The following is a 56,352-nucleotide window of genomic DNA, read 5'->3' on the forward strand; positions in this document are numbered from 1 at the left end:
CTCGACGGCCGCCACCAGGTCGGTGCCGACGGGCTGCCGTACGCCCTGGCTCTCGCCCGGGGTGGTGATGGTGTCGGCGCTGCGGACCACGGCATCGGTGCCGCTGGTGGCGTCGCCGAACATCGTGTCGAAGGAGGCGCGCAGGGTGTCGCCCATGACGAGCGTGCCCGCCAGGAAGGCGACACCGAGCAGGACGGCCAGGAAGGTACCGGCGAAGCGGCGTTTGTGGGCACGCAGCGAGGAGACGCTGATTCGCACCGACGCGTTCATGACGGAGCCCCCTTGCCGTCGAACGCCTTCAGCCGGTCCAGGACCCGGTCGGCCGTCGGGGACTCCATGCGGTCCACGAGGCGGCCGTCGGCGAGAAAGACGACCTCGTCGGCGTGCGCGGCGGCGACCGGGTCGTGCGTGACCATGACGACCGTGCGGTCCATCTGGCGGACGGCCCGGCCGAGAAGGTTGAGGACCTCCTCGCCGGAGCGTGAGTCGAGGTTGCCGGTCGGTTCGTCGGCGAAGACGACATCGGGCCGGCCCGCGAACGCCCGTGCCACGGCGACGCGTTGCTGCTGGCCGCCGGAGAGCTCGGCGGGCCGGTGGCGCAGTCGGTCGCGCAGCCCGACGACCTCCACGAGGGCGTCGATCCACTCGCCGGTCGAGCTGTCACCCCTGCGGCCGGCCAGATCCATGGGCAGCGTGATGTTCTCCGCGACCGTCAGTGTCGGCACCAGGTTGAAGGCCTGGAAGACGAAACCGATGCGGTCGCGCCGCAGCAGCGTGAGGCGGCGGTCGTCGAGCGTGCCCAGTTCGGTGTCGCCGATGAAGGCGGCGCCCGAGGTCAGGGTGTCCAGGCCCGCCGCGCAGTGCATCAGGGTGGACTTGCCGGAGCCCGACGGCCCCATGATCGCGGTGAAGCGTCCGGCGGGAAAGGTGACGTCGATCCCGACCAGGGCCCGTACCGCGGTGTCCCCGGCGCCGTACACCTTCACCGCTCCGGCGACCCGCGCCGCGGTCCGTGTGCCCTTGGTGGCGGGCGCCGTGGCGGGCGCGTTCATGCCGCACCGCCCTTGCCCCTGCGTCCGGAGCGCTCGTCCGCACCCGTCCGTCCGAACTGCTCGTCCAGGACGGAGAGGCGGCGCCAGTACTCGTCCTCGTCGATCTCGCCGGCGGCGAAGCGCCTGCCCAGCATCGCGATCGGCGAGTCGCCGGATGGGCGGGACCGGTCGGGGCCGTGCCACGGGCCGCGACGGCCGCGCCACACCGTGCGGCGCAGGACGGTCACGACACCGATCACGACGGCCGCCCAGATCAGCGGGAGGAACAGGATCCACGGGCCGGGCCCGCCGTCCCAGTTCGCCAGGGTCTGCATCTGAAGTCATCTCCTCGGGAGTTCCGGACGCTCCGGTGTTCCGGCGTCCGTTCCGGTGTTCCGGTGATGCTTCGAGACTCGCGCCGGGAGGGGGTCCGGGTCGTCGTACGGCCAGCGGCAGTACGCGTACCTCCGTGGGAGTAGGAACGGGGACTTCAGCTGCTCCTCGCGCCTTCGGCTCCGCCCGCCCCTCGATTCTGTAACTACTAGTATGTACAGTGTCCGTGTGAGCACTCCGGAGCGTCTGATCGAAGCCACCCGTGAGCTGCTGTGGGAGCGCGGCTATGTGGGCACGAGCCCGAAGGCGATCCTGCAGCGGGCGGGCGCGGGCCAGGGCAGCATGTACCACCACTTCACGGGCAAGCCCGATCTGGCCCTGGCCGCGATCCGGCGCACCGCGGAGGAACTGCGCGCCACCGCCGAAGCGGTGCTGGGCGGGCCCGGTACCCCGTACGAGCGGGTCGAGGCGTATCTGCGGCGCGAGCGCGAGGTCCTGCGCGGCTGTCCTGTCGGGCGGCTGACCATGGACCCGGACGTCGTCGCGAGCGACGCACTGCGCGCGCCCGTCGACGAGACGCTTGACTGGCTGCGCGAGCGGCTGGCCGGAATCGTCGAGGAGGGCCAGGAGCTGGGCGAGTTCGGGCCGGCGCTGGACGGCGAGGAGATCGCCGCGACGATCGTGGCCACGGTCCAGGGAGGCTATGTGCTGGCCCGCGCGTCCGGCTCGACCGCCGCCTTCGACGCGGGGGTCCGCGGGCTGCTGTCCCTCCTCGCACCCCGCTCCCCCGCCGCCGGCAACTCCCCCACCCCCAACAAGGCCTGAGCCGCCGGGAGGCACCGATGCACGCCATGCAGTACGAGATCACCCTGCCCGCGGACTACGACATGGGCATCGTCCGGGACCGGGTGGCCCGCGTCGGGCATCTGCTCGACGACTGGGACGGACTCGGGCTGAAGGCCTACCTGCTGCGGGAGCGGGGCGTGGACGGCTCGCCGGTCAACCAGTACGCGCCCTTCTACCTGTGGGACACCCCCGAGGGCATGAACTCCTTCCTCTGGGGGCCCGGCTTCCAGGGGCTCGTGAACGACTTCGGGCGCCCCGTGGTGCAGCACTGGGCGGGCCTGGCGTACGAGAACGGGGGCGCCGCCGGTACGGCGCCCGAGGTCGCGGTACGCAGGCGGGTGAGCGTCCCCGAGGGCGTGCCGCTCACCGAGGTGGCACGGGAGGCCGTCCTGGAGGCGGGACGCCTGGCCGCGCTGGACGGGGTCGTGGGTGCCGCTGCCGCCGTCGACCCGCGTCACTGGGAGGTCGTGCACCTCTCCCTCTGGGCCCACGACACGCCCGAGGCCGAGGGTGAGACGTACCGCGTGCTGCATCTGTCGGCGCCGGGGCGTGACCGGCTGCGCAGGGGACGGCAGTGGTGAGCCGGGGCCGGGCACCCCGTACCGTCCGCACGGTCTTCGGCGACATCCCTCCGGCGGAGTTGGGGGTGTGCAACGCGCACGACCATCTCTTCTTCAGCAGTCCCCGCCTTCCGGGGCAGGAGTTGCGGGACTCGGGCGCCGCGACGGCCGAGCTGACCGCGTTCGGCGCGGCGGGCGGCGGAAGTGTCGCCCAGTGGACCCCGTACGGTCTGGGGCGGCGGGCCGCCGATCTGCCGCTGCTGGCCCGCGCCGCCGGGGTGCATGTCGTGGCCGCCACGGGACTGCACCAGGCCGTCCACTACGCGCCGGAGGTGCTCGACCGGCTGCGGGGCCGGCTGGCCGACGTCTTCGTGTCCGAGCTGACGGAGGGGCTGGCCACGTCCGGTGTGCGGGCGGGTTTCATCAAGGTCGCGGGCGGTTTCCACGCGCTCGACGCGCATGCCCGCTGGACGATGACCGCGGCGGCCGAGGCGCACCACGCCACGGGGGCGCCGATCGCGGTGCACCTGGAGCTGGGCACGGGCGCGCTCGACGTACTCGACCTGCTGTGCGGGGAGTTGGGGGTGGCACCGGCCAGTGTGATCCTCGGGCACCTCAACCGCTCCCCCGACCCGGTGGTGCACCGGCAGGCCGCCGAGTCCGGCGCCCATCTGGCTTTTGACGGTCCGTCACGCGCGAACCACGCGACGGACTGGCGCATGCCCGAGGCCGTACGCGATCTCGCCGACGCCGGGTTCGGCGACCGGCTGCTTCTCGGCGGGGACACGACCACGGCTGGGGCCCGCTCGGTGAACGGCGGGCCAGGGATGCCGTATCTGCTGCGCCGCGTCCGGCCCCGGCTCGAACTCGCCCTGGGGAATGAGCTGGTGGAGCACATGCTGACGGCGAATCCGCAGCGGGCGTTCGCCGTCGGGTGGACGTAGACCCACGGGCGGCAGTGAGGACGACGTTCGGCCGCGGGACGGCGGGGGCGGGCCGCGCCGTTCCCCCCGCGCCCCTCGGGGAGGGGCGCGGGGGGAACGGCGCAATCAGATCGGCTCAGGCGTGTGCCAGGGCCGCGATCGGGTCGTCCAGCACCGGCTGCCACGCCAACTCGGCGGCGCCCACCAGGCTGTTGTGGTCCAGCGTGCAAGCCAGGATGGGGACGCCGCCGCTCTGGCCCCACAGGCTCCGGTCGGCCACGACGGCCCGCAGCCGCTCCGGGGCGGCGTCGAGGAGCGTGCGGTGCAGGCCTCCGAGGATGATGCGGTCCGGGTTGAGGATGTTGACCAGGCCCGCGAGGCCCTGGCCCAGCCGGTCGACGAGTGCCTCGACGGCGGTGCGTACGCCCGGGTCGGCGTAGTGGTCGCGGATCAGCTCGTTGGCCTGCTGGAGCAGTGACACCTCGGGGCCGGGGTCGCGGCCGGCCGCCGTCAGGAACGCGAGGGGGTCCGCCTCGACGTCCAGGCAGCCCCGGCTGCCGCAGTGGCAGGCGCGGCCCTCCGGGTTGACCGTGAGGTGGCCGACTTCGAGCGCGAGGCCCGAACTGCCCGTGTGCAGCCGCCCGTCGAGCACCAGCGCACCGCCGACACCCCGGTGCCCGGTCGCCACGCACAGCAGATCGCGGGAGCCGCGCCCGGCGCCGTGCCGGTGTTCGGCGAGCGCGGCGAGGTTGACGTCGTTCGCGGCGAACGCCGGGCCGGTGATGCCGGCCGCGCGGACGCACTCCGCGAAGATCTCCCGCACGGGCGCGCCGGCCGGCCAGGCCAGGTGCAGCGGGTTGAGCGCGGTGCCCTCGGGTTCGGCGACGGCCGACGGGACGGCGACCCCGGCGCCCACGCAGCGGCGGCCCGTCTCCCGGAGCAGTTCGGCACCCGCCTCCACGACCGAGCGGAGCACCTTGGCCGGGTCGGCGTCCACGGTCTCGCAGCCCGGCGCGGTCGCCACGAGCCGGCCGCCGAGGCCGACGAGGGCGGCCCGGAAGCCGTCGGCGTGCACCTGCGCGGCCAGCGCCACGGGGCCGTCCTCGGCGAGTTCGAGCCGGTGCGAGGGGCGGCCCTGCGAACCGGCCGCGGCGCCCGGGCGGGCGTCGACGCGGATCAGGCCGAGCGCCTCCAGCTCCGCGGCGACCGCGCCCGCCGTCGCACGGGTGACGCCCAGTTCGGCGGTGAGCACGGCCCGGGTCGGCGCGCGTCCCGTGTGCACGAGTTCCAACGCGGGTCCGAGCGCACCCCGCCCTCGGTCCAGCCGTGTCCTGGTGCTTCCTTCTCCCACCGCTCCGGGGGTCGCATCGCCGCTCATGAGGGCGAGTGTCCCATGATCCGGTGGCCCGGTGACCGGCCAGTAGCCCCTCACGCGCTCCGGAGGCCGCTCACCCGCAGGGTGATGTTCAGGCGGCCGGTCAGTCCCAACTCGGGCGGCGCGGTGCCCGCGTGGACGCGCGGCACCCCGTGGTGGGCGAGCCGGGCCGCGCCACCGAACACGAACAGGTCGCCGCTGCGCAGTTCCACGTCCGTGTAGGGGCGGCCTCTCGACGCGGTGTTGCCGAACCGGAAGACGCAGGTGTCGCCGAGACTCAGCGACACCACGGGGGCGCCGGACTCCTCGTCGCTGTCACTGTGCATACCCATGCGGGCGTCGGCGTCGTAGAAATTGATCAGCGCGATGTCGTAGTCGTACGGGGGTGGCGGGCTCCCCGGTGGCGGGCCCTCTGGTGCCGGATCGTGGCCCCCGGGAGCGGTCGGGGCCCGGTTCCCGAGAGCGTCCCGCGCCGCCCTGTGCCCCAGCTCCCCCAGCCAGGCGGGGAATTTCTTCACGGGCGCCCCGTCCCCGTCGACGACCGTTGACGCGTACCCGTACGGATACCAGTGCCATCCGAGGCAGACCTGCCGGGAGGTCATCGTGCCGCCGCCCGGGGTACGGACCGTGCGCAGTCCCGCGGGCGGCCTCGCCCAGTCGCGGCAGGCCTCCAGGAGCTCCTTCTGGCGCCCGGGCGGCAGCCAGTCGGGCAGGTGCACGGCGCCCGGTGCGATCTCCGTCCGGCTCCGGGGAAACAGTTCGGCGTCCATGGCTCCCATCCTCGCGCAGGGTCCGCACACACTCCCGCCGTACCCTCACGTGGCCGCCGGGCGTCCCTGAGCTGCGCCTCAGTTAGCCTGGACCCAATGACCGACCGTATGACGACCCCCTCGGCCGAGCTGATGCTGGCGCGCTTCCCCGAGGACTCCCGTGACCAGCTCCGTGCGTGGGACGCCTCCGACGAGTACCTGCTGAAGCATCTCGCGGACAGCGGGCAGGCGCTCGACGGCACGGTCGTCGTGGTCGGTGACCGCTGGGGTGCCCTCAGTACGGCCCTCCAGGCGCATGCGCCGGTGCAGATCACCGACTCGTTCCTCACCCGGGAGGCGACCCGCGCCAATCTGGCGCGCAACGGCGCGGACGACGGATCCGTACGCCTTCTCACCACGCAGGACGCGGTGCCCGAGCGTGTCGACGTGCTGCTGGTGCGCGTGCCCAAGAGCCTCGCGCTGCTGGAGGACCAGCTGCTGCGGCTGGCGCCGTCCGTGCACGAGGGGACGGTCGTCGTCGGCACCGGCATGGTCAAGGAGATCCACACCTCGACGCTCAAGCTGTTCGAGCGGATCATCGGACCGACGCGGACGTCGCTGGCCGAGAAGAAGGCCCGGCTGATCTTCTGCACGCCGAACCCCGGGATCGTGCCGTCGGCGAACCCCTGGCCGCTCAGTTACACGCTGCCCGACGGTGTCGGTCCCGTCTCCGGCCGCACGGTCGTCAACGAGGCGGGCGTCTTCTGCGCCGAGCGCCTGGACATCGGCACCAGGTTCTTCCTGCAGCACCTGCCGTACGGGCGGGGGGCCGGGCGTGTCGTGGACCTGGGCTGCGGGAACGGTGTCGTCGGTACCGCGGTGGCACTGGCGCGGCCGGAGTCCGAGGTGCTGTTCGTCGACGAGTCGTACCAGGCGGTGGCCTCGGCGGAGGCGACGTACCGGGTGAACACCGACGACACGGCCGAGCACGGCAAGGCGGAGTTCCGGGTCGACGACGGTCTGAACGGTGTTCCGGAGGACAGCGTGGACCTGGTCCTGACCAACCCGCCCTTCCACTCGCACCAGGCGACGACCGACGCGACGGCGTGGCGGATGTTCGTCGGGGCGCGCCGCGCGCTGCGGCCGGGCGGCGAGCTGTGGGTGGTCGGCAATCGCCATCTGGGCTATCACGTGAAGCTGCGGCGGCTCTTCGGCAACAGCGAACTGGTCGCGAGCGACGCGAAGTTCGTGGTCCTCAAGGCCGTCAAGCAGGCGCAGCAGTAGCAGCGGTCTCGCCGCGCAGGGCGCGCGGTGATCCGCCGAGTTCGCGTCGGCAGGCCTTGTTGAAGGCCTGCAGGTCGGGGATGCCGACCGACGCGGCGACCGCGGGGATGGACAGCGTCGAGGCCCGCAGCAGATGCCGGGCGCGGTCGAGCCTGCGGCGGCGGATGTACGCGACCACGGTGGCGCCGGTCGTGGCGCGGAAGAGCCGGGTCAGGTGGTTGTGCGAGACGCCCGCGGCGCGGGCCACCGTGGGCACGGTGAGCGGGGCGGCGAGGTTGCCCTCGATGTACGCCATGGCGGCGGTGACGGCCGGATGCGGGCCGGGCCGTTCGGCGGCCGGAGCCAGCTGGGCGATACGCCACAGCACGGTCCAGATCTCGGCCCTGGTGCGCTCGGGCTCGCCCGGCGCGGAGGCCACCGCCTGGAGCAACAGGCCTGTCAGCATGGGGAGTTCGGCTCCGGCGTCCTGCAGTACGGGAATGGTCCGCGGTTCGCCGGCGGCGGCGATGCGCAGGTGTACGTACAGGTGTTCCGAGCGGCCCTGGTAGCGGTAGCGGACGGTCGCGCCCGGCGGTACGAGGCTGACCCGGCCGGGGCGGATGAGGTGCGGGGTGCCGTCGACGGTCAGCTCGGCCTCGTACTGGTACAGGTGCAGCTGCCACAGCTCGGGCAGCCGGAAGACGTCCGTGCGGCTCGCGACCCCGTGCACACCGACGCCCGCGTTGGCCACGACGGGCGGCTCACCGAGGTGGATGCTCGTCTCCCGCATGGTGAAAAACTACCAGCGGTGGTGAAACGGACCAACGCGCGCGGCGGCCCCGGCTCCGTACGGTCGGTGTATGACGCATCCCGAGCGCCTCCCGGAAGACCCCGCACACCCTCCTCTGCTGGACTCGGTCCGGATGGCCCGTTTCGTGGCCCACGGCTCGCTGCGGCTGGACGCGGTGGTCCCGGCGGAGCTGAACGCCGAGGCGATCGGCTTCCTCGAACACGGCGTACCCGATGTGCCGTACGGCAGCACGGTGGCGGACGCCTATCCCGAGGGCTCCTTCGTGCGACGGCTGCTCGATGTCCCGGCGGTGGCCGGGGTGCTGCGCGGTCTCGTCGGGCCCGGCCCGCTCGTCGACCATCACGCGGTGCACGTCCGCGAGCCCCACGAGGGGTCGGCCCAGCCGCTGCACGGCGACGCGATCATCGACGTCCGCACGGACGCCTTCGACGTCCAGCTGATGTACTACCCGCAGGACGTCACCCTGGACATGGGCGGCACCCTGAGCGTGCCCGGCAGCCATCTGCGGCGGACGAACGAGTCGGACACCGGCCGCTACCAGAACCTGCTCGGCCAGTCGCGGCTGGTCTGCCCGGCGGGCACCGTGGTGTTTCTGCACCACGGCCTCTGGCACGGCGGGCGGCGCAACGACAGCGACGGCATGCGGTACATGTTCAAGATCCGCTTCAACCCGGCGGTACGGCAGCGCCGGCTGTGGGACACCTCCGACCTCGCCGACCCCCGGGTGGCCGCGGAACTCTCGACGACGTTCCACTGGTACGAGCCCGCCACCGGCCGGCTGGAGCTGTACAACCGCGTGCTGCTGTGGCGCTCACTCACGGGCGACGCGTCCTTCGACCTGGAGCACTGGGTCACCCGTGTCTCCAACCGCCCCCAGGAGGAGGCCGTATGAGCGCCCGTCAGCAGGTGCTGGTCCTCTATCTGGGCACGTCGGCGCTGGACTCCCCGGTGGTCGGCTGGTCGGTGTACGACGGTACGGGCCGCACGTCGCCCACCACCGGGGACAGTGACGAGCCCCCGTACGCGTCGGGCGTGGAGGCGCTGCGGGACGGCTGGCGGCTGTTCCAGGCGGCCCAGTTGATCCCGCCGTACCCGGGTGGCGAGTACGACGTGTCGTTCCTGAAGCACGAGTTCTTCTTCGAGAAACTCGTCGCGGATGGGTCGGCTGGTGGATGAGCGGGCGGGTGGGCAGGTCAGCGGGCGTCCAGTACGCCGATGATCCGGGTCACCGCCTCCGCCATGGCCTCACGGGCCACCACGAGGTACTTGCGTGAGTCCACCGCCTCGGGGTGCGCGGTCAGGAACTCCCTGATCGCGTCCGTCATCGCGATGTTCAGGGCGGTGCCCACGTTCACCTTGGCGATGCCACCGGTGACGGCCGCCCGCAGCTCGGTGTCCGGGACACCGGACGAGCCGTGCAGGACGAGGGGCACGTCGAGGGCGGCGGTGAGTCGCTTGAGGAGGTCGTGGTCGAGGGCGGCGGTGCGGGTGGTCATGGCGTGCGTGCTGCCGACGGCCACGGCCAGGGCGTCCACTCCCGCGTCGGCGACGAAGGAGCGGGCCTCGGCCGGGTCCGTACGGGCCCCCGCCGCGTGGGCGTCCAGGGCGGGCTGCCCCGCCTTGCCGCCGACCTCACCCAACTCGGCCTCGATCCACAGACCTTGGGCATGCGCCCAGTCCGCGGCGGCCCGGGTGGCGGCGAGGTTCTCGGCATAGGGCAGGTGGGCGGCGTCGTACATGACGGAACCGAAACCGGCGTCCGCCGACTGCCGGAGCAGTTCGTCGCTCTGCACGTGGTCGAGGTGCAACGCGACGGGTACGGCGGCCTGTTCGGCCGTGGCGGCGGCGGCGCGGGCCAGCGGGAGCAGCCGTCCGCGGCGGAACTTCACCGCGTTCTCGCTGACTTGGAGGATGACGGGCGCGTTCGCCGCCTCGGCGCCGGCGACGACGGCCTCGACGTGTTCCAGCGTGATGACGTTGAACGCGGCGACGGCGGTTCGCGCGGCTGCCGCCCGGGAGACCAGCTCACCGGCTGCTACGAGGGGCATGGACGGTCCTTCAGGGCGTGACGGGCGTGGTGGCGGGCTCGCCGAGGACGACCGAGCGCGTGAGGTGGCGGGGCTCGTCGGGGTCGAGTCCTCGTGCGGCGGCGACGGCCACCGCGAGACGCTGGGCGCGGACGAGTTCGGCGAGCGGGTCGAGGCCGCCCGCCACCCACAACGCCCCGGTGTCGCGGACCTGCTGGGCCAGCCCTTCGGGCGCGTCGCCCAGCATCCAGGTCGCGGTGCCTGCGGTGGTGACGCTGATCGGGCCGTGCCGGTACTCCATCGCCGGGTACGCCTCGGTCCACGCGAGGGAGGCCTCGCGCATCTTCAGCCCGGCCTCGTTCGCGAGCCCGACGCTCCAGCCGCGCCCCAGGAAGGTGAACTGCGTGCAGTCGACGAGCCCTTCCGGCAGCGGCTCGGCCAGCGCGGTGCGGGCGTCGGCGACCACGGCGTCGGTGTGCAGGCCGAGATGGGCGCGCAGCAGGGTGAGCGCGGTGGTCGCGAACCGCGTCTGCACGACCGACTCCTCGTCGGCGTAGTCGAGTACGACGACGTCATCGGCCGCTTCCATCACGGGAGTCCGCGGATCCGCGGTGATCGCCACCGTGCGGGTGCGCCCCTTCAGCCGGCCGAGCAGGTCGAGCACCTCCGTGGTGGTGCCGGAGCGGGTCAGGGCGACCACCCGGTCGTACGGGCGGCCGTACGGGAACTCGGACGCGGCGAAGGCGTCGGTCTCGCCCTGCCCGGCCTGTTCGCGCAGGGCGGCGACGGCCTGCGCCATGAACCACGAGGTGCCGCAGCCGACCAGCGCGACGCGCTCACCCGGCGCGGGCAGCACGGCCGTGTGCTGCGCGGCCTCCCCGGCGGCCCGCACCCAGCACTCGGGCTGGGACTTCAGTTCGTTCTCGACATGGCTCACGCCGCGGCCTCCCGATGATGAAATGCTTGTTCGTGCAAGATATAGCGAGCTTTCGAGCACAATCAAGCATTCCACGGTGAACGATGTGCGTTAAAGTCGCCGCAAGATCAGAGGACGGTCGGGAACGGCCACTGAAACGATCTCTGTGACGGTCGATGGACGGAGAGTGCGGATGTCGCGCGACGCCCGCTGGCAGGCGCTGCTGGAACTGCTCGTCGAGCGCGGCCGGCTCGATGTCGAGGAGGCGGCGGCCGACCTGGCGGTGTCGGCCGCGACGATCCGGCGCGACTTCGACCAGCTCGCGGAACAGCAGATGCTCGTACGCACCCGGGGCGGCGCGGTCGTGCACGGGGTGTCGTACGAGCTGCCGCTTCGCTACAAGACCGCCCGCCGCGCCTCGGAGAAGCAGCGCATCGCGAAGGCCGTGGCGGATCTCGTGGCCCCCGGCGAGGTGGTGGGCCTGACAGGGGGCACGACCACCACGGAGGTGGCGCGCGCCCTGGCCGTGCACAGCGACCTCGCCACCGGTTCCCCGGCCCTGACCGTCGTCACGAACGCCCTCAACATCGCCGGCGAACTGGTCGTACGCCCCCAGTTCAAGATCGTGCTGACCGGTGGCGTCGCCCGACCGCAGTCGTACGAGCTGGTCGGCCCGCTCGCCGACGGCGTCCTCGGTCAGATCTCCCTCGACGTGGCCGTGCTCGGCGTGGTCGCCTTCGACGTCACCCACGGCGCCGCGGCGACCGACGAGGCGGAGGCCGCGATCAACCGCCTGCTGTGCGAGCGCGCCGAGCGGGTGATCGTCGCCGCCGACTCCAGCAAACTGGGCCAGCGGGCCTTCGCCCGCATCTGCCCGGCGGCCTCGGTGGACACACTGGTCACGGACGCGGCGGTGGACCAGGAAACGGTGGACCGCTTCGAGGAGGCGGGCGTCGGGGTCGTCAGGGTGTGACAGCCAGGGGAGGATGACATCACCGGACGACGGAACGATGAAGACGGAAAGTTGAAGACGGCACGAAGGGGCGGGCATCGGCCATGGACGACGGCGAACACCGAGGACCCTGGCTACGGCACAGCCGCACGCGCTTGCACGCCGCCTCGCATCTGACCGCGTACCGGGACGAGGTCACGCTGCCGGACGGACTGGCGGGGCACTACGACTGGGTGGACGTGGCGGACCAGGTGCGGGTGGCCGCGCTGGTGGACGGATGTCTCCTGGTGGTCGAGCAGTACCACTACCTCAGCGGGCCGATGTGGCAGCTTCCGGGCGGGTCCGTCGAACCCGACGACGAGGACAGCGGTACGGCCGCCCGCCGGGAACTCGCCGAGGAGACCGGCTACTTCGGCGGCGACTGGTCGAAACGGGGTGCGCCGCAGCCCCTGCCCGCGCTGACGCCCGCCCGGGTCCATCTGTGGCGGGCGACAAGGCTCACGCCGGGAACAGCCACCCCGGACCCCTTCGAAACAGACCTGAGGATCCATCACATCCCGCTGGATGAGGCCCTGTCGGCGGTCCGGGACGGCAGGATCGCCTGCGCGGCGAGTGCCGCGCTCGTGCTGGCCGTGGCCCTGGAGGATGACAGCGCACGCCGATAGGGCGGACGGCGGCGGGACGGGTCACGCGCCGTCATCGCGCATCGCACGGGTGGCGGTCGCGATCGTCATCGGGACCGTCGTCATCGGGGCCGTCACAGGCCTGTCGGAAACACTCAAGGTGGGCCGTCCCTCGAAGGCGAGGGCGGGTGGGCACACGGTGGAGTACCTGGCGGTGCCCCTGCTCGACAGGGAGCTGCGTCCCTTCCTGTCCGCCCGGCATCCCCGGCTGCGCGCGTACGCCCTCGGCTTCGCCCGTCTCGCGGGTGTCGAGCACCCCGAGACGGTCCTGGGCGATGTCGTGCCATGACACCCACGAAGTGGACCTAGGTTCGCGCCTCGTCGCCCGGCCGTGCGTCCGGTCGTCGGTCCGGCCGGCGGGCTGTCCGTCCGTGGTCGCGGAAGCGGTAGCGGCGTTCGGGGCGGCCCGCTGCTCCGTAGCGCAGGGTCACCTCGGCGTTGCCGATGGAGTGGAAGTGCTCCAGGTAGCGGCGGGCGCTGACGCGGGAGATGCCGGCCAGGGTCGCGCACTCGGCGGCGGACAGGGTGTTCTGCGCGGTTCTCAGGGTGCGTTCGATCAGCGCGGCCGTCTCCACGCTCAAGCCCTTGGGCAGGGTGGCGGGCGGCGAGGCGGGCGCGGCCGCTCCGGCCAGCACCCGGTCGACGTCGGCCTGGCCGTGCACGACGGTGGCGAGCACCCGGCCGCGCTGGACCGCGTACCGCTCAAGGCGGGCCCGCAGGTCGTCGAACTCGAAGGGTTTGAGCAGGTAGTCGACCACGCCGTGCCGGACGGCGCCACGGACCGCGTCGGTCTCGCGTGCCGCGCTGATGACCATGACGTCGCAGTCGTGTCCCGCGGTACGCAGCCGGGGGATCACGTCGAGCCCGAAGACGTCCGGCAGGTACAGGTCGAGCAGGACGAGGTCGGGGTGCAGTTCGTCGACCGCGCGGGCGGCCTGTTCGCCGGTGCTGGCGACCCCCACGACCCGGAACGGTTCGACGCGGTCGACGAAGGCGCGGTGCACCCGGGCCACCATGAAGTCGTCGTCGACCACGAGTACGTCGATCGAGTCGGATCTGTCGGATCTGTCTGACCGGTCGGACCTGTCGGCTCTCTCGGCCGTGTCAGCCGAGCCGGCCGTGTCAGCCGTGTCGGTCGAGTCGGCCGTCGCGGTCGTATCTGCCCCTCCGGGCGCCCCGTTCATCGTGTCGCTCCTTCCGCCACCGCGTCGGTGAGGTGGCTGACGGTCATGCGTGCGGTGAACATCGCCCCGTCGGGGGTGTTGGTCACCGAGATCTCTCCGCCGTGACGCTCGCAGACCAGCCGGGTCAGCGCCAGGCCGATCCCGCGCTCTCCCTCCTGTGCGGCCTTGGTGGTGAAGCCGTGCGAGAACACCTCGCGGGCGAGTTCGGGAGCGACGCCGGGACCCGAGTCGCGGACCACGATCTCCACACTGGAGGCATCCTGCCGCAGTTCGACCTCGACCCATGCCTCATGGCCGTCGAGTGCCTCGTGGCCGTCCGGTGCCTCACGGCCGTGGGGGGCACGGCCCGTGGCCGCGACGGACGCGGCGTCCACGGCGTTGTCGACGAGGTTGCCGACCACCGTCGCCACATCGGCGGCGTCCTCCGGGGTGAGCCGGTCGAGTGCGGTCGCGTCCGAGATCCGCAGGCTGACCTTCCGTTCGGCGGCCAGGGAGGCCTTCGCCATCAGCAGGGCGGCGACCGCGGTGTCACGGACACGGCGGCTGAGGGTGACGTCCAGCGACTGGCGGCGCTGGTTCAACCCCCGTATGTAGCGCACGACTTCGTCCTGTTCACCGATCTGGATCAGCCCCGAGATGGTGTGCAGCTGGTTGGCGAACTCGTGGGCCTGCGCGCGCAGCAGCTCCGAGGAGCTGCGGAAGGAGCCGATCTCCCTTTCCAGCCGGGCCAGTTCGGTACGGTCCCGCAACGTGGTGACCGAGCCGAGCGGACGGCCGTCCTTGGTGACGGTCATCCGGTTCATCACCAGCACCCGGCCGTGCAGGACGACGACCTCGTCACGTTCACCACCACCGCCGTGGTCACCGAGGTCGCCGCGCCCGCTCCCCGTACCCGCCGCGCCCTTCCGGTCCCCCGCCAGGACGTCCCGCAGCCGTCCCTCGATGCCGAGTTCGGCGAGACTGCGGCCCACGCAGTCCACGGGAAGCGCGAGCAGGCGCCGGGCCATGTCGTTGGCCAGCGTGAGCCGGTGCTGCGGATCCAGGGCGATCACGCCCTCGGCGATCCCGTACAGCATCGCCTCCCGGTGCTCGGCGAGGCCGGCGATCTCGCGGGGTTCCAGGCCGAGGGTCTGCCGTTTGACGCGCCGGGCCAGCAGCCAGGAGCCGATGAGGCCGAGTCCGCTGGCGATGCCCAGATAGGCGAGGAGGTACGAGGACGCCCCACTCAGCCGCTGCCAGGCCGTCGGGTCCGCCTCGCCGATCATCACCGTGCCCAGGGGCTGTCCGAGGTTGTCCTGCGTCGCGCCGAGTACCGGCACCTGGGCCACGAGTTCGCGGCTGCCGGCCAGCGTCAGCGAGCCGGACCAGCCGCGCCCCTCGGCGACCCCCTCGCCGAGGGAGAGCCGGCCACCGACCGCCGTGGGATCGGTGGAGCTGACGATGCGGCCTTCGGCGTCGGCGACCGTCACCGAGGTGACCCCGGACTGGGTCTGTGTGGAGTTCACCAGCGGGGCGAGGGCCTGCTGAGGCGCGGGCTGCACCAGCTGGCTGCGGGTCAGCGGGTTCGCGGCCAGCTGCTCGGCGAGCGCCATGACCCGGCGGCCCTCGACGCGGGTGAAGGTCAGCTCCGACTGTCTGAGGGAGACCGCCGCGACGGCCAGCAGCACCACCACGACGATGCCGAGCTGGAGCACCAGCATCTCGCCCGCGAGGGTCTGGCGACGGAAGGCGGCGACCACTACGGACTCAATCTCTCGTGCTGAACGGCGCTGACACGGCGGTGACACGGCACTGAACGGCTCCGCTGCCGGGTCGCACCATCATGGCCCGCGCCCGCGGCCGGGAAAAGGGAGGAGACCGGGGCTGACACAAAGACCACAACCTCCGTTGGTTCCGGAAGAGAGACAGACTCCCGGCGCACGGGCAATATGTGGCCCACGTCACCCTCCCCCCCATTCCAGGGCGTCCCCGTATCCCCCCGGCTCCAGTACGGGGACGCCCCTCCCCCGCATCTCATGTACAGGTGGTGGAACCCGTGCGCCTGAGCACTCCCCTCGCCCTGTTCGGGGCCGCCGTGCTCGTGTTCGTGGGACCTCCGCTGCTCACGACAGGCAGTGGCGCCGAGACCGGCACGCAGATTCCCGGCCTGCGCTTCATGGTCCCCAACACGCCCGGCGGCGGCTACGACATCACCGCCCGTACGGCCGCGAAGAACGCCGAGGACGCCGAACTCACTCACAACATCGAGGTGTTCAACCTGCCGGGCGCCGGAGGCACCGTCGGGCTGAGCCGGCTGGTGAGCGAGCACGGCAACGGCAAGCTCGCCATGTCGATGGGTCTCGGCGTGGTGGGCGCGGTGCGCTCCAACGACGCGCCGAAGACCCTCGCCGACACCACCCCGATCGCCCGGCTCACCGAGGAGCAGGACGTCGTCGTGGTCTCCAAGGACTCCCCGTACACGTCGGTCGACCAGCTCGTGGACGCCTGGAAGGCGAATCCCGGCAAGCTGCCCGTGGGCGGTGGTTCCTCGCCCGGCGGGCCCGACCATCTCGCGCCGATGCTGATGGCGAAGGCCGCGGGCATCGCCCCGAAGGACGTCAACTACATCCCCTTCGACGGCGGTGGTGAGCTGCTCGCGTCGATCCTCGGCAACAAGGTCGCCTTCGGGGTGTCCGGCGTCGGCGAGTACCTCGACCAGATCAAGGCGGGCGAGCTGCGGGTGCTCGCGGTCACCGGCCCCGAGCGGGTCGGCGAGCTGGACGCGCCCACCCTGAGGGAGTCCGGCTACGACGTGGACTTCACCAACTGGCGCGGCATCGTGGCCCCGCCGGGCCTGTCCGACGCCGAACGCGACAAGCTCGTACGCCTCGTCGAGGAGCTGCACGACTCCCCCGAGTGGCAGAAGTCCCTGGAGACGAACGGCTGGGACGACGCGTTCCTGACCGGTGCGAAGTTCGGCGACTTCCTGGACGCCCAGGACAAGCGCGTGGTGTCGGTGCTGAAGGAGCTGGGACTGTGACGACGCAGACCACCGACGTCCCCGGGACGCCGCCCACCCCGCCGACGCCCCCGCCGCCCGCGGACACGCGCCGCGCCTGGCTGCGGGAGCACTCCGAACTCGGCGTCTGCGTGATGCTGTTGGCGCTCGGCGTACTCGTCCTGACCGACGCGCTCACCATGGACGTCGACATCACCCAGCGCGGCCCCGTCGGACCGAAGACCGTCCCGATCGTCGTCGGCATCGGGCTGCTCGTGATCGCCGCGCTGCTCGCCGTCGACGTGCTGCGCGGCGGTCACGGCGAGGCGGAGGGCGGCGAGGACGTCGACCTGTCCGAACCGGCCGACTGGCGCACGGTGTTGCTGCTCGCCGGGGTGTTCCTCGGCTCGGCCGTCCTCATCGAACCGCTCGGCTTCCCCGTCGCGGGCGCCCTCCTCTTCTGGGGCGCCGCCTTCGCGCTGGGCAGCCGCCGCCTCGACAAGGACCCGCTGATCGCGGCCACCCTCTCCCTCGTCACGTACGCCGTCTTCAACAATCTGCTCGGGGTACCGCTGCCGGGCGGCCCGCTGATGGGAGTGCTGTGACATGGACGCCCTCAACTCCCTGATGGACGGCTTCGGTACGGCCCTCACACCGGTCAATCTGCTGTGGGCCGCCCTCGGTGTGCTGCTCGGCACCGCGATCGGCGTACTGCCCGGCATCGGGCCCGCGATGGCCGTCGCACTGCTGCTGCCGGTGACGTACGGACTCGAACCGATCGGCGCGTTCATCATGTTCGCGGGCATCTACTACGGGGCGATGTTCGGCGGTTCGACCACCTCGATCCTGCTGAACACGCCCGGTGAGAGCGCCGCCGTGGTCGCGGCCATGGAGGGCAACCCGATGGCCAAGGCGGGGCGGGGCGCGCAGGCGCTCGCGGCCGCCGCCATCGGCCACTTCGCGGGCGGTCTGATCGGTACGCTCCTGCTGGTCGCGCTCGCCCCGACGGTCGCGGACCTCGCGGTGGACATCGGCGCGCCGGACTACTTCGCCATCATGGTCCTGGCGTTCATCGCGGTGACGTCGGTGCTGGGCTCGTCGCGGATCAGAGGTCTCGCGTCCCTGCTCATCGGCCTGACCCTCGGCCTCGTCGGCCTGGACCAGATGACCGGCCAGCAGCGGCTCACCTTCGGTTCGCTGCAACTCGCCGACGGCATCGACGTGGTGATCGTGGCGGTCGGCCTGTTCGCGATCGGCGAGGCCCTGTGGGTGGCGGCGCATCTGCGGCGCAGCCCGGGCGAGCCGATCCCGGTGGGCCGGCCCTGGCTGGGCCGCGACGATGTGCGGCGGACCTGGAAGTCCTGGCTGCGCGGGCCGTTGATCGGCTTCCCCTTCGGCGCGATCCCGGCGGGCGGCGCGGAGATCCCCACGTTCCTGTCGTACGCCACGGAGAAGCGCCTGTCGAAGCACAAGGACGACTGGGGCAAGGGCGCGATCGAGGGGGTGGCGGGGCCGGAGTCGGCGGCGTCGGCCTCCGCGGCGGGCACGCTGGTGTCCATGCTGACGCTCGGTCTGCCGACGACGGCGGTCGCGGCCGTGATGCTGGCGGCGTTCCAGCAGTACGGCATCCAGCCGGGCCCGCTCCTCTTCGAGCGCGAGCCGGACCTGGTGTGGGGCCTGATCGCCTCCCTCTTCGTCGGCATGGTCCTCCTGCTCGCCCTCAACCTCCCGCTGGCCCCGGTCTGGGCGAAGCTGCTGCGCATCCCGCGCCCGTATCTGTACGCGGGCATCCTGTTCTTCGCGGCGGTCGGCGCGTACGCGGTCGGCGGCGAGGTCATCGACCTGGTGATCCTGCTGATCATCGGGCTGATCGGCTTCGGCATGCGGCGGTACGGTCTGCCGGTGCTGCCCGCCGTCATCGGCGTCATCCTCGGCCCCAACGCCGAGCAACAGCTCAGGCGCGCCCTGCAGATCAGCGACGGCAGCGTGTCGGGGCTGGTCAACACGCCCTTCTCGGTGACCGTGTACGCGGTGACGGCCCTGCTGCTGATCTGGCCCCTGCTGCGGAAACTCGTCACCCGCGTCCGCGCGAGGCCCGAGCCGGCCGCAAAGTAGTTGCCTTTTCTATAGCTATTGTCCGCTTTTACTATGTTTCATGCCTTCTGTCGCGGTGACCCGGACAGCACACCGGACCAAGAAGGAGGGTGCTGAAGCATGATCACCCAGGAGCAGATACCGGCAGTACTGGAACATCCCGTGTACGACGCCGAGGGCAGCAAGATCGGGGACGCGAGCCACGTCTTCTTCGACGACGCGACCGGCCGTCCGGAATGGGTCAGCATCAAGACCGGCTTCTTCGGCACCAGCGAGTCGTTCGTGCCGATCCGGGAAGCGGTCATGGTCGAGGACCACCTTGAGGTGCCCTACGCCAAGGGCATGGTCAAGGACGCCCCCAACGTCGACGTCGACAGCGGCGGCCATCTGTCCGAGTCGGAGGAGGTCCGGCTGTACGAGCACTACGGCATCGCCTGGGACAACGCGTGGCAGCAGGCGAACCAGCCCGGCGGAGACGGCTGGGCGCACTCCGGCACCGCCGGGACGACCGCGGCAGCCGGCACCACGGCAAGGGACATGGCCACGCCCCAGGACGAGGCGATGACCCGCTCCGAGGAGCACATGCACGTCGGCACCGAGCGGTACGAGGCGGGGCGGGCGCGACTGCGCAAGTACGTGGTGACGGAGGAGGTCCAGCAGACGGTACCCCTGCGCCACGAGGAGGTACGCGTCGTGCGCGAGCCGATCACGGACGCGAACGTGGGCGACGCCCTGTCGGGCGCGGAGATCTCCGAGGCCGAGCACGAGGTCACGCTGCACGCCGAACGCCCGGTCGTGGAGACCGAGACCGTTCCGGTGGAGCGGGTGCGGCTGAGCACCGAGGAAGTCACCGAGGAGGAGACCGTCACGGGCCAGGTCCGCAAGGAACGGATCGCCACCGACGGCATCGAGGACGACGACGAGGGCCGTCCGCGCCGGTAGTGCGTACGCGCCGCGCCGAAGGTCCGCACGCTCGCACCGCCCGCCCGGCCGTGGGTCGGCGATGCCGGTCCGAGTCGCAGGTCCGAGCCCCTGGAAGGGCTCGGACCTGCGGCCGTGTCGGCCGGCGTCATGACATTCAGCCGACGCGGTGCACGAGCTGGGTGGTCAGTTCGTAGCGGGCGCCGACGATCCGCAGCGCCCCCGAGTCCACCTTGGCGGCGAGATCGGGCTCCGCCGCGAGCCGAGAACGGATGAGCCGTATGTTGGCGTCGATCGTCGCGTCGACGCGGGCGTCGCCCTCCTCGGTGCGGTCGATGGCCGGGCTGATCTGGTCGGCCAGGTACTGGATGTGGCGGGGCAGTTCCTCACCCGACTCGTCCGCCTCGACCGTCGCCTTCACGGCGCCGCACGACTGGTGGCCGAGCACCATGAGCAGCGGGATGCCCAGTTCGAGCACCCCGTAGGCGAGGCTGCCGAGCACGGCCTCGTCGAGAACCTGGCCCGCGCTGCGGACGGTCATCAGATCGCCGAGGCCCTGGTCGAAGAGCAGCTCCGGAGGCACCCGGGAGTCAATGCAGCCGAGCAGGAGCGCGAAGGGGTGCTGACCGGCCGTCAGCGCCTGCCGGACGGCGGGAGTCTCGTCGGGGTGCTTCTCACGGAAGGTGCGCCAGCGGCGGTTGCCCGCCGACAGCTCCCGCAGGGCCTCTTCGGCGGTGGTGGGCCGCTTGCGTGCGACGGGGGCCGCGGCGGTCGCCGATCCGGAGCCGACCGTCAGGCCCGCGCCGAGAACCGCGGTCCCGGTGAGGGCGGCACGCAGGAGGGAGCGCCGGGCGGGGGTCGTCGCTTCGGCGGCTATGTGAGGTGCTGGGTCAGAGATCACGGAGGGGAACGTACGTCCGCCCCGTCGCCCCTCTGTTCGGGTTGCTCAATCCTGAGCAGCTGTTGAACCGCTCTTGGCCATTCCGAGAGAAACACTTGCACCAGTCGCTCCCGTGTCGGCCCACGGTGCGCGCCGACGCGTCGAACCGTACGCACGGCGCCAACTACTGACCGCGTACCAGCCGACGGACCAGCTCAGGAGCATGTTGCCGATCAGGGTCTCCCTGTCGTCACTGCGGGTCGCGTTGTAGAGGCCGGTCCCGGTGACGTAGGTGAGCAGGGTCGCCAGGACCATCCAGAGTGCGGTTCTCAAGTGCGGCCCCCAGGACGATGCGGAAACCGCCAACGTAACTACGTCCCGCGAGCCCCGGGAGCCGCTGACTCCTGTTGGTGAGTTACTGATCAGAGCTGACCGTTAAGGGCCAGGATGGTCGGCAGAGTGGGTATCCCCCGCACGGAACCAATAGGGAAGTTGATGTCATGACCGACAAGCTCACCGTCAGTGTCCTGGGCACCGGGATCATGGGGGCCGCGATGGCCCGTAACCTCGCGCGGGCCGGGCACGGCGTCCGGGCCTGGAACCGCAGCCGGGACAAGGCCGAACCGCTCGCCGCCGACGGTGCGTACATCGCCGGGACGCCCGCCGAGGCCGTGGAGGGCGCCGATGTCGTGCTGACCATGCTGTACGACGGTCCCGCCGCGCTCGACGTGATGCGGCAGGCCTCGCCCGCCCTGCGCGCGGGCACGTCGTGGATCCAGTCGACGACCGCGGGCATCGACGGCGTCGGCCAACTGGCCGAGTTCGCCCGGGAGAAGGGCCTCGTCTTCTACGACGCGCCCGTGCTCGGCACCCGACAGCCCGCCGAGGCGGGGCAGTTGCTCGTGCTGGCCGCCGGTCCGAGCGACGGCCGGGACACCGTGGCACCGGTCTTCGACGCGGTCGGCGCCCGTACGGTGTGGACCGGCGAGGACGGGGCCGCGGGCAGCGCCACCCGTCTCAAGCTCGTCGCCAACAGCTGGGTCATCGCCGCCACCAGCGCGACCGGCGAGACCCTCGCCCTGGCCAAGGCGCTGGGCGTGGAACCGCAGAGCTTCTTCGACGCCATCGCCGGCGGCCCGCTCGACATGGGGTATCTGCACGCCAAGAGCGCCCTCATCCTGGAGGACCGGCTGTCGCCCGCCGCGTTCGCCGTGTCCACCGCGGGCAAGGACGCCCGGCTCATCGTCGAGGCCGGTGAGCAGCACGGGGTCCGCCTGGACGTCGCGGCGGCGAGCGCCGAACGCTTCGAGCGGGCCGCCGCGCAGGGTCACGCCGACAAGGACATGGCCGCGGCCTACTTCGCGAGCTTCGACGAGGGTTCCGGGGACTCGACCACCCGGTAGGAGCACCCGGTAGAGGCACCCCGGCAGGGCCACGCCTCCGGCGGGCGCCGGTCAGTCCCGCGAGTCAGACCCGCCCGCCAACATCCGCCCCAGCACGGACCGTTGGAGCGGCAGCACCTCACGGTGCAGGGTGCGCCCCTTCACCGTGAGGGACACGCGGACGCCCCGCCGGTCCTCGGGGCACATGCAGCGCTCCACGAGGCCGTCCTTCTCCAGGCGGCCGATCAGCCGGGACAGGGCGCTCTGGCTCAGATGCACCCGCTCGGCGATCTCCTGGACGCGGTACGCGTTCCCGCCGTCCGCCGACGCGCCCGCGGCCAGTACGTCGAGCACCTCGAAGTCGCTGGCGCCCAGGCCGTGTCGGTGCAGTGCGCGGTCGAGTTCGCACAGTGTGCGCGCGTGCACCGCGAGGATGTCGCGCCATCGGTCCACGAGCACCTGCTCGGCCTTCTCCCCAGCCGCCATGGCCGCACCTTAGCAAGGACCTGTTCTGTCGCATCGGCATGAAATGCAGCCGCATCGGGTGCACGCGCGTGTGCGGGCCTCCTTGCCCCGCCGGACCCCCAGCTGTGACACTCCCCGTATGGGACACAGCGGGGGGCAACGGACGCAGTCCGAACGGGACGCGATCACCGTGGAGATCGGATACGCCCTGGCCAGCGCCGTGTTCGCCGCGGCCGTACTGTTCGGGGTCCTGGCCGGCCCCGCCCTGCTCTTCCAGCTGCCGACGACGGTCGAGAAGGTCCTCCTCGTCGCCGGGACGGGCCTCGCGGCCGTGCTCTTCCTCCTACGGGTGATCTCGGTGCTGATGCGCTTCCGGCAGGGCCCTCAGCCCAGCCAGCCCGGCCGGACCAGCCCCGACTCGTAGGCCAGCACGACCAGCTGGGCCCGGTCGCGGGCACCCAGCTTGACCATGGTGCGGCTGACATGGGTCTTGGCCGTCAGCGGGCTCACCACCAGGCGCCGCGCGATCTCGTCGTTCGACAGTCCGATGCCGACCAACGCCATCACCTCCCGCTCCCGCTCGGTGAGTTCGACGAGCGCGTCCGCCGCGGCCGGCTCCTTCGAACGCGCCGCGAACTCGGCGATGAGCCGGCGCGTCACCCCCGGCGAGAGGAGCGCGTCGCCCTCGACCACCGCCCGGACGGCCCGCAGCAGTTCCTCCGGTTCGGTGTCCTTGACGAGGAAGCCGGACGCCCCGGAACGGATCGCCTCGAAGACGTACTCGTCGAGCTCGAAGGTGGTGAGCATGACGATCCTGACGTCCGCCAGGTCCGGCGCGTCGGTGATACGACGCGTCGCGACGAGGCCGTCGAGCACCGGCATACGGATGTCCATCAGGACGACGTCGGGCCGCAGCTGACGTACGGCCCGCAGTGCCTGTGCCCCGTCCGCGGCCTCTCCGGCCACCTCGATGTCCGGCTGGGCGTCCAGCAGCGCCTTGAATCCCGCGCGGACCAAAGACTGGTCGTCGGCGAGCAGTACGCGGATCACCGGTCCTCCTCGGGGATGCGGGACTTCTTCAACGGCAGCACGGCGAGCACGCGGAACCCTCCGTCCTCCCGGGGTCCGGCCTCGATCGTGCCACCCAGCGCCGCCGCGCGCTCCCGCATTCCGGCCAGTCCGTTGCCGCTGCCGCCCGCTTCCTCGCCGGTCGCCGGACCGTCGTCGTCGATACGGAGCCGCAGGGCGTCGCCCGTCCGATCGACCCGCACGCGCGCGTGCCGTGACCCGGAATGCCGTACGACGTTGGTCAACGCCTCCTGGACGATGCGGAAGGCCGCGAGATCGGCGCCCGGCGGGAGCTTCCCGGTCCCGTTCCCGGTCTCGACGGCGACGGTCAGACCGGCGCTCGCGGCCTGTTCCACCAGTTCGGGGAGCCGGTCGAGGCCGGGCGCCGGAGCGCGGGGCGCGTCCCCGGGCGTGCGGAGCGTGTCGAGCACCTGGCGCACCTCCCCCAGCGCCTCCTTGCTCGCGGCCTTGATGGTGGTGAGCGCGGTACGTGCCTGTTCCGGGTCGGAGTCGAGGAGCGCGAGGCCGACTCCCGCCTGGACGTTGATGACCGAGATGCTGTGGGCCAGGACGTCGTGCAGTTCGCGGGCGATGCGCAGCCGTTCCTCGTCGGCCCGCCGCCTGGCCGCCTGGCGGCGTTCCGCCCGGTCGCGGTCCCACTGCTCCCGGCGGACACGGGCCAGCTCGGAGACCGCGAGGATCGCCGCGAACCAGGCGGCGATGGCGATCTCCTCGCCCCACGAGGAGGCCGGGTCGCCGTCCGGCGGCAGCCATCGGTAGAGCCAGTGACCCACCAGGAGATGGACCGTCCACAGGGTGCCGAGCACGGCCCGGACGAGCCGGCGGTGCCCGGCGAGGACCGCGCTGAAGCAGGCGAGCGCGACCGTGAGGAAGACCGGTCCGTACGGGTATCCCGCGCTGAAGTAGACGAGCGCCGTGGCCGCGGTGCCGCACAGCACCGCCACCGGGTACCGCTGCCGCCACAGGAGCAGCAGAGCGCCGCCGAGCAGCAGGGCCCGCGCGAGGGCGTCGAGCGGTTCCCGCTCGGGCTGCGCCCCGGCGGCGAAGGTGCTGCCGACCATGACGAAGACGGTGAGGAGCAGCGTCGAACGCCACGGCCACCGGGGGTGGCCGCCGCTCTCTTCCTCCTCCCCGCGGTGGTTCCACCACGGGGGCCCGTGCCACCGGCTCCCCGGTGGACCGCCCCTGGCCCAGGGGGGTCCGCCGCACCGGCGTGTGCGCTGCTCTTCCATGCCCGCCACGCTAGACGCCACGGCCCGCCGGGGCGTCCGACGAGCGTGGTGATCACACGTACTCCCGGCGGAGTACGCGCCCGGGGCCGCCGCCGACGGTCGGTGCCCGCCGGTCGGCGGCAGACCGTCCGAGTCGGCGGCCGACCGCCCGAGTCAGCGGTCGGCCGTCGGCCGTCGGCCGTCGGAGTCAACAGTCGGCCGTCGTGGTCAGCGGTCGGCAGTCAGCGGTCGATCCTGCTCAGGGCCCGCTCCGCCATCGGGTGCGAACGCACCATGTCGCCCAGCGAGGTGGAGCCGCGGGTGATCCCCGCGAACGCCTTCCACGCGGGCCGGAAGCCGGTGAGCGCGGCATGGAACACTCCCGGCCGGCGCTCGAAGATCTGGAGCATGCGCCTGCCGATGCTCATCTCCACGCCCAGCCCCGCCTTGATCGCGAAGGCGTAGTTCAGCGCCTGCCGCCGCGTGTCCACGGCGTCGTGGGCCTCGGCGATCCGCACCGCCCACTCCCCCGCGAGCCGCCCCGAACGCAGCGCGAAGGAGATGCCCTCGCGGGTCCACGGCTCCAGCAGTCCGGCCGCGTCCCCGCACACCAGCACCCGGCCCCGTGACAGCGGCGAGTCGTCGGCGCGGCAGCGGGTCAGGTGCCCGGACGAGATGCTGGGCTCGAAGCCCGCGAGGCCCAGCCGGGCGATGAAGTCCTCCAGGTACCGCTTGGTCGCGGCTCCTTCGCCCCGCGCCGAGATGACCCCGACGGTGAGGGTGTCACCCTTGGGGAACACCCACCCGTAACTGCCGGGCAGCGGGCCCCAGTCGATGAGGACGCGGCCCTTCCAGTCCTCCGCGACCGTCTCCGGAACCGGGATCTCCGCCTCCAGGCCGAGGTCGACCTGGTCGAGCTTCACCCCGACGTGTGCTCCTATCCGGCTGGCGCTGCCGTCCGCGCCGACCACCGACCGCGCCAGCAGCGTCTCGCCGTCCTGGAGGACGACGGCGACCGAGCGCCGGTCGGGGACCGCCGAGCCGTGCTGCTCCACCCGGGAGACCGTGGCCCCCGTACGCAGTTCGGCGCCCGCCTTCTGCGCGTGCTCGACGAGCTGCTGGTCGAACTCCGGCCGGTTGATGAGCCCGAAGAGCATCTGCTTGGAGCGGCGCGTGCGCGCGAACTTGCCCTCGAGCGAGAACGTGACCGCATGGATCCGGTCCCGGAACGGCAACTCGAAACCGGGCGGCAGCGCGTCACGGCTCGGTCCGATGATGCCGCCGCCGCATGTCTTGTAGCGGGGCAACTCCGCTTTCTCCAGCAACAGGACGCGGCGCCCCGCGACCGCCGCCGCATAGGCGGCCGAGGCGCCTGCCGGTCCCGCCCCGACCACGACGACGTCCCACACCTGCTGCCCGTCGTCCTGTCCGTCGTCCGAAGAGTTCTCGCTGCTCACGATGGTCTGCTGCTCCGATCCCGCCGCCTGCCGCACCTACTCCACGCATCCTACGGCGGCGTCCGGCGAAGACCGCTGTGGGAGGATCGGCAGCGTATGCAGCGCGCACACCCGTTCGCGCGCTCATCCGCAGCCGTACCCACTCGTACAACGTCGCACCCACGAGGAGCGTGCCCATGTCGTCGAATCCGGTCGCCGAGACCGTCGTCTCCCTGATGCCCAGGGCGAAGACGGAGCTGACCGAGTTGGTGGCCTTCAAATCGGTGGCGGACTTCGACCAGTTCCCGCGCAGCGAGAGCGAGGGCGCCGCGAACTGGGTCGCCGACGCGCTGCGCGCCGAGGGTTTCCAGGACGTCGCCCTGCTCGACACCCCTGACGGCACCCAGTCGGTGTACGGCTTCCTGCCGGGCCCCGAGGGCTCGAAGACCGTCCTGCTGTACGCGCACTACGACGTGCAGCCGCCCCTCGACGAGGCCGGCTGGCAGACGCCGCCCTTCGAGCTGACCGAGCGGGACGGCCGCTGGTACGGGCGCGGGGCCGCCGACTGCAAGGGCGGCCTGATCATGCACCTGCTGGCGCTGCGCGCGCTCAAGGCGAACGGCGGCGTCCCGGTCGGCGTCAAGGTCATCGCCGAGGGCTCGGAGGAGCAGGGCACCGGCGGTCTGGAGCGGTACGCCGAGGAACACCCGGAGCTGCTGACGGCCGACGCGATCGTCATCGGCGACTCCGGGAACTTCCGGGTCGGCGTGCCGACGGTCACCACCGCGCTGCGCGGCATGACGCTCGTCCGCGTCCAGGTCGACACCCTCGAAGGCAATCTGCACTCCGGCCAGTTCGGCGGCGCGGCCCCCGACGCGCTGAGCGCGCTGATCCGCGCGCTCGACTCGCTGCGCGCCGAGGACGGCTCGACCACGGTCGACGGGCTCGCGGGCTCCTCGTCGTGGGAGGGCCTGCAGTACGACGAGGCGCAGTTCCGCAAGGACGCAAAGGTGCTCGACGGCGTGCGGCTGATCGGCTCGGGCACGGTCGCCGACCGTATCTGGGCGCGGCCCGCCGTGACCGTGCTCGGCATCGACGCCCCGCCGGTGGTCGGCGCCACCCCGTCCGTGCAGGCCGGTGCCCGCGCGCTGGTCAGCCTGCGGGTGCCGCCGGGCGTGGACGCCGTCGAGGCGACCAAGCTGCTCCAGGCCCATCTGGAGGCGCACACGCCGTGGGGAGCGCGGGTGGGCACCGAGCAGATCGGGCAGGGCCAGGCGTTCCGTGCCGACACCACGAGCCCGGCGTACGCGGCGATGGCCGAGGCGATGAGTGTCGCGTACGACGGGGCGGAGATGCAGTACGCGGGGCAGGGCGGGTCCATTCCGCTGTGCAACACCCTCGCGTCGCTGTACCCGCAGGCGGAGATCCTGCTGATCGGGCTCAGCGAGCCGGAGGCGCAGATTCACGCCGTGAACGAGAGCGTGTCGCCCGAGGAGCTGGAGCGGCTGGCTGTGGCCGAGGCGTTGTTCCTCCGGAATTACGCGGCGGGGTGAAGCCGGGGCACGCCTCTGTATCGGGCGTGCCCCAAGCTCCTGGGGGCTGCGCCCCCAGACCCCCCTTCGGCCTCAACGGCCTCGTCCTCAAACGCCGGACGGGCTGAAGGACAAGCGGCCGTCGGCCTGAAAAGCGCGGACCGCACGGGCTGAAAGACATACGCCGGTCGGCCTCGAAGATGAGCGTCAGTTAGCCCTGGGGTACCCCTGCCTCCAGGTACAGGGCGGCCCCCCGCTCCCTCGCCCGGAGGGCCCAGCGCAGGCGCTCGTAGCGGATGGGGGGCATGAGTGTGGCGGCTTCCTCCTCCGTGACGAAGCGCCAGTCGCGCAGTTCGGGGCCCGGCAGCACCAGTTGCCGGGCCTCGCCGCCGCCCAGCCGGCCGCCGTCGTAGAGGAGGCGCAGGCCGCCGTAACCGGGGGGCTCCGGGGGTTCCCAGTCGACGACCAGGAGACGGGGGACGTCCGTCAGCCGGATGCCGGTCTCCTCGGCGACCTCGCGGATGCCCGCGCGCGCGGGTGCCTCACCGGATTCGACGACGCCGCCGGGGAACTCCCAGCCGGCCTTGTACGTCGGGTCGACGAGCAGCACCCGGTCCAGTTCGTCGAAGAGGAGCACCCCCGCCGCGACGGTCTCCGAGGTGGGTTCGGGGGTCTGCACGATGTCGCAGACCGGCACGGATCCGCTGTTCACGGCTTCGGCGACGCGCACGGCGGACTCGTACGGGGTGAGGGTGCCGTTGTCGACGGGGTGGGCGTCCGCGGTGAGCCAGCCGGCCAGGGCGGCGCGGTAGGGCTCGATCTGGTCGTACGACCACTGGCGCACCCGTATCTCCCCGTCGGGGAGGTCCGGCGGGACCTCCCGGCCGGCTATTCGTTCGCGCAGGATCGTTTCCGCCGGGGCGAGAAGCACATGGCGTACCGCGATCCTGCGGGACGCGAGGCCGCCGAAGATCTCGTCGCGGTAGTCCTGGCGGAGCAGTGTCATGGGGACCACGAGCACGCCCCCGAGTTCGGAGAGCATCGCTGCCGCCGTGTCGACCACGAGCCGCCGCCAGATCGGCAGGTCCTGGAAGTCGCCGACCTCGGCGAGGCGCTTGGCGGGCAGCAGTTGCGCCAGCCCGGTGCCGATCAGCTCGGGGTCGAAGAGTGTGCTGTTCGGGATCAGGTCGATCAGTTCCCGTGCGGTGGTGGTCTTCCCCGCACCGAACGCACCGTTGATCCATACGATCATTCATACTCCAGCGCAGGAGGGCCGCTGAACAGCGGCGGAGCGGGCGAAACCGGATCATCTGGGAGCGGTATGGAAAAATTCGGTGTCCATAATCCCGCACCCACTACCTCTTTCTCCCATACGCCCTGAAGATACGCCCCGATCCGCTCCCCCATCGAGACCGTCACCTCGCTGTGCGTACCTCCACACAGGGCAGTTCACGCCGACCGGTGACCGCGTAGACGCTGGCGATGGCGACCTTGCCGGTCCTGCGGCCGGTGCGGTGACGCGTCATCCGGACCGCCTGACAGGCGCCGGGGAAGGGCGAGTTACTGACGGATGGAGACCTTGATCCGACGCATCTCGAAGCGGTGCAGCCCGATCCGGCCCGCAAGCCGCGCGGACATCACCCACGCTCGTCAGCTGGGGCTGGTGCGGGGCGCAGACCGGCGGCCGGTGGTGACGCCCCGCACCGTAAGTTCAAGAAGCACACCCCGGACCGGTACGAGGAGTTGTACGAGCGTCAGCGCACGGCGCACTCCTCCCAGTCGCGGTCCACCCCGCGCTGATCGCCGGCCGTTCAGTGCCCTGGCCAGTTCGGTGGGCGTTTGTCCCTGAAGGCTTGGACGCCCTCGCGACTGTCCTCGCTGTCCAGGGCTGCCATCAGCGCCGGCAGGCGGGTCGCCCGCGCCTCCTGACTGGTCAGGTGCGCGGTGCGCTGCACCATCTGCTTGATGGCGCGCAGCGAGGTGGGAGCGCATGCGAGAACACCGGCGACCCAGCGGTCGACCGCCTCGTCCAACTGCTCGGCCGGAACCACCTCGTTGACCAGACCCATCCCGGCGAGCTCAGCCGCACTCGCCCGCCGCCCGGTGAGCAGCAGGCCCATCGCCTGGGTATGTGGCAGCCGGCGGACAAGCTGAGTGACTCCCCCGTCGAGTGGGACGCGTCCGACACGGGGCTCGGTGAGCCCGAACTGGGCGTGATCGGCGGCGACCACGATGTCGCAGCCCAGGACCATCTCCATGCCACCGCCGAGGGCGTACCCGTTCACCCGGGCGATCACCGGGACATCGAGGGTGGTGCGCAGGGACAGGCCGCCGAAACCGTTGGGGTCGAGAGCGGCCCAGTACTCCAAGCCGGTCCTGCCGGTCTCCTCGGCGGACATGTCGGCGCCTGCGCAGAAGGCTCGGTCGCCTTCGCCGGTCACGACGACGACACGGACCTCGGGGTCCGACTCGATGCGTTCCCAAGCCTCGTTGAGGTGTTGGAGCGTCCTGGCTCCGACGGCATTGAGCACCCGGGGTCGGTCGATGGTCACACGGGCGACGTGCTGGTCGATCTCCAGGCGCACGTCGTCCGTGGCGGGCGCCGCAGTCACCGCAGGACACCGCTCTCCACCAGCGCAGCGATCCGGGCGTCGTCGAAGCCGTGTTCCTTGAGGACTTCGGAACTGTGCTCACCGAGCTGCGGCGGGCAGTGGCGGACGCCCATGCGGGCGCCGGAGAGGAGGATGGGTGCGGCGACCGCCCTGACCTTGCCGGCCACCGGGTGGTTCATATCGACGATCATGCCGTTGACCGCGGTCTGCTCGTCCGCGAGAGCCTCTTCCAGGGTGCGCACCGGGGCGCAGAGGATGTCCTGCTCCTCCAGTCGTCGGATCCAGTGGTCCGTGACGTTGCCGGCGTACCGCTCCCGGAAGATCGCCTGGAGCTGCGGGCGTCGTTGGAACTGCGCCTCCATGGTGGAGTACTCCTCGCGCAGCGAGAGGTCCTCGTCCATCTCCAGGGCTGCGCATACCGCGCGCAGCGGGTTCTCCTTGAACGCTCCGACCATGCAGACCGCGCCGTCCATGGTCGGGAAGACACCGCTGAGCGGCATGCTGGCCCAGTTGACCTCGTAGCCGCGGTTCAGCTGCGCGCAGGCCTCCTGCATCTGCATGTGCAGCATCGAGTCGTACATGCTGACTTCGACCTTCTGGCCCTCGCCGGTCCTGGTCCGGGTGAACAGCGCGAGCAATATGCCCTGCAGCAGATGCATGCCGGTGGTGTAGTCGCCCAGTGGGGTGGGGTAGACGGACAGTGGTAGGTCGGGTGACTCGCGGCGCCACATCACCCCGGAGTAGGCCTGGCTGATCACGTCTTGGCCGCCCTTGTGGCTGTACGGGCCGGCGCTTCCGAAACCGGTGCCGGAGGCCCAGATGAGACGAGGGTTGACCGTCCGTAGGTCTTCGTAGCCGAAGCCGAGCCGTTCCATCACGCCACCGCGGAAGTTGCTCACCACCACGTCCGCTGCGCGCACCAGACTCAGAATCACTTCCTTGCCTTCGGGTGCGCGGACATCGACGCAGACGCTGCGCTTGTTCCGGTTGATGGCGAGGAAGATCGGGCCGTCCAGCCCATCCCGGTCCGGGAAGGATGTCCGGGAGAGGTCGCCGGTTCCGGGGCGCTCGATCTTGATCACGTCGGCGCCGTAATCACCCAGCAACTGGGTGCAGCTGGGACCCATGAAGACCTGGGTGAAGTCGAGGACGGTCACACCGTCCAGGGGCAGGCCGTCGGTGCTCATCGACGTAACGTCCTTTCCGCGATCCTCAGGAACTGGGGTGTGACCTTTCGGTCTCGGCGAACACTCACGCAGGGGCCTCTACTGGGTTGCCCAGATCGGCCGGGGGTCCGTCGGTGTGAGGCGTGTGGCGTGTGAAGAAACGGCACCATCCGGGCCTGGGCGTGCCCGGGCGGCCGGAGCCGGATCTGCTCAAGGGCGGATTCCGGGACGGGGAACCGCTGCCGACGGTGGGAACTCGCATGGGGAGCCGCGTCGCGAGGGGCCCGCTGCGAGAAACGGACGGAGGAGAAGGAGTGAAGCTGGCAGGTCCGTCGAGGACCTGGTCCCGCGAAAGGTGAATCACCGGCCGGACCCCTTCATGGCGAACCCGACGGGACCGATATGCATTCAGTAGGAGATGAAAATTTTTGCTTCAGTTTTACACGGGAAGGGAAATCCCTTGCCGTCATGGCCCGATGGAGTACACATGCAGACATTTCCCTACGATGGATTGATTTAACCGGTACCCCCAGGGGGTGCTGCCGAACTCGTGGGGTGACGCCGATCCCGTGAGGTGATGCCGAACAGCCGACCCGCCGGCATATCGAGGGCACGCGCCCTCCTGACCTGCCCGGTGAACGCCGCACCGGCTCGGGCCTCGCCCATAAGCGCCTCCGTGAATCTCAAGCCGCTTCAGCGTAATGAAGATCTACGCCCCGTCAAGGCTTCATGTCCGGCGAAACGGTGCAGCCCATCGCGTTTAGGCGGGCCGGAGGGCACGCGGGTTTCGACGACCCGCGACAAGGGCGGGAGATTCGACAACGCCGGAACGCACGCCTTTTCGGCGCGCATCGGACTTCCCTCACCCAGTTCCCCATGACGGAAGGGTGGTGATATTTGACAGAATTGCCGCCTTACCCTTTTTCTAGACATGCCGGATCCAAACACTTCGACGCCAGGAAAGTGTGTGACCTGCGTCACTGTTGACCTTTAAAGCAGTCTGGGATGTACTTTTGCATGACGAACCATTAATTCGTGATGAGCCATATGCATTGCTAGTTATTTATTGCTAGTCCAGCTGCTTCGACCAATATCCCTGACATCACGTCGCGAGTGATGCGCCGATAAACATTCCTGAGTTACGACGAAAGCCCGCCGCCGGACGGGCGCCTCGGAATCCTGCCCGGCACGCCGAGGCGCGACGCGGACACCACGCATTCAGCTGTCGCCCTCGCCATGCTCCCGGTCGCCGGTGCGGCCGACCGGACACAGGCCGTCCCCGCGCCGCGTCCCGCGCCTGTCTCGCCGTCTTCCTTTCTCATGAAGGAGACCTTGTGCCTCGCATTGCCACCCCCCGAATTCTCCCGTCCACCCTGTCGGCCTCGTCGGCATCAGGGGCATCAGGCCCCGCCGGCGTCCCCTCGTCCGACCCTGCCCCCCTGTCATTGGCACAGGAACGGTTGTGGGTCCTGGCGCGGATGGGCGGGGAGGCCAGCGCCGCGTACCACGGGCTCATGAACTTCGACCTCAAGGGGCCGCTGGACGCGGACCTCCTCGTCCAGGCGCTGCACCTGCTCGCCGCCCGGCACGAAGCGCTCCGCACCCGGTTGGTGCCGGCCGAGGGCTCGGCCCTTCAGATCGTCAATCCCCCGGAGACGGGATTCCCCGTCACCGTCGAGGATCTGAGAGGGCTGCCGGACGCGGACGAGCGCCTCGCACAGGCGCAGCGGGCGGTGGGAAGCACTCCCTTCCGCCTCGGGGAGGAGGCCATGACGCGCGGCCGTCTGGTCGTACTCGGTGAGGACCACCACGTCCTTCTGCTCACGGCCCACCACCTTATTTTCGACGGCTGGTCCCAGTCCCTGCTGCTGCGGGAGCTGAGCACGATGTACGCCGCGCTGCACGAAGGACAGGAAGTGTCGCTGCCGGAACTGCGGTGGCAGTACAGCGACTACACCCGCTGGCAGTGGGACTGGATGGCGGGAGAGGAGTCCGCCGCGTACGCCGAGTACTGGACCGGTGCGCTGAGCGGGGTCCCGGCCGTGCTCCCCCTGCCCACTGACCGGACCCGTCCGCCCGAGCAGGATTTCCGGGGCGGCAGGGCTGCCCTGGTCGTCGACGAGGACCTCACCCTGGCGCTGCGAGCCCTGGCGAAGCAGCACGGGGTCTCCTTGTACGCGACGGTCCTGACCGGCTGGTCGCTGCTGCTGTCCCTGCTCTCCGGGCAGGATGACATCGTTATCGGCACCCCGACGGCCAACCGCCGGCAGGGCGACGTCGGTGGCCTCATCGGCTTCTTGGCCAACACCCTTGCCGTGCGCGCCGACCTGTCCGGCTCACCGACCGTCGGGGAGGCGCTGAAGCGCGTGAACGGGCGGCTGCGTGAAGACCTTCGCCATGTGGACCTGCCTTTCGAACGGGTCGTGGAGCTGGTCAACCCGCCGCGGAGTCCGGCCTACACGGCCCTGTTCCAAACGATGGTCGCCTGGGTTCCCTCCATGCGGCAGGAGCTCGAATTTCCCGGCGTGACCGTCGAGGTGCGTGAGGACGACTCACATGTCGCCGCGAAATTCGACCTGGTGGCGGTCGTCGCCGACGAGGGCCGGCGCCTGGTCGGCGGGATCGAGTACGCCACCGCGCTCTTCGACCAGACGACCGTCGAGCGGTTCGCACGCCAACTGCTGCGGGTGTTCCGGCTGATGACCGAGCGGCCCGCGGCGGACGTAGGCGACCTCACCCTGCTGGACGAGGACGAGCAGCGAGAGATCCTGTCGACGTTCAGCTGGGGAGGCGACCCGGTGACACCGGCGTCCGCCGCCCTGCTGGAGCGTTTCGCGGAACAGGTGCGGACCCGGCCCGAACAGCCGGCGGTGGTCGCCGGGGACGCGGAAGTGACCTACGCGGCGCTGGACCTGCGAGCCGACCGGCTGGCGAGCGCGCTGACCGCCCGCGGAGTCCGCCCCGGCCAGGTGGTGGGCCTGCACGCCGGGCGCACGCTCGAACTGGTCGTCGGGGTCCTCGGTATCCTCAAGGCCGGGGCCGCCTACCTCCCGCTCGACCCGGGGCAGCCCGCCGAACGGCTCGCGGCCATGGTGGCCGATGCCGAGCCGGCACTGGTGCTGACCGACCACACGGCCCCGGCGGCCGACGGCGGACTCTGGCAGGACCTGGCCGCCGTCGAGGCGGAGGGCACGCGGGAGACCGCGCCGCGGATCGACCCGGACCCTGCCCGGTTGGCCTACGTCATCTACACCTCCGGGTCGACCGGCCGCCCCAAGGGGGTGGCGGTGACCCACGGCAGCGTCGTCAACCTCCTCGACCACTGGCACGAGCTCATGGGCGACGCCGCGGGCGAGGCCGCGTCGGCCTGGTCGAGCATCGGCTTCGACGCTTCGGTCCACGAACTCCTCGTACCGCTGACGACGGGCGCGGTGCTCCACCTCGTACCCGACGAGCTTCGTGGCGACCCCGGGGCGCTCATGGACTGGCTGCGGGAGCGGCGGGTGGCCCAGGCCTTCCTGCCCCCTTCCTACATCATGTGGATCGACGAGGACCCGTCCCGGCGACTGGCCGGGCTGAGCCTGCGCCAGCTCCTCACCGGCGTGGAGTCCCTGCCGGAAGCCGCGCTGCACCGCATGCGCGAGGCACTGCCGGGCCTTCGTATCTGCTACGGCTACGGACCGACCGAAGCCACGCTCTACACCACCGCGTACACCGATCCGCAGGCCCGCTCGCGGTCGTGCCCCATCGGGCGGCCGTTGCGCGGCACGCGTCTGTACCTGCTGGACGACCGCATGCGCCCGGTGCCCGTGGGAGTTCCCGGCGAGGTGTACGCGGGAGGCGCAAGCCTGGCGCACGGGTACCTGCACCGGCCCGACCTCACCGACGAGCGTTTCGTGCCGGACCCGTTCGTGCCGGGAGAACGCCTCTACCGCACCGGCGACCTGGCGCGCTGGCTGCCGGACGGCAACGCCCAGTACGTCGGCCGCCACGACGACCAGCTCAAGCTGCGCGGCTTCCGCATCGAGCCCGGCGAGGTGGAGGCCGCTCTGCTGGCGGTGCCCGGGGTGCGGGAGGCGGTCGTCCTGGCCGACCGCCGGACGCCGGACGACCCGCACCTGGTGGCCGGCGTGGGACGCGACCCCGGGCCCGACCGGACACCCCACGAATGGCGTCTCGCGCTCGGGGAGCGGCTGCCGGACTACATGATCCCCGCGGTCGTCGCCGAGTTCGCGCGGCTGCCGCTGAACCGCAACGGCAAGGTGGACCGGGAGGCGGTGCTGAGCGCGACCGCCGGCACCCGCGCCGGGCGGGTCAACACGGCCGCACCCCGTGACCACGTCGAGATGGCCCTGTACCGGATCTGGCGGCAAGTGCTGCTGCACCCGGACGTCGGGGTCGCGGACAACTTCTTCGAGCTCGGCGGCACCTCGATCTCGGCGATCAAGATGGCACACGCCGTGCAGGAGGAACTCGGCGTGGCGTTGCCGGTCCGGGACGTCATGCTGCGTCCCACGATCGAGGCGCTCTCGGAGTTCGTTCGCGGCGCCCTCTCCGGGACCGCCGGACCCGCGAACCACAGCAGCCTGGTCGAGTTCCGCGCCGGGAACGGCCGGCAGCGCGTGGTGTGCGTCCACCCCGCCGGCGGCACCGCCTTCTGCTATCTGCCGTTGTCCACCGCGCTCCCGGAGGACGTCGGCGTGGTGGGCCTGCAGGCCCCGGGGATCAATCCCGGTGAGTCGACCCTGCCGACCGTGGAGGCCGTCGCCCAGGAGTACCTGCGGCTCGTCGGTCCCCGCCCGGACGAGGCACTGGTGCTGTGCGGGCTGTCCTACGGGGGGCTGATCGCCCACGAGATGGGCCGCCAGTTGGCGGCGGCCGGGCACGAAAGGGTGAGCGCGGTCCTGCTCGACACCCGCGGCGCCGAGGACGCGGAACGGCACACCCCGTTCACGCCGACCGGCATGGACGAGTTCCGGCAGAAGCTGATCCGCTTCAACGGGATGTACCCGGGCATCGACGATGACCAGGTCGCCCGGTACCTCACGGTGTACAACCACCACCAGGCAACCGGCCTCGCCTACGAGGTGCCCGACTCGCAGGCCCGCACGGTGCTCATGCAGGCCACGGCCGTGGAGGACGACGAGGACGGTGAGGCAGCCGCCCGACTGCGCGCCTTCTGGCAGCGCCGCGCCGGCGGCGGCTTCGTGGTGGAACCGGTGGACTGCGGCCACTGGGACATGCTGGAGAGCGACGAACTCCCGCGCGTCGCCGCCGTCATCACGGCCGAACTGAACCGGTTCGGCCCCGACGCGGAAGCCGGTACCGGCCCGGCCGAGGCCCGGCCTTCGCTCCTCCCCGGCACACGGGAGCAGTGATGGCGATCTGCGACGGGACTCCCGGGGCACACGGTGCCGGGAACCCCGGCTCACCGGAGGGCCCGGCGCTGCGGACACGTCGTCGGACCGGCGGCACTCCGCGGGCCGTCGCACTCATCGACGACGACGTACGACTGGACTACGCGGCGCCCGACTCCGCGTCTGCGGCCGTGGCCGGGAACGGCCGGCACAGCGACGGCAGTGCCCACGTCGAGCCGTCGCCGGGGTCGATGCACTACATCACGGACCCACCCGAGGACGACGACGTACCCGGGAGCGAACACCCTCTCATCGCGCGGAATGTGGTTCGCCGTGCCCGATCCGGTGCAACCGCCACGGCGGTACGCCGCTGACGCGGGGGCGCCGGTACCGGTCCGGGCTTCGGCCGTGCCCCCCAGCGACCCCAGCGACCCGGCGCGCGTCCGGCCCGCGCGGGCTCACCGTCCCGCGAGGGCGCGCGCGTACGACAAGAACTTGTCTGACCTCATAGGAAAAAGGATTTCGAGAGCATGGAACTCCACCAGTTCGCCGCCCTGTCTGCGGACCTGACCGGTTTCGACTGCAGGGAGTTGCAGGAGACCGGCATGTTGGACACGTACCGGCAGGTCGTCGTGGATCAGGCAGGGGCTGAGCGGCTCGACCAGCTCGCCGACTCGGTGGCGGGGGCCCCCGACGGCCCGCCGCGTTTCGAGGACGATTCCACCCGGGAGCTGGCGCGGGCGATCACCCACCTCTGGTACGTCGGAACGTGGCCAGGCCTGCCGGACCCGCCGTCCCCGGACAACGGAGCGCGGACACCGGAGGCCGGGCCGTACGTGGTCTCGTCGCGGGCCTATGAACAGGGTCTCGTATGGCGGGCGTTCGGCGGGAACGCGCCCGGCGCGACGGCACAGGCGCACGGGAGCTGGGCCGACGCCCCGTCCGGGGCAGCGCCCACGGGAGCACGTGACACCGAGTCGGTGGTCGTGCGATGAGCGGTCCGCAGGAGCTTCGGTGGGACGTGGTCGTGGTCGGTGGGGGTTTCGCGGGTTCCCTGGTGGCCAAACGCCTGGGCGACCAGGGCTGGCGGGTCCTGGTGCTGGAGGCCGGACACGGCGCGTCCAGCTCGGACGGGGGACACGCGGACGCGGTCGAGACGTACCGCACAGCACTGCTCAAGGTGCCCAACTCGCCTTACCGGACGAGTAAAGCGGCACCGTCGCCGGCGATGTCCGATGTCGGCGAGTACTTCGTGCAGAACGGTCCGCTTCCGTACGGCAGCGGATACCTGCGGGCCAACGGCGGCACCGGCCTGGCCTGGACCGGACTCGCGCCCCGGATGCACCCCGAGGACTTCCGCGCCGGGGACTTCGGGCAGGGGCGGAACTGGCCTCTCGGCTACGACGACCTGGAACCGTACTACCGCGCGGCCGAGCGGGAGATCGGGGTGGCCGGCGACGCCGAGGAGCAGCGTGCGGAAGTCGGCCTGCCGTTCCCGGACGGCTACCAGTTCCCCATGCGGTCCATCCCGCAGAGCTACCTGGACCAGGTGATGACGAAGTCCCTGGACGGCGGGACCATTCGGGATCCCGGGGCGGACGATCCGGTCCGTCTGCGCGTCGTCACGACACCACACGCCCGCAACGGCCTGCCCCATCCCTCCTACGACGACGGCGCCGGCTACCGGCCCGCCGCGGGATCGGGGCAGCCAGAGCAGGGAACGCTGTGCCAGGGCTACGCCAGCTGCGTACCGATCTGCCCGTCCCAGGCGAAGTACACGCCCCTCAAGACCCAGGCCCGCTGGGGCTCGTCCGTCACCCTTGTCACCCGGGCGGTCGTCACGCGGGTCCGGATCGGAGCCGACGGGCGGGCCGCAGGTGTCGAATACCGGTCCTACCGTGACGACACCGCCGAAGCAGTGACCCACAGCGTCGACGCGGACCTCGTCGTCCTGGCCGCGCACGCGATCGAGAACGCCAAGCTCCTCCTCCTCTCCGAGGCCGCCAACAGCAGCGACCAGGTCGGCCGCAACCTGATGGACCACCCGGTCCTGCTGACGTGGGGCCTGATGCCCCAGCAGGTCGGTGCTTATCGCGGCCCCGGCTCGACCTCCGGACTTGAGGGTTTCCGCTTCGGCGCCGCACGTACCCGGCGTGCTCCGTTTCGCGTGGAGATCGGCAACTGGGGCTGGACCTGGTCCCTGGGACCGCCCGAGCAACGGGTCGCCGAACTCCTGGGCACCGGAGGGTCCGACGGCCGCGGCATCCTCGGTACGGAACTGCGGCGGGCGCTCGGCGACCAGATCGGACGGGAGTTCGCCTTCCAGTTCGAGATTGAACAGGAGGCCGACCCGGCGAACCGCGTGACCGTCGATCCTCGTCACCGCGACGCGCTGGGCACTCCGCGGCCGGTCATCCACTACGACTTGTCCGACTACGTCAAACGCGGCATCGTCGCCGCGAAGGCGGTTTCCGACCAGCTCTTCGACCTGCTGGGCGCAGAGGACCATACGCGTTTCGAGCAGGGGCCCGGCTGGCCCGGCTACTTCGAGTTCGAAGGCCGCCCCTACGCCTACAGGGCGGCCGGTCACGGAGCCGGAACCCACATCATGGGTGACTCACCTCGCACATCCGTGGTCGACGAATGGCAGCGCTGCTGGGACCACCCTTACCTCTACGCCGTCGGATGCGGCAGCATGCCCACGGTGGCCACGTCCAACCCCTCACTGACCATGGCGGCACTCGCCCTGCGCAGCAGTGAGGAGATGCACCGAGACCTCCTCGACCGACGCCGCATCACATCCGCCGAACACCACGCAACACCGGCCTCGTAACGCCACGTTCCGATGCGGCAGTACGCGCCGGTTCCCGGCCTCGCGCGTGAAGAGAGCCCGGGCGATGCCCACCGTAGGCCTAGGCGTCATGGAAGAGGGCGGGGCCGCCCCGCGCGGAGTACGCCGTGCATCGTCGTCCCTGCGGCAGGTCACCGGCCGGGGGCCACCACGGTGCGGTGGCCCTCGGCCCGTGAGGTGGGGTGGTGTCAGCGGCCTTCGTCCGTGGACTCGGCGTAGCTGGGTTCGCGCTCCGCGAAGGCGAGGTCGGGGGCGGGGGCCGGGGTGTGCCGGGTGAGTTTCTCGCCTTCGATGTCGACGTTGGGCAGGATGCGGTCGATCCAGGCGGGCAGGGACCATGCGCGCCTGCCGAGGAGGGCGAGGACTGCGGGGACGATCGTCATGCGGACGATGAACGCGTCGAAGGCGACGGCGATCGCGAGTCCGAACCCGAGTGCCTTGATCATGGCGTCGTGGGAACCGACGAAGCCGGCGAACACGCTGATCATGATGAGGGCCGCGGCAGTGACGACGGTGGCGCTGTGCCTGAAGCCCGTCTCTATCGCGGTGCGGGCGTCGGCTCCGTGGACGTACGCCTCGCGCATGCGGGTCACCAGGAACACCTGGTAGTCCATGGCCAGGCCGAAGACTATGCCGACCATGAGGACGGGCATCAGACTCATGATGGGGCCGGTCTGTTCCAGGCCGATCAGGTCCTTGAGCCAGCCCCACTGGAAGACCGCGACCAGGGCGCCCAGGGAGGCGAGCACGGAGAGCAGGAAACCGAGGGCCGCCTTGACGGGGACCAGGATCAGCACGAGGACGGCCAGGCCGACGACGAGCGCCAGGTAAGGCACGATCGCCGCGCTGAACTTGTCTGAGATGTCGATGTTGAGGGCCGTCGTGCCGGTCACCAGAGAGCGGGTTCCTGTGTCGGCCTGCAGATCACCGGCGAGGGCGCGAATGTCGACGACCAGGCTCTTGGTGGCATCGCTGCCCGGTGCGCTCCGGGGAATGACGGTGATGATCGCGGTGTCCCCGGCCTCGTTGAAGGTGGCCGGGGCGACGGCGGCCACGTCCGGCAGATCCTTGAGGGAAGCCGCGATGTCGTCGGCGCCGCTGCGGGCGACGGCCGGGTCCTGGTCGTCGACGGTGACGGTGAGGGGACCGTTGAAGCCGGGACCGAAGGACTGCGACAGCATGTCGTAGGCCTTGCGCTGAGTGGACGACGCGGCTTCGGAACCGTCGTCCGGCAGCCCGAGTTCGAGCTGGGTGGCCGGCAGGGCGACCACGCCGAGGGCAACCACCGCCAGCAGGAGCATCTGGGTCGGCTTGCCCAGGACGTACGAGATCCAGCGCTGCCCGAGCCCCGGCTTGGCGGGCTCGGCGGGCTCGGCAACGTCGACTGCGGGGGCGGCCTTCTCCCGGCTCTTGCCGCGGACGCGTTCGCCGGCGAAGCCCAGGAGCGCGGGCACCAGGGTGGTGGCGACCAGGACGGCGATGACGACGGCGCCGGCGGCGGCCAGACCCATCGCGGTGAGGATGGGAAGGTTCACCACCGCCAGGCCCGCAAGGGCGATGACGACGGTCAGGCCCGCGAAGACGACGGCGGACCCGGCGGTGCCGGTGGCACGGGCGGCGGCCTCGCGGGCGTCGTAGCCGTCCGCGCGCTCTGAGCGGTAGCGGGACACGATGAACAGGGCGTAGTCGATACCGACCGCGATGCCCAGCATCGTGGCGAGAGCGGAGGCGTTGCTGTTGAGATCGAGCGGGCCGCTGAGCGCGGTGATGGCGGCCATGCTCACCCCCACTCCCAACAGCGCGGTGATCAGAGGCAGTCCGGCGGCGACGAGGGAGCCGAAGGTGATGAGGAGGATGACGGCTGCCAGGGCGAAGCCGATGGCCTCGGCCGTGTGGCTCTCCTCCGGCTCGGCCAGCGCGTTGCCGGAGGCCTCGACCGTCAGCCCCTGGTCACGGCCCGATTCGAGGGCCTCGTCCAGGCCGGTGTGGTCGCCGTCGGTCAGGTCGGCCTCCTTGGAGGTGTAGGTGACCTGGGCGTACGCGGTGGTGCCGTCCGCGCTGACCGTCTTGGACGTGAAGGGATCGCTGATCTGCCCGATGTGGGAGGAGGAGTCCTTGACGTCGGCCAGGGTCGCTTCGAGGGCGGTCTTGTTCTCCGAGCTGCTGATCTTCTCGCCGTCAGGTGCGCGCAGAACGACGCGGGCGGTGGCTCCGTCGGCGTTGGCGGCGGGGAACTTCTCGCCCAGAAGGTCGAAGGCACGCTGGGCCTCCGTGCCGGGGAGGGTGATGCTCGAACTGGCGGGACCCGAGCTGGTGGAGGCACCGATACCCACGGCGCCCAGGACGAGCGCCCAGAGGAAGAGGACCAACCAGCGCCGCTGGAACGCAGCCCTGCCGATCTTGTAAAGGAAGGTGGCCATAAGGGAGACGCTCCGGATCGACGGTGTTTTTGGACGTGCGGTGCCTTCGACCCGGCATGTGATCGGTACGGGCCGCAGGAAGGCATACGGAGGTGATCGAACGGCGTCACGCCGTTGTCAGGGTGTGCGGGGCCCTCGGCGCGACGGGACGAAGCTGCCGGAAGGCGGTGAGGGTTGGAGTCGGATCAGATGGTGGCGGGCCGCGCGGTCAGAGCCGGCAGGAGCACCAGTTCGACGACGTTTTCCATCAGCTCTCGGGTCGCCGGTGTCCCGTAAAGAATGCGCTGTGCGAGCCACGGGCCGAGCAGGATCTGGTCCGCCAGGACGACGACCGGGTTTCCGGCTGCGATCTCCCCTCTGTCCACCGCACGGTCGAGGAGCCCGGCCAGGTCACGCAGGATGGGGTGGATGAGGATCTCGCGGACGATCTCCATCAGGCTCTCGTCCTGGACGATGGCCGCCGGCACCGAGGCGAACGTGTTCCTGACCGGGTCGTCCTTGACCAGGTAGCGGGCCGCGTCCATCAGATCGCCGCGCAGGCTGCCGGTGTCGATGCGGGACAGGTCGTTCCCCGTCTCCGTGGCGAGGGCCTTCCACGCCGAGATCACCAGACGCGGCTTGCTCTCCCACTGCCGGTAGAGCGTCGCCGTGCTGCACTTCGCCCGCTGCGCGACCGCTGCCATGGTCACCCGCTCGTAGCCGACCTCGCCGACGAGCTCGGCCGTCACCAGGAGCAGCTCACGCTCCCGCTCCGCGGTGAGCTTGCGGCGGCGCGGCGCCGCAGGTGCCTCGGCCATGACTGCTCCTGATCGAATGCCTAGCTGACAACGGAACTGTAGTCACCAGACAAAGCGAAAATCAAGTTTTCGAAAATGTGGTTTTCGATACGGCTCGGATGGCAGGTCCCTGAGCGAGTCACGTCGACCTACGGTCCGCAGCCGCCACACACGAGGACACCTCCGCACAAGCGCCTGTCTCACATCGCAGGTGTGCGGACCGTGTTGTGGCTACGAACGAGCTTGTCGCCCCGCAGCTGCAGTGCCGCTGTCGAGCATCCCGCCCGGGGATATGGCGCGACGTTCGACTGGGTCGTCGTCGCTTCCACTCCTGTACGCGGGCATCAGTCTCCGCTGCTGACATGCGCAAGCGTCCGTGGTCGCGCCGCGGGTGGTCGCCAGCGAGGCGTTTGTCGATGCCGGCGTACCAGGGTGCGCCTGCGCCGGACGGTCATCCGGCGGGCGGGCAGGGCTGTTCCCTCCACGCCACACGCAGCGGTACTGGATGGTGCCGATCGCCCCCTCGCGAGGGCGCGGCCCGGCCGAGCGGTGAGCTGGCCGGTGAGGGCTTCGTTGACGTCCTATGGAGTGCGTTCGAGGTGTGCTGGCCCGCCGCCCTGTACTGAATCGCTCCAGCCCGATGGCATTGAGGGCGTCGACGAGTTACTCAGCCGCCGCCCGATGACGGTAGTCGCCCGGCGACTTCTCTGACTGCCCGTAGCCCTTCATCTCGAAGGGGATGCAGCGATACTCCTGATGCCAGGGCCGCCACTTGGTGGCGGCCCTGGCATCAGGAGTCTGGGATCCCGTAGTGGAACAGGATCACTTCGTTGGCCGGGGCGCACAGGGGAAGCGGACTGTCTCATGATCGCCCGGCGAGTGGTGGGGAAATCGAACCCCGTCCAGCGTCTCGGCATCACCCTCAGCTCAGCGTCCGGGTGCGGGGACCAACATGCCTACCGCAACTGGGGGGCTTCCTCCTCGGAGGTCAGATTGACGAGTCGCTTGGAGTCGTCCCACAGCCTTTCCGCGCGCTTTCCATCATAGGAAATTCGCGCCGACCGCACGGCCGACAGCGTTCCCTCTTTCGCCTGGACGTAGATGCCGGATTGGTCTACGAACTCAGGGGCTGTCGCGAGCGCAGCGAGGGACGCGCCAGAGAATTCAACATCGGATGTAGTGATGCCCATGCGCTTAGATGCCCACTGCATGGCGGACGTTGTGGACATCCATTGGACCGGCTTCGGCATTCCGCGAAGGAACCCGGTCCCGGGCACGGCCCCAGGATCGTAGGCGATTGAAGAAATCGAGCTGTCGGCCTTGCGAAGACGGCGGTCCAGCTCATAGGCGTACATAACCGTACACAATTTCGAGGTGGAGTAACGCTTACCGGCAGAAAGCGACTTTTTCCCATTCTTGCCGTCATTTGCCAGCGCGGTGGCGTCCGGTTCCACGGCGGCACCGACCGCTTTTCCATCCATCGAATCGGAGTCGTGGGTACCGCTGGTGGTATACACGACCCGGCCGCCCTCGGTCATACTGGGAAGCAGAAGCTCGACAAACAGGAAATGTCCGAGACAGTTCGTTGCGAAGGTCGTCTCATACCCGTCAGGACCATAAGAGACCTTGCCGTCGAATCGGCCGCCTGCGTTACAGAGGATCGCGTCCAGCAAGTCCAACTCGCCGGCCTCGGCTGCCGCCCTGAACTGCGCAGCACCCGCTCGGACCGACGCCAGTGATGACACGTCGAGCGTCAGCAGGGTCACGGTCACATCGTGCGCCGCGCGCAGCTCGTCTGCGACCTGTTGCATGCGCCCCAAGCTGCGCCCCGCCAGCACGATGTCGATACCCTGCACAGCGAGTGCACGTGCAGCAGCGAGGCCGATTCCCGAGTGGCCGCCGGTGATCAAAACAGTCGTCATTTAAATTGCTCCCTGGTCACTTCGGATGGGCCAAACAGGCGAGTCCTGAGACGTGGCCTTGTTTATAGCGGTGCGAGACAATGGGGAATTGGGAATCTTCGTCTCAAACTGGCGGGCCGACGCAGATTACATCAGCGAGAAGCGGCTGCTACGTCCACCGGAGTGAAGACAACCTTCGGGAAATGGGTATCAAGGCAGGTGCGGACCGAGGCCGGCAATACCGATGGCTCTGATGGCCAGTCCCATTACCGGCTCTGTGTCTTGCTCATGACTCCATGGTGGGCCACCAGCAAGTAGCTATACAGGTACGCCTGAGGGTAGGAGCGTCTATACCAGGATGTCGGGCGCCGTCAGCGGCATGCTGGGCACATGGATCGTCTCGAACTCGCCCGTGTCCTCAAAGCCGCCCGGGCACGTATAGCACCTGCAGAGGTCGGTCTCACCGCTGGCCCCAGGCGGCGGGTCACCGGACTACGCCGCGAGGAAGTGGCCCTGCTCGCAGGAGTGAGCGTCGAGTACGTCGTCCGCCTTGAGCAAGGCCGAGGGTCGCGGCCTTCCACTCAGGTTCTCAACTCACTCAGCCAGGCCCTGCGATTGGAACCTGACGAACGCGATCAAGTCTTCCGCCTCGCCGGCAGCGCACCACCGCCCCTCGGAGGGATAGAGATGTCGATACGGCCCAGCGTGCTACGGCTGCTCCATCGACTCACGGACCTTCCCACCTTGGTCCTGTCAGCCAAAGGCGACGTCCTGGCGCAGAATCCAATGGCGTGCGCGCTTCTCGGCGACCTCAGCCAATGGCCCGAAGAACGCCGCAACATCATCTGGCAGCGGATCCTCGGCACCGGCTACGCGCGCATGGCATTCACTCCGGAAGAAGAGACGGCATGGACGCAGCAGTCGGTGAGCCTCCTGCGTACCGCGCACTCGCGCTACCCCGACGACCTGAGCCTCGGCAGACTCATAAAAGAGCTCACCTCTGGCAGTGACCGCTTCCGGACCATGTGGAACACCGGACGCTCGACAGTGCACCAATCGATGCACAAGACCATCGATCACCCCGAGGTGGGAAGCCTCGTCCTCGACTGCGACACGCTGTTGCTCCCGGACACCGACCAGACAATGATCGTCTTCTCCGCCGCAGCCAATACACGCGAAGCATCGGCACTCGACGTACTGCGGGTCATCGGTACGCAGCGGATGTCGCCGTTCCCCTAACGAACCAGCGTCCCGAGAACCCTGTGTCGAGGCTGCTAGCCCCGGCTCCTAGCTCTGGGACGCTACGACACCGAGGAACGGCTGCGGTACGTCGGGAAGACGACTGAGCCCTCCCCCGCCGACGCCCGTCAGTGCGCCGGCCAGCTCACCGCCACCGCGGGCTGGCGCACCGGCGAGGACGGCCCGCTCGTATTGGAGCGGGAGACGGGGATCTCCCACCCCCACATTCCGGCCCAGAGGCCGGAGTTCGACCGGATCTCCAAGAGCGTACGGGGGTGCCGGTCCGAATCGTGCGCGGAGGTGGGGGCACCAAGCGGTGGTCTCCAGGTGCTGGTTTGTACCGTGCGGTGGGTCCGGGAGTCGCGTGGCTCATTGGCGAGGCCAGGTCCGTTACCACACTTAGCGCGTAGAGTGCCGCGGGTGCCGAACGAAATGCACCGCCACTCGATCGACTGCTCTCCCGAGCGCCTTGCTCCGTGCGACGACGTCCACGACGCTTACCGACAGCTCGCCGACTGGACCGCCGAGGGCGGCGTGTACAAGCTGGCTTCCGGCGCGTTCTCCTCCGAGGCCCGCCGCCACTACCGCGCCTACGTGACCGCCTGGCTCAACTGGTGCGACCTCGACAGCGCACTGGACCCCTACACCTGCGCCCGCGCCCACATCGGCGTGTGGATCTCCGACATGCACGGGAACGACTCGCTGGCCACCCGCGCCGCGATGGCCTCCGCCGTCACGAGCTTCTACCAGCACCTGCTGAACCTGGGCATCGCCGACGGGGTCGACGCGGAACTCACCCGGGCCCGCCTCGTCGGGGCCCCCGTACCCGCCGACCCCAAGCGCACCGGGCTCAGGGGTGACGGCCCGATGTGGATACTGCAGGCCGCCGACCGACTGACCGGTCGCGACGCGCTGCGCGACCGGGCCCTGATCTACCTGCTGCTCAACGGCTACTTCGGGCACGAGAAGCTGCGCCCCGGCATGATCCGCGCCTTGGACCTGGAGGGCCGCGTCAACGAGGGCTTCCGCACCACCTGGAAGGTCCGACCCAAGAACGCGGAGGAGACCGCGACCACCAGCGTCACCATCAGCCACGACGCCGCCCGCGCGCTCGACGCCTACACCGGGCGCACCCCCGCCGGAACCTTCGAACCCGACCCGACGACCGGCCGCATCACCAACCCCGCCTACGGCACCTTCACTTCCCGAGGGGCCCTGCTGACGGGATCGGCGAACCGCGCCCGGGGCGCACGCCTGGCCCGCTCGGACACGATCAACCGGATCGTGCGCGCCGTGGTGGCCACGCACGAAGATCTGGCCACGTACGCCGACGTACTGAGCGCCGACTTCGTGGCCGCGACCCCGCCGCCGAGGCAGCGCCACGAGGCCATCAGCGAAGACCCGCCGTAGAGAGGACCCCCAAGGCGAGCTAGAGCGAGTGAAAGCTAAGTAAGGCCAGGTAGCGGGACCGGATAGAAGCAAATAGGAACGCTGACCGGGCTTTGGGGCACCGCAACCGTTGATCCAGGCGATCACGGCTCCCCCCTCTGCTGTGGGCCCCTGACGCTTGCCCGTTCCGCCCTGTCACGGAAGCCAGGTCCCGATGAGTGCGTGTTTGAGGGATCGAACACGCACGGAAGCCCGGCCCTCGGTGGGCCGGGCTTCGGGGTCGCGACAGGGCGCCGTACGGGCGAGAAGGGCCCGGTCAGCCTTCCTGCGCCGGGGAGTTGCCCTCCGTCGCCAGACTGCCGTCGCTGATCGTCTGGTCGACCGTGCTGAGGGTGTCCTGGACATCAAGCGTGCTGAGGCTGTTGAGGGCGTCACCGTCGAGGGAGTGGGACGGGGTGACGGCCGCCACCACGAAGCCGGTGGCGAGGGACGCGATGGCGAGCATGCTGCGCTTCTTCATGCCCCACTCAACTGCCGACCCGCCCAGGGGTCACGGTCGGGCTTCCCGAAACCCACGGTCAGCTCGTCGTCGAGTCCGCTGACATCCGATGTCCTGTTCTCGTCGTCGGGCGCCGTGCACCGGGTTGGCGTTGACCGTGCGGGGAAAATTCCGTTGGCGCAATTCAACACAACCGCACGTACGGTACGGGGCGCGCACTTCAAGACGCGTGGTCAAAGGATTTGACGGGATATCGAACAACCACGACCGCGCCCCTTCCACCACAGTGCAACAGGTCCTACCGTAAACGCGCACGGATGACGCGGACATGCGGACATCCAACCTTTCGCGAGTACGGAGGAACGTAACGATGCGTCACCTTCCCACCCGCACACCTCGCCGAAGAGTGGTCGGAGCACTGACCGCCGGACTGCTCGGCGCCTTGGGCCTGACCGGTACCTGGGGGACCGCCGGGCCGGTCACGACAGCCGGCGCCGCGACAGCACCGGCCGCGTCGGCATCGACCGCGCAGGTGTCGGCCTCGCCCGTGTCGGCCGCACCGGCCCCGGACGACGGGCTCGCCCTCACCCCGCCCATGGGCTTCAACAACTGGAACTCCACGCACTGCCGGGCGGAGTTCGACGAGGCGATGGTCAAGGGGATCGCGGACCTCTTCGTCGACAAGGGGCTCAAGGACGCCGGGTACGAGTACGTCAACCTCGACGACTGCTGGGCACTGCCCGCCCGTGACGCCGACGGCAAACTGGTGCCCGACCCCGTCCGCTTCCCCGGCGGGATCAAGGCGGTCGCGGACTATGTGCACGCCAAGGGGCTCAAGCTCGGCATCTACACCAGCGCGGGTACGAAGACCTGCAACGACGCGGGATTTCCCGGCGCGCTGGGCCACGAGTACAGCGACGCACGGCAGTTCGCGGACTGGGGTGTCGACTACCTGAAGTACGACAACTGCAACAACCAGGGTGTGGATGCCAAGCAGCGCTACACGACGATGCGGGACGCCCTGAAGGCCGCCTCGGAGACGACCGGCCGCCCCATCGTCTACAGCATCTGCGAATGGGGCGAGAACAAGCCCTGGGAGTGGGCGGCCGACGTCGGCCAGCTGTGGCGTACGACCGGGGACATCAGTGACAACTGGGGTTCGATGCTCTCGATCATGAAGCAGAACCTGCCGCTCGCGCAGTACGCCGGTCCCGGGCGGTGGAACGACCCCGACATGCTGGAGGTCGGCAACGGCGGGATGACGGCCACGGAGTACCGGACGCACTTCTCGATGTGGTCCGTCATGGCCGCGCCACTGCTCATCGGCTCCGACCTGCGGTCCGCGTCCGAGGAGACCTTCGGCATCATCGGCAACAAAGAGGTCATCGCGGTCGACCAGGACCCGCTCGGCAAGCAGGGCGCGGTGCTGTCCTCCGAGGGCGGTCGCTGGGTCGTCGCCAAGGAGATGAAGGACGGCAGCCGCGCGGTCGCCCTCTTCAACGAGACCGGCAGCCCGCAGCGCGTCGCCACCAGCGCGCAGGCCGTCGGACTGCCCGAGGCGGACGCCTACACCCTGCGCGATCTGTGGCAGCACAAGAGCTACAACACGGCAGGGACGATCGCGGCGACCGTCCCCGCCCACGGCACGGTCCTCGTCCGCGTCTCGGCCGACGGCCGGTGGGCCGTCAACCCGCCCGCCGTGGAACTCGGCGTGGACGGCAGCACGTTGACCGAGGCGGGCAGGGCGACCGCCCTGACGACGTCGGTCACCGATCTGGGCCGCACGCCCGCGCAGCGCGTCTCCGTCTCCGTGACCGGGCCCGAGGGGTGGCGGGTGAAGGCCGGCTCGCCGACCACGGCGGCGTCCCTGGCGACGGGGAGGGCGTTGCGTACGAGGTGGACGGTGACCGCGCCCGTCGGCACGCCCCCGGGGTCGTACGACGTGACGCTGAAGGCCATGTACCGCTCGCCCGGCGGAGTGCGGGCCGAGAGCATACTCCCGCTGACGGCGACCGTCGCGGTGGCGCCGCCGTCCGGCACGTCGAATCTCGGCGCGCTCCCCTCGCTGTCCGCGACCAACGGCTGGGGGCCCGTCGAGCGCGACACCAGCAACGGTGAGAGCGCGGCGGGCGACGGCGGTCCCCTCACGATCAACGGTGCCGTGTACGCCACCGGGCTCGGCGTCCATGCGGAGAGCGCCGTCGAGTTCTACGCGGGCGGGGCGTGCGAGAGCGTGAGCGTGGAGGTCGGCGTCGACGACGAGGAGGGCGCCGACGGGTCCGTCGCGTTCGAGATCTGGGCCGACGGTACGAAGGTGGCGTCCACCGGGGTCCTCACGAACGCGGACGCTGCGCGGGCGCTTGTCGCGGACGTGAGCGGGGCGAAGGTGGTGCGTCTGGTCGTCACGGACGGGGGTGACGGGATCACGTCGGACCATGGGGACTGGGGGGCGGCGCGACTCGTTTGCTGACGCTGGCCCCATGAGAGGTCCGGCGCCCGCTGGCCCTCGCCCCTGGGCTCCCCGGGGACGCGAGCCCGGCTCACCGGGAGGCCACCCGAGGCGTTGGCCTTCCGGGCGCCGGCCCGCCGTGACCGAGCGCGCAGGTCCGCCTCAACGGTTGGCCCTTCCACGGCGTGGCCTGGACGGATGCAGCAGTCCTCCGGGTGCCGGACCGTCGTGGCTGATCGCGCCGTTCCCCGCGCCCCTGGGCCCCACGGGGGTGAGGGCCTGTCTCAACGGCTGGCCCTTCCGAGGGGCGGCCTGGACGGGTGCGGCAGTCGTCCAGGTGCCGGACCGTCGTGGCTGGCCGCGCAGTTCCCCGCGCCCCTGGGTCCCTCGGGGGTGCGGGCCTGCCTCAACGGCTGGCCCTTCCGAGGCGCGGCCTGAACGGATGCGGCAGTCGTCCGAGTGCCAGCCCGTCGTGGCTGGCCGCGCCGTTCCCCGCGCCCCTTACGGGGCCCAGGTGCCGCACCCCTCACGAGCGCGAGCCCGGACGGCTGCCGCAGTCGTCCGAGTGCCAGCCCGTCGTGGCTGAGCGCGCAGTTCCCCGCGCCCCTGCGGGGCCCACGGCTCGCTTCGTCGCCCAGGCCCACCAATCGGAGCACCCCGCCCCCAACCCCCTAGGGGCGCGAGGAACTGCGCGACAAGCCCCCACCGGCCGTCACGTCACACATAGCCCCCGACCGGAGGCCCCCGCCCCGAAGAACAGCGGGCGGCTCAGCCGACAACGACCGTGCCGGTCGGCCGGAGGCTCAGTGCCGCCGATGCCGCGCCCACCAGACCCGCGTCCGTGCCCATCTGTGCCGGCGTCACCGTGAGCCGCTGTACGAACGACAGCGTCGCGTAGTCGCGCAGTGCGGCCCGCAGCGGTGCGAACAGCACCTCGCCCGCCTTGCCCACTCCCCCGCCGATCACCGCGATGTCGATCTCCACGAGGGTCGCGGTCGCCGCGATGCCCGCGGCCAGCGCCTGCGCGGCCCGTTCGAAGGAGGCCGTCGCGACCGGGTCACCGGCCCGCGCGGCAGCGGCCACGGCCGCCGCGGACGCGTCGCCCTCGGGACCCGGCTGCCAGCCGCCCTCGATGGCCCGGCGCGCGATGTTCGGCCCGCTGGCGATGCGCTCGACACACCCGCGCGACCCGCACGGACACAGGTCGCCGTCCAGGTCCACGCTGATGTGGCCGATGTGACCGGAGTTGCCCGTGGGCCCGGGATGCAGCTTCCCGCCGAGGACCAGCCCGCCACCGACACCGGTCGAGACGACCATGCACAGCGCGTTGTCATGGCCCCGGGCCGCCCCCTGCCAGTGCTCGGCCGCCGTGATCGCCACCCCGTCACCGATCAGCTCGACGGGCAGCCCGTCCGTCACGGCACGCACCCGCTCGACGAGAGGGAAGTCGCGCCAGCCGGGCACGTTCACCGGACTCACCGTGCCCGCCGAGGCGTCCACGGGCCCGGCGCTGCCGATCCCGACCGCCGTGACACTGCTCCACAGCGGCGAGGCGGTCAGCTCGCCGAGCACGGCCTCGACGGCCCGGATGACGATGTCGCCGTGCTCCTGCGCGGGCGTCGGCCGCTGGGCGCGGAGCAGGATCCGGCCGTGGCCGTCCACCAGCGCTCCGGCGATCTTGGTGCCGCCGATGTCGAGCGCGGCCACGAGGTCGGTGTGCATCAGTGTCAGTTCTCCCGATCGGATCCCGATGGACCATGAGGAAAGGGCAGGCCGGTCGCGCGGTGGGGAGAGCGGGCCGGAAAAGCGATGGACAGTCTCTCTCGCATCTGACAACGTTGTCCAGGCTCTATGCTCGACGCCACATCCCGATCCGGGTGCCCAACGAGCCCGTCAGGACCGACGCGGCCCCACAGGACTACAGGACAGGACAGCGCATCGTGGCCGAGACCGCCCGCCGAACCGAGAGCCGCTACGGCAACCGCCCGACGATGAAGGACGTCGCCGCGCGTGCCGGGGTCGGCCTGAAGACGGTATCGCGTGTAGTCAACGGCGAGCCCGGAGTCACCCCCGACACCGAGCGCCGGGTCCAGGAGGCCATCGACGCACTGGGCTTCCGCCGCAACGACAGCGCACGCGTGCTCCGCAAGGGCCGCACCGCCAGCATCGGCCTGGTCCTGGAGGACCTGGCGGACCCGTTCTACGGCCCGCTGAGCCGCGCGGTGGAAGAGGTGGCCCGCGCCCACGGCGCCCTGCTCATCAACGGCTCCAGTGCCGAGGACCCGGACCGCGAGCAGGAACTGGTCCTCGCACTCTGCGCGCGCCGCGTGGACGGGCTGGTCGTCATCCCGGCCGGAGACGACCACCGCTATCTGGAGCCCGAGATAAAGGCGGGCGTCGCCACGGTGTTCGTGGACCGCCCCGCCGGGCAGATCGACGCGGACGTGGTGCTCTCCGACAGCTTCGGCGGCGCGCGCGACGGCGTCGCGCATCTCATCGCGCACGGCCACCGCCGGATCGGGTTCATCGGGGACATGCCCCGCATCCACACCGCCGCCGAGCGCCTGCGCGGCTATCGCGCCGCGATGGAGGACGCCGGCATCCCGGTGGAGCCCGACTGGATGTCCCTGGGCGTCACCGGCCCGGAGCGGGTCCGTCTGGCGGCCGAGACGATGCTCTCGGGCTCCTCCCCCGTGACCGCGGTCTTCGCGGGCAACAACCGGGTGACGGTCACGGTGGTACGCGTCATCGCCGAGCGCGCCCGCCCGGTCGCCCTGGTCGGTTTCGACGACATCGAGCTCGCCGACCTCCTCCAGCCCGGGGTCACCGTGGTCGCCCAGGACGCCGCCCAGCTCGGCCGTACCGCCGCCGACCGTCTCTTCCGCCAGCTCGACGGCTCCCTCGTGCTGCCCGAGCGCATCGAACTCCCGACGCGTCTGATCACCCGCGGCTCGGGTGAACTGCCGCCCGCCGCCTGATACATGGGAGAGCCCCGGCACCGCTCCGCCGACCGCACGCTCGAAGCACTCGGCCTGGCCGTGGCGCCGCGCGAGGACCCGCTGGTCTATCCCGGCGCCTGGCCCGCGGAGTCGGGGCTCCTCGACGGGGACCGGCTGCTGCCCCTGACCCGGCGCACGTTCCCGGGCCGGGTGCCCGTCCTCGCGGTCGGCTCGAACGCCTCCCCCGCCCAGCTCCGGCACAAGATGCGCCAGTACGAGCTGTCGTCCCCGATCCCCCTGGTGAAGGCGCGGGTCACCGGGCTGGAGGTCGGTGTGTCGGCGCACGTCAGTGCCCTGGGATACGTGTCGGCCTCGCCCTTTCGCGCCCCCGGGCACACCCGGGAGCTGTTCCTCACCTGGCTGGACCCGGCGCAGCTGGCCGCGATCGACGCGAGCGAGGGAGTCACGAGGCCGTCGGGTGCGTACGATCGCGTGCTGCTGCCCTCGGCCGGTTTCCGCGTCGAGCCGGAGCCGGGCGGGGCGGGTGAGCCGGGTGGAGCGCTCGACGGCGTCCACCTCTATGTGAACCGTCACGGTGTCCTCCAGGACGGGAACGGCACTCCGCGCGCACACCCCGGCGAGCGCCGGCTGCTCACCGAACTCCTTGCGGAGTCAGCGGGGTTGAGGAAGCTGTTCGGGTCCACGCCCGAGGAGTTCTGCTCCCGGGCGCGCGGCGACCTGCGGCTCTGCGCCGAGGGGACCCGGCTCTTCGCCCGGGAGGGGCGCACGACGGCTTCCGGCCTGGAGAAGTACGTACGCGGTCAGCAGACGGGCAGTCCGGGCACCGGTGCGTCGTTGTCGCCGCCCTGGACGTAGACGTCGCTGACCCAGACGCCGGTGTTGCCGCTGTCGTCGTCGGTCTTCGCCCACCAGGTGTTCGTCCACCTCCCGGAGGTCTCGCGGCGGCCGAGGTCCTGCTGGCAGTAGAAGTAGTTGGTGCCGGCGTTGAGGGTGCCCGCCCGCGCGCCCGCGGCGGTGTACGATGCCGCGGTCTTCCAGACCTGGCAGTTGTACTTGCCGCCTCCGATGGCATGGCAGACAGGTGCGGCGCTCTCGGTCTCCCCGCCGCCCGAACTCCCGGCCGTGGTACCGCCCTTGGTGGCTCCGGAGGAGGGAGCGGGTGTCCTGTCCGTCGGTCCGGTGTCGTCGGTGCGGTCGGTGTCCCCGGTGGGGTCCTGCCTGTCGCCCGGGGTCGACGACTCCTTCTTGTCGCCCTGTCCCGTGGGCTTCTTCTTGTCGTCCGTCAGGTCGACCGAGCCGCGGGTGGCGCCCGGGGAGGCGGTGCCGTCCGCGTCCCGGGCGGCCCCGGTCCTGGCTGCCGACCCGCCCTCGTCCGAGTCCGTCAGGTGGGCGACGATGACACCGGTCGAGGCCAGCACGACGGCGACGGCCGCGCCGACGAGCAGGACGCGGCCTCTACGGCGCCGAGGAGCGGCGGGCCCGGCCGGCTCGGGCGTCACCGGGGTGGCTGGAGTGACTGGGGTGACCTGCACGGCCGGGGCTGCCGGGGTGGCCGACTGCGGCGTCGGCTGCGGCATCGGCAGGGGCGGTCCGAACCCCGGCGGTATCACCGGCACGCTCCGCTCGGTCGCCTCCCGTGCCGGGGGCGCGGGCGCCCTCAGCCCGCGTGTCGCCGAGTCCTGGTCGGTAGCCGTCGCCACCGCCTCCAGGAGCTCGCTCGCGCGGCCCGCCGCCGGGCGGGACTCGGGCTGCTTGTGCATCAGCTGCTGCAGGACGGGCCCGAGCGGTCCGGCCCGTCGCGGTGCGGGCAGTGGTTCGACGACGATCGCCGTGAGCGTGGACCACGTGGACGTGCGGCGGAAGGGCGAGGAGCCCTCGACGGCCGCGTAGAGCGTGGCGCCGAGCGCCCAGATGTCGGAGGCGGGGCCCGGCTCGTACCCCTGGGCCCGTTCGGGTGCCAGGTAGTCCAGGGAGCCGACCAGTTCGCCGCTGCGCGTGAGATGCGCGGTGGAGCCGTCGCCGGGGTCCTCCATCGTGGCGATGCCGAAGTCCGTGAGGACGACCCGTCCCGAGCGGTCGAGCAGGATGTTGCCCGGTTTCACGTCGCGGTGCAGGACTCCCGCCCGGTGGGCCGCGGCGAGCGCGTCCATGACCTTCGCGCCGATCCCGGCGGCCTCGCGGGCGTCGATCGTGCCGCGCTCGCGCAGGACGTCGTCCAGGGACGGCCCGTCCACCAGTTCCATGACGATCAGCGGGCGGCCGTCGATCTCCGCCACGTCGTGGACGGCGATCACTCCGGGGTGGCGCACCCGGGCCGCCGCGCGGGCCTCGCGCTGCATCCGCAGCCCCAGGTCGGCGAGTTCGGGTCCGTCGGCGTCCGTGTAGGTGCGCAGTTCCTTGACGGCCACCTCACGGCCGAGCACCTCGTCGCGGGCCCGCCAGACCACGCCCATTCCGCCGCGGCCCAGTGGGGCCACGACGCGGTAGCGGCCGGCCAGGAGCCGCCCGGTCCCGTCGGGCTGTCCGCTCTCCCCGGGCGTGGCCCGCTCCCCCGGCTGCTGGTTCTCCCCCGCCGACACCGCTGCCCCGTTCCTGCCTGTGACACGTCAATGAAGTGCCGCCCAGCGTACGGGGCGAAGGAGAGCGTGAGGGCCCGGGGCAGCGGCTGTGACAGGGCCGCTACTTGGCCGAGACAGTGAGGTCCGCCCGCCTCGGTACCGCGAAGCCCTCCAGGTCCGTGCGCGTGAGCCCGGTGGCTCGTGCCACCTCCGCGATGTCGAGGGCGCCGCAGTCCAGGCCGCGCAGCAGATAGCCGCTGAGGGCCTTGGCGGTGGCGGGCTCGTCCATGACGTCTCCGCCGGCGCGGTTGGCGTACGCGACGAGGCGGGCGGCGGCCTGCTCGAACCCCTCGCGGTAGAAGGCGAACACGGCCGCGTACCGGGTCGGCAGGTGTCCGGGGTGCATGTCCCAGCCCTGGTAGTAGGCGAGGGCGAGGGCGCGGCGGGTGAGGCCGAAGTGCAGGCGCCAGGCGTCGTGGACCTTCGCCGTCGGCCCGACCGGCAGCACGTTGGTGGAGCCGTCCGAGACCCGTAC

At 70.9% G+C, this 56,352-nt stretch carries 51 protein-coding genes (2 of these 51 running past the window's edge); 25 read left to right on the forward strand and 26 right to left on the reverse strand.

The window, feature by feature from the left end; all coding sequences use genetic code 11:
- The 3 genes in view from ACZ60E_RS25075 to ACZ60E_RS25085 are tightly spaced (each overlapping or abutting the next) and all read right to left on the reverse strand, a layout consistent with a single transcriptional unit that may run on beyond the window.
- Positions 1–270, reverse strand: the start of a protein-coding gene (locus ACZ60E_RS25075; protein ID WP_469443221.1) for an ABC transporter permease. It extends 2,292 nt beyond the left edge of the window; only the first 270 of its 2,562 coding nucleotides appear in the window; the start codon lies at positions 268–270; its stop codon lies beyond the left edge, outside the window.
- Positions 267–1,052: an ABC transporter ATP-binding protein gene (locus tag ACZ60E_RS25080; RefSeq protein ID WP_469443223.1), complete on the reverse strand. Its 786-nt coding sequence runs from the start codon at positions 1,050–1,052 to the stop codon at positions 267–269. The genes ACZ60E_RS25075 and ACZ60E_RS25080 overlap by 4 nt, the downstream gene beginning before the upstream one ends.
- Complete coding sequence (locus ACZ60E_RS25085; RefSeq protein ID WP_384798947.1) at positions 1,049–1,366, reverse strand: SHOCT domain-containing protein; 318 nt, start codon at positions 1,364–1,366, stop codon at positions 1,049–1,051. Before ACZ60E_RS25085 ends, ACZ60E_RS25080 begins: the two co-directional genes overlap by 4 nt.
- A gap of 211 nt (positions 1,367–1,577) precedes the next feature.
- Between ACZ60E_RS25085 and ACZ60E_RS25090 the strand changes: the two genes are divergently transcribed.
- Genes ACZ60E_RS25090 through ACZ60E_RS25100 form a run of 3 tightly spaced genes read left to right on the forward strand, consistent with a single transcriptional unit; the run spans position 1,578 to position 3,714 of the window.
- Entirely contained in the window at positions 1,578–2,189 is a 612-nt protein-coding gene (locus tag ACZ60E_RS25090) for a TetR/AcrR family transcriptional regulator (protein WP_469443226.1), read from the forward strand.
- Between the two features lie 17 nt (positions 2,190–2,206).
- Positions 2,207–2,791 (forward strand): DUF4865 family protein, encoded by a 585-nt coding sequence (locus tag ACZ60E_RS25095; protein WP_469443228.1) that lies wholly within the window; start codon positions 2,207–2,209, stop codon positions 2,789–2,791.
- Positions 2,788–3,714 carry a phosphotriesterase family protein gene (locus tag ACZ60E_RS25100; protein WP_469443229.1) on the forward strand — a complete coding sequence of 309 codons (927 nt, stop codon included), beginning with the start codon at positions 2,788–2,790 and terminating at the stop codon, positions 3,712–3,714. The genes ACZ60E_RS25095 and ACZ60E_RS25100 overlap by 4 nt, the downstream gene beginning before the upstream one ends.
- A 115-nt stretch (positions 3,715–3,829) precedes the next feature.
- On the opposite strand, the gene ACZ60E_RS25105 is transcribed toward ACZ60E_RS25100, so the two are convergent.
- Together ACZ60E_RS25105 and ACZ60E_RS25110 are read right to left on the reverse strand one after the other, a co-directional pair.
- A complete protein-coding gene (locus ACZ60E_RS25105) occupies positions 3,830–5,071 on the reverse strand; it encodes an ROK family protein (protein WP_384798959.1) in 1,242 nt (413 codons plus the stop codon).
- A gap of 50 nt (positions 5,072–5,121) precedes the next feature.
- Complete coding sequence (locus ACZ60E_RS25110) at positions 5,122–5,838, reverse strand: alpha-ketoglutarate-dependent dioxygenase AlkB family protein (protein WP_469443231.1); 717 nt, start codon at positions 5,836–5,838, stop codon at positions 5,122–5,124.
- Positions 5,839–5,934: 96 nt separating this feature from the next.
- Here ACZ60E_RS25110 and ACZ60E_RS25115 point away from each other — a divergent pair, with 96 nt between their 5' ends.
- Positions 5,935–7,101, forward strand: coding sequence for a methyltransferase (locus tag ACZ60E_RS25115; RefSeq protein ID WP_384798965.1), 1,167 nt, complete (start codon positions 5,935–5,937; stop codon positions 7,099–7,101).
- Here the strand turns inward: ACZ60E_RS25115 and ACZ60E_RS25120 are convergent.
- On the reverse strand, positions 7,082–7,870 hold the full coding sequence (locus tag ACZ60E_RS25120) for an AraC family transcriptional regulator (RefSeq protein ID WP_469443233.1): 789 nt from the start codon (positions 7,868–7,870) through the stop codon (positions 7,082–7,084). The genes ACZ60E_RS25115 and ACZ60E_RS25120 overlap by 20 nt on opposite strands.
- 70 nt (positions 7,871–7,940) lie before the next feature.
- On the opposite strand from ACZ60E_RS25120, the gene ACZ60E_RS25125 reads away from it, so the two are divergent.
- Both ACZ60E_RS25125 and ACZ60E_RS25130 read left to right on the forward strand, forming a co-directional pair.
- Positions 7,941–8,783 carry a phytanoyl-CoA dioxygenase family protein gene (locus ACZ60E_RS25125; RefSeq protein WP_469443235.1) on the forward strand — a complete coding sequence of 281 codons (843 nt, stop codon included), beginning with the start codon at positions 7,941–7,943 and terminating at the stop codon, positions 8,781–8,783.
- Complete coding sequence (locus ACZ60E_RS25130; RefSeq protein WP_469443237.1) at positions 8,780–9,067, forward strand: hypothetical protein; 288 nt, start codon at positions 8,780–8,782, stop codon at positions 9,065–9,067. The genes ACZ60E_RS25125 and ACZ60E_RS25130 overlap by 4 nt, the downstream gene beginning before the upstream one ends.
- Positions 9,068–9,084: 17 nt before the next feature.
- On the opposite strand, the gene ACZ60E_RS25135 is transcribed toward ACZ60E_RS25130, so the two are convergent.
- Positions 9,085–9,939, reverse strand: a complete 855-nt coding sequence (locus ACZ60E_RS25135; protein WP_469443239.1) for a ketose-bisphosphate aldolase — start codon at positions 9,937–9,939, stop codon at positions 9,085–9,087.
- Between the two features lie 10 nt (positions 9,940–9,949).
- Positions 9,950–10,855, reverse strand: a complete 906-nt coding sequence (locus ACZ60E_RS25140; protein ID WP_469443241.1) for an SIS domain-containing protein — start codon at positions 10,853–10,855, stop codon at positions 9,950–9,952.
- 172 nt (positions 10,856–11,027) lie between these two features.
- On the opposite strand from ACZ60E_RS25140, the gene ACZ60E_RS25145 reads away from it, so the two are divergent.
- From ACZ60E_RS25145 to ACZ60E_RS25155, 3 genes are all read left to right on the forward strand, one after another.
- Positions 11,028–11,807 (forward strand): DeoR/GlpR family DNA-binding transcription regulator, encoded by a 780-nt coding sequence (locus ACZ60E_RS25145; protein ID WP_453793060.1) that lies wholly within the window; start codon positions 11,028–11,030, stop codon positions 11,805–11,807.
- Between the two features lie 83 nt (positions 11,808–11,890).
- Positions 11,891–12,451, forward strand: coding sequence for an NUDIX domain-containing protein (locus tag ACZ60E_RS25150; protein WP_469443243.1), 561 nt, complete (start codon positions 11,891–11,893; stop codon positions 12,449–12,451).
- Positions 12,452–12,500: 49 nt separating this feature from the next.
- A complete protein-coding gene (locus tag ACZ60E_RS25155; RefSeq protein ID WP_469443246.1) occupies positions 12,501–12,758 on the forward strand; it encodes a hypothetical protein in 258 nt (85 codons plus the stop codon).
- 16 nt (positions 12,759–12,774) lie between these two features.
- Here ACZ60E_RS25155 and ACZ60E_RS25160 read toward each other — a convergent pair whose 3' ends face one another.
- Positions 12,775–13,485, reverse strand: coding sequence for a response regulator (locus ACZ60E_RS25160; RefSeq protein ID WP_469443539.1), 711 nt, complete (start codon positions 13,483–13,485; stop codon positions 12,775–12,777).
- Between the two features lie 164 nt (positions 13,486–13,649).
- Entirely contained in the window at positions 13,650–15,392 is a 1,743-nt protein-coding gene (locus ACZ60E_RS25165; protein WP_384798994.1) for a sensor histidine kinase, read from the reverse strand.
- Positions 15,393–15,688: 296 nt separating this feature from the next.
- Between ACZ60E_RS25165 and ACZ60E_RS25170 the strand changes: the two genes are divergently transcribed.
- The 4 genes from ACZ60E_RS25170 (at position 15,689) to ACZ60E_RS25185 (ending at position 19,666) form a co-directional block, all read left to right on the forward strand.
- Positions 15,689–16,672, forward strand: coding sequence for a Bug family tripartite tricarboxylate transporter substrate binding protein (locus ACZ60E_RS25170; RefSeq protein WP_469443540.1), 984 nt, complete (start codon positions 15,689–15,691; stop codon positions 16,670–16,672).
- A complete protein-coding gene (locus ACZ60E_RS25175) occupies positions 16,669–17,235 on the forward strand; it encodes a tripartite tricarboxylate transporter TctB family protein (protein WP_469443248.1) in 567 nt (188 codons plus the stop codon). Before ACZ60E_RS25170 ends, ACZ60E_RS25175 begins: the two co-directional genes overlap by 4 nt.
- 1 nt (position 17,236) lies before the next feature.
- Positions 17,237–18,745: a tripartite tricarboxylate transporter permease gene (locus ACZ60E_RS25180; protein ID WP_384799000.1), complete on the forward strand. Its 1,509-nt coding sequence runs from the start codon at positions 17,237–17,239 to the stop codon at positions 18,743–18,745.
- A gap of 99 nt (positions 18,746–18,844) precedes the next feature.
- A complete protein-coding gene (locus tag ACZ60E_RS25185) occupies positions 18,845–19,666 on the forward strand; it encodes a DUF2382 domain-containing protein (protein WP_453793056.1) in 822 nt (273 codons plus the stop codon).
- Between the two features lie 136 nt (positions 19,667–19,802).
- Here the strand turns inward: ACZ60E_RS25185 and ACZ60E_RS25190 are convergent, their stop codons facing one another.
- Both ACZ60E_RS25190 and ACZ60E_RS25195 read right to left on the reverse strand, forming a co-directional pair.
- Complete coding sequence (locus tag ACZ60E_RS25190; protein ID WP_469443250.1) at positions 19,803–20,546, reverse strand: carbonic anhydrase; 744 nt, start codon at positions 20,544–20,546, stop codon at positions 19,803–19,805.
- A gap of 45 nt (positions 20,547–20,591) precedes the next feature.
- Positions 20,592–20,858 carry a hypothetical protein gene (locus ACZ60E_RS25195; RefSeq protein WP_384799008.1) on the reverse strand — a complete coding sequence of 89 codons (267 nt, stop codon included), beginning with the start codon at positions 20,856–20,858 and terminating at the stop codon, positions 20,592–20,594.
- Positions 20,859–21,025: 167 nt separating this feature from the next.
- On the opposite strand from ACZ60E_RS25195, the gene ACZ60E_RS25200 reads away from it, so the two are divergent.
- On the forward strand, positions 21,026–21,928 hold the full coding sequence (locus tag ACZ60E_RS25200; RefSeq protein ID WP_453793053.1) for an NAD(P)-dependent oxidoreductase: 903 nt from the start codon (positions 21,026–21,028) through the stop codon (positions 21,926–21,928).
- A gap of 51 nt (positions 21,929–21,979) precedes the next feature.
- Here the strand turns inward: ACZ60E_RS25200 and ACZ60E_RS25205 are convergent, their stop codons facing one another.
- Positions 21,980–22,393, reverse strand: a complete 414-nt coding sequence (locus tag ACZ60E_RS25205) for a MarR family winged helix-turn-helix transcriptional regulator (protein WP_469443251.1) — start codon at positions 22,391–22,393, stop codon at positions 21,980–21,982.
- A gap of 118 nt (positions 22,394–22,511) precedes the next feature.
- Here ACZ60E_RS25205 and ACZ60E_RS25210 point away from each other — a divergent pair, with 118 nt between their 5' ends.
- The gene (locus tag ACZ60E_RS25210; RefSeq protein WP_469443252.1) at positions 22,512–22,796 is read left to right on the forward strand and encodes a DUF6332 family protein; all 285 of its coding nucleotides are present in this window, start codon (positions 22,512–22,514) and stop codon (positions 22,794–22,796) included.
- On the opposite strand, the gene ACZ60E_RS25215 is transcribed toward ACZ60E_RS25210, so the two are convergent.
- The 3 genes from ACZ60E_RS25215 to ACZ60E_RS25225 all read right to left on the reverse strand — a co-directional run bounded on the left by ACZ60E_RS25215 (position 22,757) and on the right by ACZ60E_RS25225 (position 26,129).
- A complete protein-coding gene (locus ACZ60E_RS25215) occupies positions 22,757–23,422 on the reverse strand; it encodes a response regulator (RefSeq protein ID WP_384799021.1) in 666 nt (221 codons plus the stop codon). The genes ACZ60E_RS25210 and ACZ60E_RS25215 overlap by 40 nt on opposite strands.
- Entirely contained in the window at positions 23,419–24,702 is a 1,284-nt protein-coding gene (locus tag ACZ60E_RS25220; protein WP_469443253.1) for a sensor histidine kinase, read from the reverse strand. The genes ACZ60E_RS25215 and ACZ60E_RS25220 overlap by 4 nt, the downstream gene beginning before the upstream one ends.
- Positions 24,703–24,914: 212 nt before the next feature.
- Positions 24,915–26,129 (reverse strand): geranylgeranyl reductase family protein, encoded by a 1,215-nt coding sequence (locus ACZ60E_RS25225; protein ID WP_384799419.1) that lies wholly within the window; start codon positions 26,127–26,129, stop codon positions 24,915–24,917.
- A 176-nt stretch (positions 26,130–26,305) separates the two neighbouring features.
- On the opposite strand from ACZ60E_RS25225, the gene ACZ60E_RS25230 reads away from it, so the two are divergent.
- The gene (locus ACZ60E_RS25230) at positions 26,306–27,661 is read left to right on the forward strand and encodes a dipeptidase (RefSeq protein ID WP_385835043.1); all 1,356 of its coding nucleotides are present in this window, start codon (positions 26,306–26,308) and stop codon (positions 27,659–27,661) included.
- 190 nt (positions 27,662–27,851) lie between these two features.
- Here ACZ60E_RS25230 and ACZ60E_RS25235 read toward each other — a convergent pair whose 3' ends face one another.
- The 3 genes from ACZ60E_RS25235 to ACZ60E_RS25245 form a co-directional block, all read right to left on the reverse strand.
- On the reverse strand, positions 27,852–28,892 hold the full coding sequence (locus tag ACZ60E_RS25235) for an NUDIX hydrolase (RefSeq protein ID WP_469443254.1): 1,041 nt from the start codon (positions 28,890–28,892) through the stop codon (positions 27,852–27,854).
- A 559-nt stretch (positions 28,893–29,451) separates the two neighbouring features.
- Positions 29,452–30,252 (reverse strand): enoyl-CoA hydratase-related protein, encoded by an 801-nt coding sequence (locus ACZ60E_RS25240; RefSeq protein WP_384799033.1) that lies wholly within the window; start codon positions 30,250–30,252, stop codon positions 29,452–29,454.
- A complete protein-coding gene (locus tag ACZ60E_RS25245; RefSeq protein WP_469443255.1) occupies positions 30,249–31,439 on the reverse strand; it encodes a CaiB/BaiF CoA transferase family protein in 1,191 nt (396 codons plus the stop codon). The genes ACZ60E_RS25240 and ACZ60E_RS25245 overlap by 4 nt, the downstream gene beginning before the upstream one ends.
- Positions 31,440–32,752: 1,313 nt before the next feature.
- Between ACZ60E_RS25245 and ACZ60E_RS25250 the strand changes: the two genes are divergently transcribed.
- The 4 genes from ACZ60E_RS25250 to ACZ60E_RS25265 all read left to right on the forward strand — a co-directional run bounded on the left by ACZ60E_RS25250 (position 32,753) and on the right by ACZ60E_RS25265 (position 39,608).
- The gene (locus ACZ60E_RS25250) at positions 32,753–36,796 is read left to right on the forward strand and encodes a non-ribosomal peptide synthetase (protein ID WP_469443256.1); all 4,044 of its coding nucleotides are present in this window, start codon (positions 32,753–32,755) and stop codon (positions 36,794–36,796) included.
- Positions 36,796–37,149 (forward strand): hypothetical protein, encoded by a 354-nt coding sequence (locus tag ACZ60E_RS25255; protein ID WP_469443258.1) that lies wholly within the window; start codon positions 36,796–36,798, stop codon positions 37,147–37,149. Before ACZ60E_RS25250 ends, ACZ60E_RS25255 begins: the two co-directional genes overlap by 1 nt.
- A 156-nt stretch (positions 37,150–37,305) precedes the next feature.
- Positions 37,306–37,770 (forward strand): hypothetical protein, encoded by a 465-nt coding sequence (locus ACZ60E_RS25260; protein WP_469443259.1) that lies wholly within the window; start codon positions 37,306–37,308, stop codon positions 37,768–37,770.
- Positions 37,767–39,608 carry an FAD-dependent oxidoreductase gene (locus ACZ60E_RS25265; protein WP_469443261.1) on the forward strand — a complete coding sequence of 614 codons (1,842 nt, stop codon included), beginning with the start codon at positions 37,767–37,769 and terminating at the stop codon, positions 39,606–39,608. The genes ACZ60E_RS25260 and ACZ60E_RS25265 overlap by 4 nt, the downstream gene beginning before the upstream one ends.
- Before the next feature lie 206 nt (positions 39,609–39,814).
- Here ACZ60E_RS25265 and ACZ60E_RS25270 read toward each other — a convergent pair whose 3' ends face one another.
- From ACZ60E_RS25270 to ACZ60E_RS25280, 3 genes are all read right to left on the reverse strand, one after another.
- A complete protein-coding gene (locus tag ACZ60E_RS25270) occupies positions 39,815–42,046 on the reverse strand; it encodes an MMPL family transporter (protein WP_469443263.1) in 2,232 nt (743 codons plus the stop codon).
- 185 nt (positions 42,047–42,231) lie between these two features.
- Positions 42,232–42,843, reverse strand: a complete 612-nt coding sequence (locus ACZ60E_RS25275) for a TetR/AcrR family transcriptional regulator (RefSeq protein WP_384799054.1) — start codon at positions 42,841–42,843, stop codon at positions 42,232–42,234.
- A gap of 935 nt (positions 42,844–43,778) precedes the next feature.
- A complete protein-coding gene (locus tag ACZ60E_RS25280) occupies positions 43,779–44,744 on the reverse strand; it encodes an SDR family NAD(P)-dependent oxidoreductase (RefSeq protein ID WP_469443265.1) in 966 nt (321 codons plus the stop codon).
- A gap of 369 nt (positions 44,745–45,113) precedes the next feature.
- Between ACZ60E_RS25280 and ACZ60E_RS25285 the strand changes: the two genes are divergently transcribed.
- Together ACZ60E_RS25285 and ACZ60E_RS25290 are read left to right on the forward strand one after the other, a co-directional pair.
- Positions 45,114–45,962 (forward strand): helix-turn-helix domain-containing protein, encoded by an 849-nt coding sequence (locus ACZ60E_RS25285; RefSeq protein WP_469443267.1) that lies wholly within the window; start codon positions 45,114–45,116, stop codon positions 45,960–45,962.
- A 420-nt stretch (positions 45,963–46,382) separates the two neighbouring features.
- On the forward strand, positions 46,383–47,372 hold the full coding sequence (locus tag ACZ60E_RS25290) for a hypothetical protein (RefSeq protein WP_469443269.1): 990 nt from the start codon (positions 46,383–46,385) through the stop codon (positions 47,370–47,372).
- Between the two features lie 295 nt (positions 47,373–47,667).
- On the opposite strand, the gene ACZ60E_RS25295 is transcribed toward ACZ60E_RS25290, so the two are convergent.
- On the reverse strand, positions 47,668–47,871 hold the full coding sequence (locus tag ACZ60E_RS25295) for a hypothetical protein (protein ID WP_469443271.1): 204 nt from the start codon (positions 47,869–47,871) through the stop codon (positions 47,668–47,670).
- 349 nt (positions 47,872–48,220) lie between these two features.
- Here ACZ60E_RS25295 and ACZ60E_RS25300 point away from each other — a divergent pair, with 349 nt between their 5' ends.
- Positions 48,221–50,320: an NPCBM/NEW2 domain-containing protein gene (locus ACZ60E_RS25300; protein ID WP_469443273.1), complete on the forward strand. Its 2,100-nt coding sequence runs from the start codon at positions 48,221–48,223 to the stop codon at positions 50,318–50,320.
- Between the two features lie 747 nt (positions 50,321–51,067).
- Here the strand turns inward: ACZ60E_RS25300 and ACZ60E_RS25305 are convergent.
- On the reverse strand, positions 51,068–52,021 hold the full coding sequence (locus ACZ60E_RS25305) for an ROK family protein (protein ID WP_384799072.1): 954 nt from the start codon (positions 52,019–52,021) through the stop codon (positions 51,068–51,070).
- Between the two features lie 218 nt (positions 52,022–52,239).
- Here ACZ60E_RS25305 and ACZ60E_RS25310 point away from each other — a divergent pair, with 218 nt between their 5' ends.
- On the forward strand, positions 52,240–53,277 hold the full coding sequence (locus ACZ60E_RS25310) for a LacI family DNA-binding transcriptional regulator (protein WP_189773956.1): 1,038 nt from the start codon (positions 52,240–52,242) through the stop codon (positions 53,275–53,277).
- 3 nt (positions 53,278–53,280) lie between these two features.
- Complete coding sequence (locus ACZ60E_RS25315; protein ID WP_469443275.1) at positions 53,281–54,114, forward strand: hypothetical protein; 834 nt, start codon at positions 53,281–53,283, stop codon at positions 54,112–54,114.
- Here ACZ60E_RS25315 and ACZ60E_RS25320 read toward each other — a convergent pair.
- Positions 54,060–55,838: a serine/threonine-protein kinase gene (locus ACZ60E_RS25320; RefSeq protein WP_469443277.1), complete on the reverse strand. Its 1,779-nt coding sequence runs from the start codon at positions 55,836–55,838 to the stop codon at positions 54,060–54,062. The genes ACZ60E_RS25315 and ACZ60E_RS25320 overlap by 55 nt on opposite strands.
- A 100-nt stretch (positions 55,839–55,938) precedes the next feature.
- Positions 55,939–56,352 carry the final stretch of a DUF6986 family protein gene (locus ACZ60E_RS25325; protein WP_469443279.1) on the reverse strand. Its footprint extends 891 nt past the window's final position, so only the last 414 of its 1,305 coding nucleotides appear in the window; its start codon lies beyond the right edge, outside the window; it ends in the stop codon at positions 55,939–55,941.

The organism is Streptomyces sp. NPDC102514 (genome assembly GCF_055584525.1).

Excerpts from the sequence above, each read along its gene's own strand:
- ACZ60E_RS25200 (WP_453793053.1), top strand. The coding sequence starts at position 21,026 with ATGACCGACAAGCTCACCGTCAGTGTCCTGGGCACCGGGATCATGGGG.
- ACZ60E_RS25255 (WP_469443258.1), top strand. The coding sequence starts at position 36,796 with ATGGCGATCTGCGACGGGACTCCCGGGGCACACGGTGCCGGGAACCCC.
- ACZ60E_RS25115 (WP_384798965.1), top strand. The coding sequence starts at position 5,935 with ATGACCGACCGTATGACGACCCCCTCGGCCGAGCTGATGCTGGCGCGC.
- ACZ60E_RS25160 (WP_469443539.1), bottom strand. The coding sequence starts at position 13,485 with ATGGTGGCCCGGGTGCACCGCGCCTTCGTCGACCGCGTCGAACCGTTC.
- ACZ60E_RS25260 (WP_469443259.1), top strand. The coding sequence starts at position 37,306 with ATGGAACTCCACCAGTTCGCCGCCCTGTCTGCGGACCTGACCGGTTTC.
- ACZ60E_RS25245 (WP_469443255.1), bottom strand. The coding sequence starts at position 31,439 with ATGAGCACCGACGGCCTGCCCCTGGACGGTGTGACCGTCCTCGACTTC.
- ACZ60E_RS25080 (WP_469443223.1), bottom strand. The coding sequence starts at position 1,052 with ATGAACGCGCCCGCCACGGCGCCCGCCACCAAGGGCACACGGACCGCG.
- ACZ60E_RS25095 (WP_469443228.1), top strand. The coding sequence starts at position 2,207 with ATGCACGCCATGCAGTACGAGATCACCCTGCCCGCGGACTACGACATG.
- ACZ60E_RS25210 (WP_469443252.1), top strand. The coding sequence starts at position 22,512 with ATGGGACACAGCGGGGGGCAACGGACGCAGTCCGAACGGGACGCGATC.
- ACZ60E_RS25130 (WP_469443237.1), top strand. The coding sequence starts at position 8,780 with ATGAGCGCCCGTCAGCAGGTGCTGGTCCTCTATCTGGGCACGTCGGCG.
- ACZ60E_RS25185 (WP_453793056.1), top strand. The coding sequence starts at position 18,845 with ATGATCACCCAGGAGCAGATACCGGCAGTACTGGAACATCCCGTGTAC.
- ACZ60E_RS25135 (WP_469443239.1), bottom strand. The coding sequence starts at position 9,939 with ATGCCCCTCGTAGCAGCCGGTGAGCTGGTCTCCCGGGCGGCAGCCGCG.
- ACZ60E_RS25270 (WP_469443263.1), bottom strand. The coding sequence starts at position 42,046 with ATGGCCACCTTCCTTTACAAGATCGGCAGGGCTGCGTTCCAGCGGCGC.
- ACZ60E_RS25205 (WP_469443251.1), bottom strand. The coding sequence starts at position 22,393 with ATGGCGGCTGGGGAGAAGGCCGAGCAGGTGCTCGTGGACCGATGGCGC.
- ACZ60E_RS25090 (WP_469443226.1), top strand. The coding sequence starts at position 1,578 with ATGTACAGTGTCCGTGTGAGCACTCCGGAGCGTCTGATCGAAGCCACC.
- ACZ60E_RS25120 (WP_469443233.1), bottom strand. The coding sequence starts at position 7,870 with ATGCGGGAGACGAGCATCCACCTCGGTGAGCCGCCCGTCGTGGCCAAC.
- ACZ60E_RS25275 (WP_384799054.1), bottom strand. The coding sequence starts at position 42,843 with ATGGCCGAGGCACCTGCGGCGCCGCGCCGCCGCAAGCTCACCGCGGAG.
- ACZ60E_RS25085 (WP_384798947.1), bottom strand. The coding sequence starts at position 1,366 with ATGCAGACCCTGGCGAACTGGGACGGCGGGCCCGGCCCGTGGATCCTG.
- ACZ60E_RS25265 (WP_469443261.1), top strand. The coding sequence starts at position 37,767 with ATGAGCGGTCCGCAGGAGCTTCGGTGGGACGTGGTCGTGGTCGGTGGG.
- ACZ60E_RS25110 (WP_469443231.1), bottom strand. The coding sequence starts at position 5,838 with ATGGACGCCGAACTGTTTCCCCGGAGCCGGACGGAGATCGCACCGGGC.
- ACZ60E_RS25105 (WP_384798959.1), bottom strand. The coding sequence starts at position 5,071 with ATGAGCGGCGATGCGACCCCCGGAGCGGTGGGAGAAGGAAGCACCAGG.
- ACZ60E_RS25285 (WP_469443267.1), top strand. The coding sequence starts at position 45,114 with ATGGATCGTCTCGAACTCGCCCGTGTCCTCAAAGCCGCCCGGGCACGT.
- ACZ60E_RS25315 (WP_469443275.1), top strand. The coding sequence starts at position 53,281 with ATGGGAGAGCCCCGGCACCGCTCCGCCGACCGCACGCTCGAAGCACTC.
- ACZ60E_RS25300 (WP_469443273.1), top strand. The coding sequence starts at position 48,221 with ATGCGTCACCTTCCCACCCGCACACCTCGCCGAAGAGTGGTCGGAGCA.
- ACZ60E_RS25280 (WP_469443265.1), bottom strand. The coding sequence starts at position 44,744 with ATGACGACTGTTTTGATCACCGGCGGCCACTCGGGAATCGGCCTCGCT.
- ACZ60E_RS25125 (WP_469443235.1), top strand. The coding sequence starts at position 7,941 with ATGACGCATCCCGAGCGCCTCCCGGAAGACCCCGCACACCCTCCTCTG.
- ACZ60E_RS25295 (WP_469443271.1), bottom strand. The coding sequence starts at position 47,871 with ATGAAGAAGCGCAGCATGCTCGCCATCGCGTCCCTCGCCACCGGCTTC.
- ACZ60E_RS25305 (WP_384799072.1), bottom strand. The coding sequence starts at position 52,021 with ATGCACACCGACCTCGTGGCCGCGCTCGACATCGGCGGCACCAAGATC.
- ACZ60E_RS25235 (WP_469443254.1), bottom strand. The coding sequence starts at position 28,892 with ATGATCGTATGGATCAACGGTGCGTTCGGTGCGGGGAAGACCACCACC.
- ACZ60E_RS25180 (WP_384799000.1), top strand. The coding sequence starts at position 17,237 with ATGGACGCCCTCAACTCCCTGATGGACGGCTTCGGTACGGCCCTCACA.
- ACZ60E_RS25230 (WP_385835043.1), top strand. The coding sequence starts at position 26,306 with ATGTCGTCGAATCCGGTCGCCGAGACCGTCGTCTCCCTGATGCCCAGG.
- ACZ60E_RS25150 (WP_469443243.1), top strand. The coding sequence starts at position 11,891 with ATGGACGACGGCGAACACCGAGGACCCTGGCTACGGCACAGCCGCACG.
- ACZ60E_RS25145 (WP_453793060.1), top strand. The coding sequence starts at position 11,028 with ATGTCGCGCGACGCCCGCTGGCAGGCGCTGCTGGAACTGCTCGTCGAG.